53 protein-coding genes (2 of these 53 only partly in view) are annotated in these 56,879 nt (G+C 67.9%); 17 read left to right on the plus strand and 36 right to left on the minus strand.

Translation table 11 applies throughout. The features are described 5' to 3' along the window. Positions 1-447 carry the 5' portion of a hypothetical protein gene (locus OH802_RS02515; RefSeq protein WP_406024800.1) on the minus strand. 303 nt of this gene lie to the left of the window's left edge, so the window shows 447 of its 750 coding nt (coding positions 1-447); it begins with the start codon at positions 445-447; its stop codon lies beyond the left edge, outside the window. Positions 448-450: 3 nt separating this feature from the next. Then, on the minus strand, positions 451-948 hold the full coding sequence (locus OH802_RS02520; RefSeq protein ID WP_406024802.1) for a VOC family protein: 498 nt from the start codon (positions 946-948) through the stop codon (positions 451-453). 58 nt (positions 949-1,006) lie between these two features. Between OH802_RS02520 and OH802_RS02525 the strand changes: the two genes are divergently transcribed. Then, positions 1,007-1,645 carry a helix-turn-helix domain-containing protein gene (locus tag OH802_RS02525; RefSeq protein WP_406024804.1) on the plus strand — a complete coding sequence of 213 codons (639 nt, stop codon included), beginning with the start codon at positions 1,007-1,009 and terminating at the stop codon, positions 1,643-1,645. 6 nt (positions 1,646-1,651) lie between these two features. Here the strand turns inward: OH802_RS02525 and OH802_RS02530 are convergent, their stop codons facing one another. Beyond that, complete coding sequence (locus tag OH802_RS02530; RefSeq protein ID WP_406024806.1) at positions 1,652-2,062, minus strand: RidA family protein; 411 nt, start codon at positions 2,060-2,062, stop codon at positions 1,652-1,654. 77 nt (positions 2,063-2,139) lie between these two features. Here OH802_RS02530 and OH802_RS02535 point away from each other — a divergent pair, with 77 nt between their 5' ends. Next, positions 2,140-2,505: a winged helix-turn-helix transcriptional regulator gene (locus OH802_RS02535; protein ID WP_406024808.1), complete on the plus strand. Its 366-nt coding sequence runs from the start codon at positions 2,140-2,142 to the stop codon at positions 2,503-2,505. Positions 2,506-2,509: 4 nt separating this feature from the next. On the opposite strand, the gene OH802_RS02540 is transcribed toward OH802_RS02535, so the two are convergent. The 6 genes from OH802_RS02540 to OH802_RS02565 all read right to left on the minus strand — a co-directional run bounded on the left by OH802_RS02540 (position 2,510) and on the right by OH802_RS02565 (position 8,792). Then, a complete protein-coding gene (locus OH802_RS02540) occupies positions 2,510-3,655 on the minus strand; it encodes a S8/S53 family peptidase (RefSeq protein ID WP_406024810.1) in 1,146 nt (381 codons plus the stop codon). Then, positions 3,637-5,040: a type VII secretion protein EccB gene (locus OH802_RS02545; protein WP_406024812.1), complete on the minus strand. Its 1,404-nt coding sequence runs from the start codon at positions 5,038-5,040 to the stop codon at positions 3,637-3,639. Before OH802_RS02545 ends, OH802_RS02540 begins: the two co-directional genes overlap by 19 nt. After that, positions 5,040-6,404 (minus strand): type VII secretion integral membrane protein EccD, encoded by a 1,365-nt coding sequence (gene eccD / locus OH802_RS02550; protein WP_406024814.1) that lies wholly within the window; start codon positions 6,402-6,404, stop codon positions 5,040-5,042. The genes OH802_RS02545 and eccD overlap by 1 nt, the downstream gene beginning before the upstream one ends. A 183-nt stretch (positions 6,405-6,587) precedes the next feature. Next, positions 6,588-6,881 carry a WXG100 family type VII secretion target gene (locus OH802_RS02555; protein ID WP_406024816.1) on the minus strand — a complete coding sequence of 98 codons (294 nt, stop codon included), beginning with the start codon at positions 6,879-6,881 and terminating at the stop codon, positions 6,588-6,590. Positions 6,882-6,928: 47 nt separating this feature from the next. Next, positions 6,929-7,264 carry a WXG100 family type VII secretion target gene (locus OH802_RS02560; RefSeq protein WP_091043262.1) on the minus strand — a complete coding sequence of 112 codons (336 nt, stop codon included), beginning with the start codon at positions 7,262-7,264 and terminating at the stop codon, positions 6,929-6,931. A 154-nt stretch (positions 7,265-7,418) separates the two neighbouring features. Beyond that, positions 7,419-8,792: a hypothetical protein gene (locus tag OH802_RS02565; protein ID WP_406024819.1), complete on the minus strand. Its 1,374-nt coding sequence runs from the start codon at positions 8,790-8,792 to the stop codon at positions 7,419-7,421. A gap of 174 nt (positions 8,793-8,966) precedes the next feature. Between OH802_RS02565 and eccCa the strand changes: the two genes are divergently transcribed. Further along, positions 8,967-12,998 (plus strand): type VII secretion protein EccCa, encoded by a 4,032-nt coding sequence (gene eccCa / locus OH802_RS02570; RefSeq protein ID WP_406024821.1) that lies wholly within the window; start codon positions 8,967-8,969, stop codon positions 12,996-12,998. 73 nt (positions 12,999-13,071) lie between these two features. On the opposite strand, the gene OH802_RS02575 is transcribed toward eccCa, so the two are convergent. The 5 genes from OH802_RS02575 to OH802_RS02595 all read right to left on the minus strand — a co-directional run bounded on the left by OH802_RS02575 (position 13,072) and on the right by OH802_RS02595 (position 21,487). After that, positions 13,072-15,135, minus strand: coding sequence for a protein kinase domain-containing protein (locus tag OH802_RS02575; protein WP_406024823.1), 2,064 nt, complete (start codon positions 15,133-15,135; stop codon positions 13,072-13,074). Between the two features lie 269 nt (positions 15,136-15,404). After that, the gene (locus tag OH802_RS02580; RefSeq protein WP_406024825.1) at positions 15,405-17,615 is read right to left on the minus strand and encodes a protein kinase domain-containing protein; all 2,211 of its coding nucleotides are present in this window, start codon (positions 17,613-17,615) and stop codon (positions 15,405-15,407) included. A 57-nt stretch (positions 17,616-17,672) separates the two neighbouring features. Continuing rightward, on the minus strand, positions 17,673-19,397 hold the full coding sequence (locus tag OH802_RS02585) for a hypothetical protein (protein ID WP_406024827.1): 1,725 nt from the start codon (positions 19,395-19,397) through the stop codon (positions 17,673-17,675). Positions 19,398-19,495: 98 nt separating this feature from the next. After that, positions 19,496-20,131: a transcriptional regulator gene (locus tag OH802_RS02590; protein WP_406024829.1), complete on the minus strand. Its 636-nt coding sequence runs from the start codon at positions 20,129-20,131 to the stop codon at positions 19,496-19,498. Between the two features lie 135 nt (positions 20,132-20,266). Next, positions 20,267-21,487, minus strand: coding sequence for a hypothetical protein (locus OH802_RS02595; RefSeq protein ID WP_406024831.1), 1,221 nt, complete (start codon positions 21,485-21,487; stop codon positions 20,267-20,269). Between the two features lie 173 nt (positions 21,488-21,660). On the opposite strand from OH802_RS02595, the gene OH802_RS02600 reads away from it, so the two are divergent. Beyond that, positions 21,661-22,101, plus strand: coding sequence for a DUF3592 domain-containing protein (locus tag OH802_RS02600; protein WP_406024833.1), 441 nt, complete (start codon positions 21,661-21,663; stop codon positions 22,099-22,101). 16 nt (positions 22,102-22,117) lie between these two features. Then, on the plus strand, positions 22,118-22,567 hold the full coding sequence (locus tag OH802_RS02605) for a DUF3592 domain-containing protein (RefSeq protein WP_406024835.1): 450 nt from the start codon (positions 22,118-22,120) through the stop codon (positions 22,565-22,567). An 86-nt stretch (positions 22,568-22,653) separates the two neighbouring features. On the opposite strand, the gene OH802_RS02610 is transcribed toward OH802_RS02605, so the two are convergent. The 16 genes from OH802_RS02610 to OH802_RS02685 form a co-directional block, all read right to left on the minus strand. Then, positions 22,654-23,250 carry a protein TPRXL gene (locus OH802_RS02610; protein ID WP_406029221.1) on the minus strand — a complete coding sequence of 199 codons (597 nt, stop codon included), beginning with the start codon at positions 23,248-23,250 and terminating at the stop codon, positions 22,654-22,656. A gap of 34 nt (positions 23,251-23,284) precedes the next feature. Next, positions 23,285-24,010 (minus strand): hypothetical protein, encoded by a 726-nt coding sequence (locus OH802_RS02615; RefSeq protein ID WP_406024837.1) that lies wholly within the window; start codon positions 24,008-24,010, stop codon positions 23,285-23,287. Then, a complete protein-coding gene (locus tag OH802_RS02620) occupies positions 24,003-24,635 on the minus strand; it encodes a hypothetical protein (protein WP_406024839.1) in 633 nt (210 codons plus the stop codon). Before OH802_RS02620 ends, OH802_RS02615 begins: the two co-directional genes overlap by 8 nt. 63 nt (positions 24,636-24,698) lie before the next feature. Further along, positions 24,699-25,667 carry a hypothetical protein gene (locus OH802_RS02625; RefSeq protein ID WP_406024841.1) on the minus strand — a complete coding sequence of 323 codons (969 nt, stop codon included), beginning with the start codon at positions 25,665-25,667 and terminating at the stop codon, positions 24,699-24,701. A 206-nt stretch (positions 25,668-25,873) separates the two neighbouring features. Continuing rightward, a complete protein-coding gene (locus tag OH802_RS02630; protein ID WP_378818570.1) occupies positions 25,874-26,170 on the minus strand; it encodes a flagellar protein FlgN in 297 nt (98 codons plus the stop codon). A 105-nt stretch (positions 26,171-26,275) separates the two neighbouring features. Further along, positions 26,276-26,533 (minus strand): WXG100 family type VII secretion target, encoded by a 258-nt coding sequence (locus OH802_RS02635; protein WP_040754909.1) that lies wholly within the window; start codon positions 26,531-26,533, stop codon positions 26,276-26,278. A gap of 350 nt (positions 26,534-26,883) precedes the next feature. Further along, positions 26,884-27,309 (minus strand): hypothetical protein, encoded by a 426-nt coding sequence (locus tag OH802_RS02640; protein WP_406024844.1) that lies wholly within the window; start codon positions 27,307-27,309, stop codon positions 26,884-26,886. Positions 27,310-27,348: 39 nt separating this feature from the next. Beyond that, a complete protein-coding gene (locus OH802_RS02645) occupies positions 27,349-28,056 on the minus strand; it encodes a hypothetical protein (protein ID WP_406024846.1) in 708 nt (235 codons plus the stop codon). 39 nt (positions 28,057-28,095) lie between these two features. Beyond that, complete coding sequence (locus tag OH802_RS02650) at positions 28,096-28,683, minus strand: protein TPRXL (RefSeq protein WP_406024848.1); 588 nt, start codon at positions 28,681-28,683, stop codon at positions 28,096-28,098. Positions 28,684-28,703: 20 nt separating this feature from the next. Beyond that, complete coding sequence (locus OH802_RS02655; RefSeq protein ID WP_406024850.1) at positions 28,704-29,234, minus strand: hypothetical protein; 531 nt, start codon at positions 29,232-29,234, stop codon at positions 28,704-28,706. Between the two features lie 150 nt (positions 29,235-29,384). Further along, positions 29,385-30,617 (minus strand): hypothetical protein, encoded by a 1,233-nt coding sequence (locus OH802_RS02660; protein ID WP_355232702.1) that lies wholly within the window; start codon positions 30,615-30,617, stop codon positions 29,385-29,387. A gap of 58 nt (positions 30,618-30,675) precedes the next feature. Further along, positions 30,676-30,978, minus strand: coding sequence for a flagellar protein FlgN (locus OH802_RS02665; RefSeq protein WP_355232703.1), 303 nt, complete (start codon positions 30,976-30,978; stop codon positions 30,676-30,678). A gap of 127 nt (positions 30,979-31,105) precedes the next feature. Continuing rightward, positions 31,106-31,393, minus strand: coding sequence for a WXG100 family type VII secretion target (locus tag OH802_RS02670; protein ID WP_141791345.1), 288 nt, complete (start codon positions 31,391-31,393; stop codon positions 31,106-31,108). A 330-nt stretch (positions 31,394-31,723) separates the two neighbouring features. Next, positions 31,724-32,011 (minus strand): WXG100 family type VII secretion target, encoded by a 288-nt coding sequence (locus OH802_RS02675; RefSeq protein WP_008356184.1) that lies wholly within the window; start codon positions 32,009-32,011, stop codon positions 31,724-31,726. A gap of 123 nt (positions 32,012-32,134) precedes the next feature. Further along, positions 32,135-36,640 carry an FtsK/SpoIIIE domain-containing protein gene (locus OH802_RS02680; protein WP_406024853.1) on the minus strand — a complete coding sequence of 1,502 codons (4,506 nt, stop codon included), beginning with the start codon at positions 36,638-36,640 and terminating at the stop codon, positions 32,135-32,137. Between the two features lie 67 nt (positions 36,641-36,707). Continuing rightward, on the minus strand, positions 36,708-38,051 hold the full coding sequence (locus OH802_RS02685) for an RDD family protein (RefSeq protein ID WP_406024855.1): 1,344 nt from the start codon (positions 38,049-38,051) through the stop codon (positions 36,708-36,710). Positions 38,052-38,164: 113 nt separating this feature from the next. Between OH802_RS02685 and OH802_RS02690 the strand changes: the two genes are divergently transcribed. After that, positions 38,165-39,052: a spermidine synthase gene (locus tag OH802_RS02690; protein ID WP_406024857.1), complete on the plus strand. Its 888-nt coding sequence runs from the start codon at positions 38,165-38,167 to the stop codon at positions 39,050-39,052. A 193-nt stretch (positions 39,053-39,245) separates the two neighbouring features. Continuing rightward, positions 39,246-39,416 carry a hypothetical protein gene (locus OH802_RS02695; protein WP_168381080.1) on the plus strand — a complete coding sequence of 57 codons (171 nt, stop codon included), beginning with the start codon at positions 39,246-39,248 and terminating at the stop codon, positions 39,414-39,416. An 88-nt stretch (positions 39,417-39,504) separates the two neighbouring features. Here OH802_RS02695 and OH802_RS02700 read toward each other — a convergent pair whose 3' ends face one another. Then, complete coding sequence (locus OH802_RS02700; protein WP_406024859.1) at positions 39,505-40,998, minus strand: amidohydrolase; 1,494 nt, start codon at positions 40,996-40,998, stop codon at positions 39,505-39,507. A 54-nt stretch (positions 40,999-41,052) separates the two neighbouring features. Then, a complete protein-coding gene (locus OH802_RS02705; protein WP_406024861.1) occupies positions 41,053-42,603 on the minus strand; it encodes a helicase HerA-like domain-containing protein in 1,551 nt (516 codons plus the stop codon). Positions 42,604-42,653: 50 nt separating this feature from the next. Between OH802_RS02705 and OH802_RS02710 the strand changes: the two genes are divergently transcribed. Beyond that, a complete protein-coding gene (locus tag OH802_RS02710; RefSeq protein WP_045551249.1) occupies positions 42,654-42,947 on the plus strand; it encodes a type II toxin-antitoxin system VapB family antitoxin in 294 nt (97 codons plus the stop codon). Positions 42,948-42,975: 28 nt separating this feature from the next. Further along, positions 42,976-43,491: a LytR C-terminal domain-containing protein gene (locus tag OH802_RS02715; RefSeq protein ID WP_406024864.1), complete on the plus strand. Its 516-nt coding sequence runs from the start codon at positions 42,976-42,978 to the stop codon at positions 43,489-43,491. 62 nt (positions 43,492-43,553) lie between these two features. Here the strand turns inward: OH802_RS02715 and OH802_RS02720 are convergent, their stop codons facing one another. Next, positions 43,554-45,044 (minus strand): potassium/proton antiporter, encoded by a 1,491-nt coding sequence (locus OH802_RS02720; protein ID WP_406024866.1) that lies wholly within the window; start codon positions 45,042-45,044, stop codon positions 43,554-43,556. Between the two features lie 52 nt (positions 45,045-45,096). Between OH802_RS02720 and OH802_RS02725 the strand changes: the two genes are divergently transcribed. The 5 genes from OH802_RS02725 to OH802_RS02745 all read left to right on the plus strand — a co-directional run bounded on the left by OH802_RS02725 (position 45,097) and on the right by OH802_RS02745 (position 50,155). Next, positions 45,097-46,272 (plus strand): pyridoxal phosphate-dependent aminotransferase, encoded by a 1,176-nt coding sequence (locus tag OH802_RS02725; RefSeq protein ID WP_406024868.1) that lies wholly within the window; start codon positions 45,097-45,099, stop codon positions 46,270-46,272. Positions 46,273-46,367: 95 nt separating this feature from the next. Continuing rightward, on the plus strand, positions 46,368-46,730 hold the full coding sequence (locus OH802_RS02730; RefSeq protein WP_406024870.1) for a hypothetical protein: 363 nt from the start codon (positions 46,368-46,370) through the stop codon (positions 46,728-46,730). After that, complete coding sequence (locus OH802_RS02735; protein ID WP_355020575.1) at positions 46,727-47,608, plus strand: hypothetical protein; 882 nt, start codon at positions 46,727-46,729, stop codon at positions 47,606-47,608. Before OH802_RS02730 ends, OH802_RS02735 begins: the two co-directional genes overlap by 4 nt. Further along, positions 47,605-48,933 (plus strand): hypothetical protein, encoded by a 1,329-nt coding sequence (locus OH802_RS02740; protein ID WP_406024872.1) that lies wholly within the window; start codon positions 47,605-47,607, stop codon positions 48,931-48,933. The genes OH802_RS02735 and OH802_RS02740 overlap by 4 nt, the downstream gene beginning before the upstream one ends. Positions 48,934-49,066: 133 nt before the next feature. Continuing rightward, positions 49,067-50,155: a hypothetical protein gene (locus tag OH802_RS02745; RefSeq protein WP_406024874.1), complete on the plus strand. Its 1,089-nt coding sequence runs from the start codon at positions 49,067-49,069 to the stop codon at positions 50,153-50,155. 97 nt (positions 50,156-50,252) lie between these two features. On the opposite strand, the gene OH802_RS02750 is transcribed toward OH802_RS02745, so the two are convergent. Beyond that, a complete protein-coding gene (locus OH802_RS02750) occupies positions 50,253-51,248 on the minus strand; it encodes a MerR family transcriptional regulator (RefSeq protein WP_406024876.1) in 996 nt (331 codons plus the stop codon). Between the two features lie 91 nt (positions 51,249-51,339). Next, positions 51,340-51,828, minus strand: a complete 489-nt coding sequence (locus tag OH802_RS02755) for a MarR family winged helix-turn-helix transcriptional regulator (RefSeq protein WP_378817272.1) — start codon at positions 51,826-51,828, stop codon at positions 51,340-51,342. A 41-nt stretch (positions 51,829-51,869) separates the two neighbouring features. Between OH802_RS02755 and OH802_RS02760 the strand changes: the two genes are divergently transcribed. From OH802_RS02760 to OH802_RS02770, 3 genes are all read left to right on the plus strand, one after another. Beyond that, entirely contained in the window at positions 51,870-52,781 is a 912-nt protein-coding gene (locus OH802_RS02760) for a DMT family transporter (protein WP_406024879.1), read from the plus strand. A 9-nt stretch (positions 52,782-52,790) separates the two neighbouring features. Continuing rightward, positions 52,791-54,299, plus strand: coding sequence for a spermidine synthase (locus OH802_RS02765; protein ID WP_406024881.1), 1,509 nt, complete (start codon positions 52,791-52,793; stop codon positions 54,297-54,299). Positions 54,300-54,761: 462 nt separating this feature from the next. Then, positions 54,762-55,538 (plus strand): GntR family transcriptional regulator, encoded by a 777-nt coding sequence (locus tag OH802_RS02770; protein WP_406024883.1) that lies wholly within the window; start codon positions 54,762-54,764, stop codon positions 55,536-55,538. Between the two features lie 150 nt (positions 55,539-55,688). Here the strand turns inward: OH802_RS02770 and OH802_RS02775 are convergent, their stop codons facing one another. Continuing rightward, positions 55,689-56,879, minus strand: the 3' portion of a protein-coding gene (locus OH802_RS02775; protein WP_406024885.1) for a vWA domain-containing protein. It continues 171 nt past the right edge of the window; only the last 1,191 of its 1,362 coding nucleotides appear in the window; its start codon lies off the right edge, out of view; its stop codon occupies positions 55,689-55,691.

Below are 56,879 nucleotides of genomic sequence, written 5' to 3' on the forward strand. Positions count from 1 at the left end.
CGGCAGGTTCTCCGGGTCGGCGAAGAGGCCCAGCCCCAGAGCCACGTACGTCCACCACACGACCAGCGTGGCCAATGCCGACCACCACGCGAGCTGGGCGAGTCGTCCGGGCACCCCGGTGCGGATCTGGCGGGCAGCCAGTGCCAGGAGCACCGGGGACACGAAGAGGAGCAGCCCCGTGAGCAGTGCATAGACCGGATGGTCCTGGGTGATCTCGGCCTGCGTGGAGCTCGCCAGCGCATTGACGGCCACACCCTCACGTTCGGCTGCCGCCACGAGATCCCGCTCGAAGCCGGCTCCGATGGTGACGGCAACCACGACATACCCCGCCAGCACCGCGACCGCGCCGACGTACGCCCGGCCGGCCGATGCCGCCCACTGCGGCCTGGGCTCGTGGTCGACACGGCGTACGGGCTGGTCGCCACGGGCGATCTTCTTGACGTTCATCCCTCAGCCCACCGCGTGCTCGGCCCGGGCCACGGCGTTGCGTCGGGCCGCCTCGACCGGGTTGTCCACGACGAGGACGTGCTCCGGGTCCGGTTCGGTGTGGTGCTGCACGGTGTAGAACCGCACCTCGTGCCCGTCGGGATCATGCAGCAGCGGCAGGATCCAGCCGAGGGTCGCAGGCTGTACGCCGGCGTGCCGCTCGCCGAGCTCGGTCAACCTGTCCGCGAGCGCCCGGAGGGTGCTCTCGTCGCTCACTCCGATCGAGAAGTAGTCGAAACCGGCGGCGGCACGGGCGCGTTCGGGATCGAGCCGCAGGCCCAGGTTCGGGCCACCGTTGGGGTGCACCAGGCAGATGCCGTCGAGCTCGCCGTCCGTCTGAAACTCCACGACGAGCTTGTACCCGAGCCTTGATTCGTACCACCGCTGGGATCGCCGAAGGTCGGCGACCGGCAGCTTGAGGTGGTGGACGCCGGCGAGAGCCGGTGCTTCGTGGTCGCTCATGTCCACTCCTGACTTGCAGTGTGACTGCAATTTCCTAATTACAGTTAGACTGCAACTCGTGCCCTCAGAAGTCAATCCCCCCGCTAGGGGATCTCGTGCCGAGCGGACCGAGCAGGCGATCGTCGCCGCGGCCCACGAACTCTTCGCGCAGCGCGGCTATCGCGGCACCGCGCTGACAGACGTCGCCAAGGCCGCAGGAGTCTCCGACCGAACCATCTACGTCCGCTTCGCCACCAAGGCGCACCTGCTCAAGCGAGTGGTCGACGTGGCCCTCGTCGGTGACGCTCTGCCGATCGCCCTGGCCGATCGCGACTGGATCGACACGGTGATGAACGCCCCGACACTCGAGGAGCGACTGGCTGCGGACGCGGAAGGCACCGCGCTGATGATGGATCGCATCGCGCCCGTCCTCGCCGTAGCCATGCAGGCCGAGGCGGACGAGCCGTTGATCGCGGCGGCAGCCCAGGCGGCTCGCGAGTCGACGCTCGAGCAGGTGCGCGCCTTCTGGGAGAAGCTGCACCGCGACGGGCTGATGAGCCCCGATGCCGACCTCGAGTGGGTGATCGCCACCAGCGCACTGCTGGCCAATGCCGAGACGTACGTCCACATGACGCGCACGCTGCGCTGGGCGCCCGCCCAGTACCAGGCTTGGAGGCACCGCACCTGGCGCCACCTCGCCATGGCCCCGTCTACATGAGGCGCCTCAGTCCAGGACGGCGTACGCCTCGACCTCGACGAGCACGTCGGGCTCGAACAGGTAGTCCACGCCGATAGCGGACAACGGCGGCAGAGGCTGCGGGATGCCAAGCTCGTCGATGACGCTCTCGAGTCCGGCGACGAAGGCGTCGTACTTGTCCGGGGTCCAACCGGTGACGAAGAACCGAAGACGTACGACGTCGGCGAAGGTCGCGCCGGCACCGGCGAGGCCACGGGCGGTGTTGCGGAGGGCATGGGCGAGCTGGCCGGCGAGGTCACCCGGGGCAACGCCACGTCCGAGCTCGTCCCGGGCGATCTGTCCGGCGACATGGATGTGGCGGGTGCCGGTGGCTACGGAGACGTGGTGATACGGCACGGGCTGGAACATGCCTTCGGGGGTGAGTAGATCGACGGACACGATGAGATTCCTTTCGAGGGTTAAGGTTTCTCATGTGTACTTGGTATCCAGAGGACACTTCAACGAGACTAGGTGTCATGCCGGATACCAGCCCGGAGCCGCTGCGCCTGACCCAGGAGCATCGCGAGCTCCTCGACCAGCTCCTCGACAAGTGGTCGCTCCAGGTGCTCGACACGCTGTGCGAGCGGCCACGCCGCTTCAACGAGCTGCGTCAGGCGATCCCGGCGGTGACCCAGAAGTCACTCACCACCGCGCTCCGTCGCCTGGAGCGCAACGGCATGGTCGAGCGCGTGGTGCTGAGCACCCGTCCGGTCGCGGTGGAATACCGCATCACCGCGCTGGGCAGCACCCTGCAGGACCTCATCGACCGGCTCTACCACTGGACGACCACGACCCTTCCCGAGGTCGAAGCAGCACGCGAGGCCTTCGACCGCTCGGTCTGATCCGCTACATCGAGCTCTTGCGTCGTGAGAACAGCGGCCGCAGGACCAGCCCGAGGCCGAGCGCACCGCCGCCGGCGATCCCCCACCAGATCGCGTTCTCGCGAACGGCCGCGAGGGGATCGACCTTCTCACGGGCCATCGGGGCCTGCTCGGTCTCTGGCGGAGCGGCGGCCTCCTTGACGGCCGGGCGGGTGAGCGCGGCGTAGGCGTTCACCACACCGGCACCCCAGTAGCGGCCGCCCTGGCCCTCGCGGCCCGACGTGGTGCTGTAGAGGCGGTCGATGACCTGCTGAGCGCTCCAGCCGCTGTTGGTGGACCAGATTAGGGCGAGTACGCCCGCGACCTCTGCCGACGCGAAGGACGTCGTGATCGAGTCGACCCAGCACGGCTGACCGAAGAGCGTCGTCGAGGCGGCACCGTACGTCGGAGCGACGACGTCGGTGTTGGAGTTGGGCAGCACCGTGAAATCCGGGTCGGAGGCCCAGGTGCCGGAGGCGCTGACCGTCACGACCGGGTCGTCGGCGTTCGGGAAGACCTTGGGCGCGATGTCCAGGGGATCGGTGTCGGTGGTGACACCGGACCAGTCCGCGGCCATCACCACGATGGCGCCCTTCTTGGTGAGCGTGTCGACGGCCGCGTCGAGGCCGGGAGCAGCTTGCGTCGCGGGTAGACCGATGTCGACGATCAGCCCCTTCGCGTTGCCCTTGGCCAGCGAGTTGAGCTCGGCGGTCATCTGCTTGGCGTCGACCGTGGACTTCTCCTGGCCGACCTTGAGGACTGGGTGGTCGCTGAGCTTCGCCTTGGGCGCGATCTGGGAGATCAGGCCGGCTGCGACGGTGCCGTAGTAGGCCTTCGCGCTGCGGCTGTAACCGGAGTCGACCACCGCGACACGGATCCCCTGGCCCTGCTTGCTCACCTGCTGAGCCTCAGGGATCCGCATGATCGCGAACGGAGCGACACCGTCGGGAACCGGCGCCGTCTTGGTGTCCACCTTCTGCGGGGAACCGCCGGTGTTGGTCGCATAGGCCGAGCAGTCGGCCCTCTCCTCCGCTGCGTACGCAGGTCCCGGACTGCCCAGCAGCGACAACCCACCGACGACGGCAACGAGCGCGACGCCGCTACGCACCAGCATCACTCGGTCGCCACGCACTTGCTCTCCTGGACCTCGTCAGAGTTGGGCGGACACAGCGCCAGCTCGGTCGAGAGCGCAGCTCCGCCGGGGAGCAGCCGCAGCCAGGTGCCGGGCACGATCGGGCCCGAGTCGGTCTTCAGGCCGAGCCGCTCGACCGTGACCGGCCCGTCCAGCGTGTTGGCGGTGCCGCGGGCATCGATCAGATATGGCGTCGCGCTCTTCTTGTCGAGCTCCTCGCCGTTGGCGGCGTAGACGAAGGCTCCCTTGCCGGGATCGACCCGGGCCGAGGTGAAGTCGCCGGCGGCAGGAGGCTCCGAAGTCGGCCAGGCCGTCTCGCCCGGATCGATGCCGAGCCGCACGGTCGTCTCGTCCTCGGTCTCGAGCTCGGCACATACGCTGCCGGTGCCGGCCTCGAGGGACTCGTCGGGCCAGAAGGTCTCTAGACGCTCGCCGTTGATATTCGGCTGCGAGTCCAGCGACTGCTGGTTGGCCTTGCTGCCGAAGACGACGTCATAGACCTCGCTGGTGAATTCGTCCATCCGGATCCAGCCGGACTCCGTCATCAGGTAGTTGTTGGCCTGATAGTTGGCCTTGGTGCCGATCGGGTAGTCCTCACCCTCGACCGTGCCGCCGGCCTTGGTGAACGCGCCCCCGAAGGAATCACCCGACAGCGGCGCGCCGGCCGGGAAGAGGTTGACCCATGCCTGGGGCACTGTCGGCGTCGAGACAGGGTCGCTGAAGATACGGTCCGCATAGGTCTCCGCGTCACCCTCGACCTTGTAGCTGTAAGCCTGGGCGTACCCCTCGCTCTCGTGCTCGGCGATGAGGTAGGTGCCGTCCTCGGTCTGCACCATGAAACCGGTGTCCGTGGCCGGCTGCACGTCGGGTTTCGCAGAGATGTTCAGGTGCGTACCTGCACCGTTGGCGGTGCATGCCGTCCAGCCGGTGTTGATGAAGTCGGACTTCAGCGGCAGCTCCTCAGGGACGTCGGGTCCGCCGAGGCCGATCGTGCCCTTGGGGAACTCCTTGTCGATCTCCTCCTGGTCGATGACCTTGGACTTCTTCTCCAGGTCGAGCCCGAGGATGAGCTGGGCACTGGCCAGGTTGACGACCGGGTACAGCGCCCTGTCGTTCTCGGGGCCGGTGACGACGTAGCGCGCACCGCCCTTGGTGACGATCAGGCCGTCCTCGTCGGCCCAGCCGGTCGCGGCCTTGGGCGAGAGGAAGTGGGCGACGGCGCCGCCAGCGATGAGCAGCACCGCGAGTACGACGCCACCGAAGACCGAGCGGCCAGGTCGGGCCGGTTCCACCTCGCGCCCACCCGGGGCGCCGGAGAGGAACGCGGAGACGAGCCGGCGGCGGCTGAAGGCATGGGCCTCTACGAGGTCCTTCTTGCTGGCCATCAGAAACCAGCCACCGCGGCGCCGAAGAGGCCCGAGGCGAGCACCATCAGCGGCAGCATCGCGAGCAGGCAGGTGGTCTCGGCGACATCGGCCAGCCGACCACGACGGATCGAGCCGACATCGGGGACCAGCGTCAGGACCAGGAGTACGCCACCCGCAGCCGCCAGCACGACGGCGGTCGTCGGCCGCCACGACTCGTGGTAGACGAGCAGCGCGGCACCGATCGCGAGCAGGCCGGCGATCCCGGAGACCAGACCGACGAGCACCTCCGACCCCGTCCGGTACTGCCGGGTGCGCAGCATCAGTACGACACACGCGGCGAGAGCCAGCAGTGTGCCGAAGAGCCCGAGCCGCACCACGAACGGCGAGGTCAGCACGACCAGGACGCCGACGGAGAGGGAGATCGCGACCAGGATCTCGTGGGCGACCTTGGCGTCGACCTTGACCTGGTCGGCCCGGATCTCGTCCGGGTCGAGGTTGATGTCCTCGTCGGAGTAGAGCTGGGGGACGTCGGTCTTGGTCGTGCTCAGCGCGAGCCACGGGAAGAAGCTGCCGGCCAGCACCACGACGACCAGCACGATCCCGAGCACCACCCCGGCCTTCCAGCCGGTCGCGCTCAGCAGCATGCCGGCCACCAGGAAGACGCCACCGACGAGCGCACCGGGCATCGCCAGCATCCGGGCCTCGCCCAGACCGAGGAAGCCGATCGCGGCGGCGAGCATCGCGCCCGCGCCGGCGAAGGCCAGCGGCATCCCGACGCCACCATCGAGGGAGGCCGACCCGATCAGGAAGCCGGCGACCGCGCCGTAGACCTCACCGATCCACACCGCGGCGATCGCAGCGTCGTTCTCGGCCTCGAGCCGGGAGAGCACGATCGCACCTCCGGCGAGGACGATGCCGATCACCCCGGCAGCGACGCCGGCGAGCATCGACGGCGCCTGGGTCCACAGCGCACCGGCGCCGAGGAGCAGCAGCAGCGCGGCGGCCAGCAGTGACGTACGTCGTCCTGCTTCCGGCTTCCAGGGGGCCATCTCGCTCTCGACGACGTCGGTCATCGCCTCGACCACGTCGTCATAGACCCGCGGCGGCTTGTCGTCGATGCCGGCGCTGACCGTGAGCACGCCGCCGTCCTCGACGCCCTGCGGGATCAGACCGAGGTCACCGGCGAGCTTGCGGCCGTCGGCGAGCACGACGCGGTAGCCGGCGTACGCCGTCTGCGGGTCGAGCAACCCGACGCTTCGCGCAAGCTCCGGCACGAGCTCCGCCACCGGCACCGAGCCCGGCAGCACCAGATCCATCCGACGTGTGCCGGAGGCGACTGTGACCCGGACCAGCCCAGTGGGCGCCACCTGCGCCTGCGTCATTTCACGAACTCCTCGCGTCGTGCCTGTGCCCGAGACGAACCGACCGAATGTCCCGAGAGCTAGACCTACCTCGCGCCCGCTGAATCAGACAGCGGACATCAGCGCTGACTTTGCCATAAAACAAGCACCGAGGGGACCGGTGCCCCGCACCGATCCCCTCGTGTTGCCTGTGTGCTGAAGAACTCAGCCGCCGAAGCCGCCGGCACCGCGGCGGTCCGCGGCGTGCATGTCAGCGTTGGCCTCGTTGACGAACTTGCTGCCCCGGTCCAGAGCCATGCCGAGCTCGCGGATGCTCTGGTTCCACTTGGCCTGCGCCCGGTTGTAGGCGTCAGCCGCCTCACCGGTGAAGTTCTCCTGGAGGCCGAGGATGTGACGCTCGAGCTCGTCGAGCTCGCGGTCCATGTCCGCAACGCCCTTGAGCAGGACGTCGGTGATGGAGCCCATCTTCCCGTGGTTTACGACAATCTCTTCACCCATGTCAGTTCCTTCCAGTCCTGTGCTTGAAATGCGGCCTGACCGGGTGGTCAGCCACCCATCTTGTAGGAGATGCTGTCCATGCTGGAGGTGACGGAGCTGGACTGCCCGGCAACATCCTCGTCGGCCTGGCTACCGACCTTGCGGGCGTTCTCGAGACCCGCGGTGAGCTCGTCGAGCGCGTTGGTGATCTCGCGCGACTTCTCGTTGTAGGTGTTCATCAGCTGCTGGAACGAGGTGCCGCCGGCACCCTTCCAGCCCGATGCGCCCTCCGCCTGGGCCTCCGAGACGGTGCGGCTGTTGACGCTCTGCAGCTTGGCCTTGGTCTCGTTGATGAAGTTGACGGCGGTGTTGATCGCCTGGCCTTGCTTGATCTCACTGCTCATGGTGCTGTCCTTCCACCGGCGGAACCGGTTTTCCTAGGTTAGATACCTGTTGGAGCCCGGCTCCCGATGGGCTCCCCCGAGGTCCGGACAATGTGTTCTTACCCCGTCTCCGGAGTTCTAAACACAAATCTCTGAACTTTTTCAGCCCTGCTGTCTAGCCGTTGAAACCCGATTCCCACAGGTGTCGGAAGAACCCTGAGGAAACCACGAACGAAGCGATGACCGCGGCGCCGCACAGCGACTCCGCCCAGTCGGCCCGAGACGCCCATTTCGCCGAGCGCCAGCCCCGGCCGGTCGCGATCGCCGCGATGATGACGGCGAACCCGATCACCACGACTCCCAGACCGAACCAGGAGACCAGCTCCGGGTCGGCCCAGCCTACGAAGGCACGGACCCCGGCCGCCAGCGCAATAACCCCGGCAACCCGAAGTACGCCACGCGGCAGCCAATAGCGATAGCTGCGTGCCGAGAGCAGGATGACGAAGGCACCGGCCAGCAGAACCAGCCAGACACCGATCCGGTCCACGTCGTCCGTCGCGGTCGCGACGAGTGCCGGCCCGCTCACCGCGACCACGGCGAGAACCGCCCAGGAGGCCGCCGCCAGGGTGCGGGCGCCACGCCCTGCCACCTCGGTGACCTCATCGATCGGGACCGTCGCCTTGCCGGAGGTGGTCTTGGCCCGTGCCGACCAGGCGGTCACCGACAGCTTGGAGACATCGAGGAGATAGGAGTCAGGGACGTCGACGGCGTACGACGGGACGATCCGCGCCGCCAGCGCGGCAGCCGCGAACAGGATCGACCACGGCACCTGCGGCGAGGTGCCGAGCAGGGCGCACAGCGCGGTCACCACGAAGACGACGACGCCGGTCGTCGTCCAGATCTTCAGGGCCTCGTCGACGGTGTCGACGAGCGACCGCGAGATCGTCGCGACGACCGCGGCGCTCAACCCGGCCACGCCGACCGCCATCGGCAGCGTCTCGGGCGCCGGGTCGACGGTGATGACGAAGGCGGCGCCCGCAGCGAAGGCCGGGGCGGCGATCGCTCGGCGCGCTGCGTACGGCCCCGCGGGGATGATGCCGATCAAGGCGCCGAGCGCGAGCAGGCCGGCGATGGCCAGTCGCTGCCAACCGTCGGCCTGGGCGCCGAACCCGGCCGCGGCGACCGCCAGGAGGGTGGCCAGACCGACCCAGTAGAACGAGAAGCTGCCTGCTCGGACCGGGGCGGCCGTCTCGACGACCTCGCGCCGCGCGTAGGCCTGGGTGGGCGGCGAGTCGGCGGCGAGCAGGGCGCCCGAGGTGATGCCGCGTGAGGCGAGCGACGCGTCCGGCTGGATCACCTCGCCACGGCGGTCGCGCAGCACCGGAGCCGCGGGCAGCCCGACGGCCGTGGCGTACTCCCGCGCCAGGTCCGAGGCGTGCGCATCGGACGGAACGACGATGTCGACCACTCCGGCGGTGCCGTGGACCGTGACCGCCAGGCCGCCTGCTGCGAGCGCCGGCTCAACGGCATCGGCCGTCTGAGTGGGCATGACACCTCCCGGATGCGTGATGACCCTGTGACAGAGTTCCACATCGGAAGCTCCACCGCCCGTTTTACCCGACCGGCACGGTTAAGGGTAGTAGCCGGGTAGCGGGCACTCTAAGATCCTGACCACCTGCGGCATCCGGGCCCGCGGGGCACTGAACCAGTCTCAGGGGGACACGTGACCATCGCTGCGACAGCCGGCGGTACCCGCACCGAGGAGCCGGAGGTCCCCGAGGGGGAGCTGGCTCTGAATGCTCCGCCGGCTATCGAAGAGGGCGAGGGCGTCGGGGGCATCCTGATGAACGCCATCCCCATGCTCGGTGGCCTCGGGTCGATCGTGCTCATCGCGACCATGCAGTCGGGCGCGGGCGGCTCCCCGCCGATCCAGCGCTACATCGCCGCCGGTATGTTCCTCTTCGCGACGCTCGGCTTCATCTTCGTGCAGATCGACCGGCAGCGTAAGCAGAAGCAGAAGCAGGTCGGTGGGCAGCGCACCGACTACCTGCGCTATCTGGCCGGCATCCGGCAGTCGGCGCGCAGGGCCGGTGAGCAGCAGCGCAAGGCGCTGACCTGGCACTATCCGGCGCCGTCCTCGCTGCCCGCGATCGCCGAGGAACGCAGCCGGCTGTGGGAGCGCTCGAACACCCACAAGCGCTATCTCGACGTCCGCTACGGCGTCGCTCACCAGCCTTTGGCCCTGACCCTGGTGCCGCCTCAGCAGACCCCGATCGACCAGGTCGACCCGGCCTCGGCGAGCGCGCTGCACCGGCTGCTGACCGTCCACCGGGTCCAGCCCGACCTGCCGGCGGCGACCAACCTGCGCGGTTTCGACAAGATGGAGATCTGCGGCAACGAGGACCAGGCCCGTGCGCTCGCCCGCGCGCTGATCTGCGGGATGACCGCCTTCCACTCGCCGGAGCAGCTGATCGTCGCCGTGCTCACCTCCGAGCGCAACCTGGCCGAGTGGGACTGGGTCAAGTGGCTCCCGCACGCGCAGAGCGGCCGCGAGGTCGACGCGGTCGGGCCGCGTCGCATGGTGGTCACCAACATCAACGACCTCGGCGCCCTTCTCCCGACCGAGGTCGGCGAGCGTGCCCGCTGGGGCACCGACGACCGGATCCCCTCGCCGCAGGTCGTGGTCATCGTCGACGGCGGCTCAGTCCCGCCGGGCAACCACGTGCTCCCCGACGACGGCATCCAGGGCGTCACGGTCATCGACCTGCCGACCCACTGGGACGAGCTGTTCGACTCCAGCCGAGTGCGGTTCCTCATCGACGACGAGGAGCCCGACGAGAACAACACGGTCTCCGGCTACCAGGTGCGCGTACGCATGGACCCGGTCCGTCTGCGCGTGGACCAGATGAGCATGGCCGACGCCGAGGCCTACGCCCGCCGCCTCACTGCGCTCTACACGGTGGCCCCGGAGGGTTCCGACGCGGCCGCCGAGACGCCTCAGGACACCGAGATCGCGGCCCCGAAGGACTACATGGCGCTGCTCGGTCTGGGCGACGTACGCTCCTTCGACCCGGACGTCGCCTGGCGTCCTCGCGCCAACCGAGACCGGCTGCGCGTGCCGGTCGGCGTCGGTGAGGCCGGCCAGCAGATCTACATGGACATCAAGGAGTCGGCCCAGCAGGGTATGGGGCCGCACGGCCTCGTCATCGGCGCGACCGGTTCCGGTAAGTCGGAGTTCCTCCGCACCCTCGTCCTCGGTCTGGTGCTCACCCACCCGCCGGAGGTCCTCAACCTGGTGCTGGTCGACTTCAAGGGTGGTGCGACCTTCGCCGGGATGGCGGGCATGCCGCACGTCTCCGCGGTGATCACCAACCTCGAGGGCGAGCTCACCCTGGTCGACCGTATGCAGGACGCGCTCTCCGGTGAGATGACCCGCCGCCAGGAGCTTCTGCGCGAAGCCGGCAACTTCTCCTCTCTGAAGGACTACGAGAAGGCGCGTACGCAGGACCCCTCGATGGATCCGCTGCCGTCGCTCTTCATCGTGGTCGACGAGTTCTCCGAGATGCTCTCGGCCAAGCCCGAGTTCATCGACCTGTTCGTCGCGATCGGTCGTCTGGGCCGATCCCTCGGCATCCACCTGCTGCTCGCCTCGCAGCGCCTCGAGGAGGGCCGTCTGCGCGGGCTCGACTCGCACCTCTCCTACCGCGTCGGCCTGCGCACGTTCTCCGCGCAGGAGTCGCGGACCGTGCTCGGTGTGCCGGACGCCTACGAGCTCCCGGCGATCCCCGGCCTCGGTTACCTCAAGCCCGACCCGACCAACATGCAACGGTTCCGGGCTGCGTACGTCTCCGGGCCGCCGGCCGCGGGGTCACGGGTCCGCCGCGACGAGGGCGGCAAGCTGCAGGGCATCTACCCGTTCTCGATCGCCGAGGTGAAGCAGCTGGCGATGCCGGTCGAGGAGGAAGAGCGTCCGGCCACCCCGGTGGTAGGCGCGGACGGCGTCGAGAAGTCGATGCTCGACATCGCCGTCGACCGGATGACCGGCCACGGCGCGCCGGCCCACCAGGTCTGGCTGCCGCCGCTCGACATCCCCGACACGCTCGACACGCTGATGCCCGATCTGACCACCTCGCCCGAGCTCGGCCTGCACTCGCCGGCCTGGAAGCGGCTCGGTGGGCTGGTGGTGCCGCTCGGCATCGTCGACAAGCCGCGTGAGCAGCTTCGCGACACGCTCACGGTCGACCTGCGCGGGGCCGCCGGTCACGTCGCGGTCATCGGTGCGCCCCGCACCGGCAAGTCGACCACGCTCCGCACCATCGTCACGTCCATGTCGCTGACCATGACGCCGCAGGAGGTGCAGTTCTTCGTCCTCGACTTCGGTGGCGGCACGTTCGCGCCGCTGGCCAAGCTCCCGCACGTCTCCGGTGTCGGCACCCGTTCCGAGCCCGACGTCGTACGCCGCGTCCTGGCCGAGATCTCCGGCATCATCGACCGCCGCGAGGCCTACTTCCGGGCGCAGGGCATCGACTCGATCGAGACCTACCGCACCCGCCGCGCTCGCGGACAGGCCGACGACGGCTGGGGCGACGTCTTCCTCGTCATCGACGGGTGGGGCACGCTGCGCGCCGACTTCGACGACCTCGAGTACGCCATCCAGGAGATCGCTCCGCGCGGCCTGACCTTCGGCGTCCACATCGTTGCCGCAGCCGGTCGTTGGGCCGAGTTCCGCTCCTCGATGCGCGACGTCTTCGGCACCAAGCTCGAGCTCCGTCTGGGCGACCCGATGGACTCCGAGCTCGACCGCAAGCTCGCCGCCCTGGTCCCGACCGGGCGCCCGGGTCGAGGCATCGTGAAGGAGAAGCTCCACTTCCTCAGCGCCCTGCCCCGCATGGACGGCGACGGCTCGGCGGCGACGTTGGGCGACGGCGTCGACGACCTGATCTCCCGGGTCTCCGCGGCCTGGCAGGGTCCCGCCGGACCGAAGCTGCGGCTGCTGCCGGAGCGGATCACGATCGAGCGGATCCGCGAGCAGGCCGGGGTCACCGCGGAGAAGCCCGGCAAGCGACTGCTTCTGGGCATCAACGAGAAGGAGCTGGCCCCGGTCGGCCTCAACCCCGACACCGAGCCTCACCTGCTCGTCTTCGGCGACGGCCAGTCCGGCAAGTCCTCGATGCTGCGCAGCATCGCCCGCGAGATCATGCGAACGCACACGCCCAAGGAGGCGCAGATCGCGGTGGTCGACTACCGGCGGTCGCTGCTCGGCGAGATCCCCGAGGACTACCTGGTCGGCTACCTCACCTCGGCGACGCAGGCCAACCCGACGCTGAACGACCTGGCGGCGTACCTGACCAAGCGGATCCCGGGCCCCGACGTCACGCCCGAGGAGCTTCGCAGCCGGTCCTGGTGGTCCGGCGCGGAGCTGTTCGTGCTCGTCGACGACTACGACCTCGTCTCGACGCAGCAGGGCTCGCCCCTGGCTCCGTTGCAGCCGCTGATGGCTCAGGCCGGCGACGTCGGTCTGCACGTCATCCTCGCCCGCCGCTCGGGTGGTGCCTCGCGTTCCCTCTACGAGTCGGTCATCCAGTCGATGCGCGACCTGGCGATGCCGGGCCTGCTGCTCTCCGGCAACCCGGACGAGGGCCCGCTCATCGGCAACCTGAAGCCGGTCCCGACCCTGCCGGGTCGTGGGCGCCTCGTCACCCGCGACCGCGGCATCGAGGTCATCCAGCTGGCCTGGAGCGAGTCGACGGTGTAGTCCTCGAGCTCTCGAATGACGAACGGCCCGCGACCTGATCCAGGTCGCGGGCCGTTTCGTCATTCGTCTGCGGTCAGAGCGTCCCGGTGCCGTTGTTGTTGGACGCCTTGCGCAACGGTGGGTGGGTCTCGTACTCGTCGGCGGCAGGCATCTCCCACGTCTCGGCAGTGAACCCGTCCTTGCCGGAGATCAGGACCGACGCCTTGTTGAGGTACTCGTAGTCCCCGTCGCCGGCGCGCAACGGGTTGACCAGGTCGTCCCTACCGTCACCGTTGACGTCGGCGACCGCGGGGATCTGAGACCCACTGACGGCGTCGTCGTTCTTGACCGGGTCGTCGATGTCCCACGACGGCTCGGCGACGAACTTCTTGCCCTCGGGGTCGTAGGAGTAGACGCGGATGGCCCACTTCTGGTCCACGATCTCCTGGGTGATCAGCTCGTCCTTCCCGTCACCAGTGACGTCGGCGAAGTTGGACGACCCGGCGACCCGATCACCGTCGGGCCCGGGCACCTCGAGGTCGGTCTTGGTGAGCTTCGAGCCCTGGCTCATCAGCAGGACCACCGCGGCCGGTGAGGCCTCCCTGGCACCCATGATGACGTCGGCTCGCTTGTCGCCGTCGAAGTCACCGACGTCGAAGTTGACGTCGAAGGTGGCGCCCTGCCAGGGACCGGTGTACCAGTCGGTGCTCTTGCCCCAGGTGTTGTCGGCCTTGCTCGGCATGACCGTCACCTGGAACTCGAGGTCCTTGAGCTTCGCCAGGTCGGCGTCCTCCTCGGGCAGCTTGGTCCCGTTGCCGACCGAGATCATGCCGATGTCGTCGCGCCCGTCGCCGTTGAAGTCGGCGCAGAACATGGCCAGGCGCTTGCCCGATGCTGGCACCTGGATGGCACCGTCGGGTTGGTTCTTGGCGTTGGAGTCGACGTTGAACGAGGATCCGATGCCGGAGACCTGCACCACGTCGACCCGCCCGTCGGCGTCCAGGTCCCCGAGCAGGTTGCCGAACTTGAGGCCCTTGGTGGTGCCGGCCTCGAACCCCTTGCCGGTGGATGCGAAGAGGGTCGCGGCGTTGCCGTCCCAGTTGTAGTTGACGTCACCGAACGGCGCACCGAGCACCAGATCGCCCAGCCGGTCCCCGTCGATGTCTCCGCTCACGGCCGGTTTGGGCTTCGCGGGAGTGTTCTCCGTGGTCGCGAGGGTGACTCCAACCGCGGTGCCGCCCGCGACGACGACCGCCAGCGCCGCCGCACCGGCGATCCACCATTTGGCCTTGGCACGTTTGAGCGTGACGGTGGCTCCGGACGCGAAGCCCATCTGTCGCCCGGCCATCGCGGCGAAGCGGTCCCGAACCCGGACCGCCTCGTTCGTACGCTGGGCCGGATCCTTGGTGAGCAGACCACGTTCACCGGAGAGCAGGTCATTGGCCTGCAGGGTGAAGTCATCGCGGCCCGGCAACGTCGGGATCGGCTGTGATCCGTGGGCCATCGCGGTCTCGACGTCGTTCGCCCCGGTGAAGGGAACGGTCCCGGTGACGAGCTCGTAGAACAGGCATCCCAGCGAGTAGAGGTCGCTCGCCGGAGTGGCCGGCGCGCCCATCGCGCGCTCGGGCGCCAGATAGTTCCAGGCACCGGAATGGATCCCGGGCCTGGCGGTCGCGGAGTCATCAGCACGAGCCGCCGCGAAGTCGGCAAGGTAGGCGTACGGCGGGGTGTTGCCGTCGCGCAGCAGGATGTTCGACGGCTTCACGTCGCCGTGCACGACGCCGACCTCGGGCGAGTGGATCGCTGCCAGACCATCGGCGATCTGGGCACAGATGTCGGCGGCCAGCGGGCCGGGTAGACGGCCGCGGGCTTTCAGCAGTGAGCCGAGGTCGCCGCCGTCGGCGAACTGGGAGACCAGGTAGGGGGCGCCGTCGTTGGTCCGGCCGTTGGTGTAGACGCCCATGATGTGGGGCGAGTCCAGCTTGGCCATCAGCGTGGCCTGCTTGTCGAACCGAGACACGAACTCGGGGTCCCGGGCACTGCGCCCGAGGAGCACCTTGATGGCGACCGCTCGGTTGAGGCGGGTGTCGGTGGCCCGGTAGACGACCGCCATCTCGTTGGACGCCACCTGCTGCTCGAGCCGGTAGGGCCCGATCATGCCGGGCGCATCCGCTCCTAACACGGTCGCCGGCAAAGGTGCCTGCACAGGGGGAGGTGGGGGCGGCGGGGCCTGGGTCGGCGGCAGGGTCGTAGGAGGCGGTGGTGGTGCCGGAGCAGGAGGCGGCGGTGGCTGCGGCGTACCGGAAGGTCCGCTGGGCCGAGCGACCCGTGGCCTGATCGTGGTCTTGTCGGGGTCGTCGACCGGAGGACGCTCGAACGACGGCTGCGGCCCGCGAGGGGTGTTGTCAGGGGTTCCGGTGGAATCGCTCATCCGAGGGTTCCTCCCATCAGGTTGTAGCGGCGTACATCGTCGGGCGACTTCTTCCACGTCGCCATCATGTGACCGGGGAACGTGCCGGTCTTCGAGGCCAGCGCCACGTAGAAGGCATAGGGGCTTTCGCTGGTGTCCTGCGTAGCCGCGACGATGTCGGTCCGTCCATCGCCGTTGACGTCGGCAACGGTCACGGGATACCTGCTGGTGGTCTTGAGGGTGTTGCGGGGCTTGGGAAGCTTCCCGCGGTTGGCGATCGAGAACTGGGTCAGGTCCTCGCTGAACGTGCCGACGGTGATCGACTGGCCCTCACCACGACCGGATTCCGCGGCGACGATCTCATCGCGACCGTCGCCGTTGACGTCACCGGCGACGAACGAGCTGATCGATTGATGCTTGAACGAGAACGGCTTCGCAGCAGCGACAGACATCCCCTCTCCCTGGTAGAGGTCCAGGTCCGACGTGCCAGACGTGAGGGTCATGTCCTCCGGACTGCCTTCGACCCGATTCAGGACCACCAGATCGGCCTTCTCGTCGCCGGTGAACTCGCCCACCGCGACCTGCTCCACGGGCACGGCCGGATAGGACGCGAAGAGTGTCGGTTCCTCGAACCCTGACCCCGTGCCTCGGTAGACCCAGATCGTGCCGTCCCCGGCCCTTCTCCCCTGCGTGTCGAGATCGGGGTTCGGGTTGCCGAAGTGCGCGCTCATGAACAGGTCGGCGACACCGTCACCGTCGAAGTCGTCGGTGCCGAGGTCGTAGTAGAAGTTCGACCCCGTCATCTTCTTGCCCTGCTCGACGACCCCCGCGGGAGCTTTGATGGATCCCTCCAGATCACCGTGGAACTCGAAGCCCTTCTCGCTTCGCACGAAGGTGACGAGCGTGTTCTTCCCGTCGCCCGTGAAGTCGCCGCAGAGCGGAAACACCTCGCCCCCGTCGTTGTCGGCCGGAAGCGCAGGGTCGTCGTACGTGACGGGCTTCGACGGGGTCAACGTGCGGCCGTCCGACTTCCAGGTGACGACATCCACCCCCTCGCCATCGGGGTTCTGGACGTTGGTGATCACGTCGCCGAACTTGTCGCCGTTCACATCCGCGTACGCAGCGCCCTTGACGGTCGGCACGATGGGCTCGGGCCCGTGCTCGACCCAGGGCTGCGTGATCGCCAAGGCCCCACCGACCCCGAGGGCGGCGACACCGACCATCGCGGCACCGACCCGGAGCGGAGTGATCTTGGACGGCCGCTGCGCCTCCTCGATCAGGATGGCTTCGCTCTCGGAGGGTGCCCGGACGGCCGCGACCAAGATGGGTGCCGGGTTGGGGTCGGTCATCGACGGCGCGGGCACGAGCTGAGCGGGCGCGGTGATCTCGCGCAGCTTCAGCAGGTCGTCCTTGAAGACTGCCGCGCTCTGGTAACGGCTCCGGCGGTCCTTCGCCATCGAGAGCTGCAGGATCCGGTTGGCCGCCTTGGTCCAGTCGTCGGAGCCGACGAACTGCGGGATCGGCGCACTCTGGTGGGCCATCGCCACCTGCACGGCCGCACCCGAGTAGGGGATCTTGCCGGTCAGCGTGAACCACAGCATGCAGCCGGCCGCGTAGATGTCTCGTGACGGCTCCGGCGAGATCGGGCGGCCCTGCGCGTCACGCTCGTCGCGGATGTATTCGGGCGCCAGGTAGTTCCAGGTGCCGGTGATCCCGCCGGCAGGCGAGTCAGTGGACGAGGTCGCGATCCCGAAGTCGCACAGGTACGCGAACGGGTCGAGGGGGCTCGCCGGGTTGCGTACGAGCACGTTCGACGGCTTGACGTCCTGGTGGATGATCCCCGCCTGGTGGGCGTCGTGAAGCGCCCCCGCCACCTGGGCGTTCACCAGGCAGGCCAGGTGCGGCGCCAACGGTCCGTTGCTACGTACGAGTCCGGTCACATCACCGCCCTTGATGAACTGGGTGACGATGAACGGGCTGCCCTGCTGCTCACCGATGTCGTAGATAGCGATGATGTGGGGCGACCTGATCTGCGCCAGGGTCTGCCCCTCGCGGATGAACATGTCGATGAACTGTCGGTCGGCGAGGTGGGCATGCACCATTTTCAGGGCGACCTGCCGTTCGAGCTTGGTGTCGAAGGCGTCATAGACCACGCCCATTCCACCCTCACCAAGAATGCGATCCAGGCGGTAGTGGCCGAACACTGCCCCGGGATGAAGCGTCGTCATGCCCGCACCCTATTCAAGGGGCATGGAACCCAACCACTCCAATGCGCTAAAAGTCGCCTACTTCTTGGTCGGCGACCACTCGACGATGGTCGAGACGAGCGGCGCGACCTGTCCGGAGCGGGGACGTACGCTGTCGACCTTCTTGTCGATCACCGTCACCGTCGGGTTCATCACGATCGGCATGACGATCGAATCCCGGACCAGCGTCTTCTCGATCTGGACGCGTACGTCGCGAGCCTCGTAGGGATCGGCGGTGCGGGCCAGCTCGCTGATGAGGCGGTCGCGCTCACGGTCGCCGCCGCCGGTCGCGTTCTGGCTGCCCTTGCTACCCCACTGCGCCGAGATCTCCTCCGGCGTCTGCGGGACCGGGATCCGGACGAGCGCGGCGTCCCACTTGTTGCCGGAGAACACCTTGTCGGCCGAGGACACACCACAGTCGGTGGTGCCCCAGCCCTCGTCGTCCACGACGTTCGAGATGGTGTCGTAGGCGCCTGCGGCGAAGGCGCTCGACTTGTCGTAGGAGATGCACACCTTGGCGGCGCGCGGGGCCGTCGCGTCCTCCGAGGCCTTGAACTTCGTGGAGAACCCGGAGTCCTCGGTCGCGATCTGGTAGCCCTCGCCACCCGGCGGGAAGAGCACGACATCGGTGGCTTCGTACGCCTCCGCCCACTCGCCGGCGCCGCCCTCGGCCATGTCGCCTCGGGGTACGGCCCGCAGATAGGACGTACGGGTGTCCTTGCGCTTGAACAGGCCACGGTCGGAGCGGAGGATCAGCGCCCACATGGTGCCGTCGTTGGCGTTCGCGACGCCGTAGTCGCGGCGCTCGAGGTCACGCACCTGCTTCCGGTTGGCCTTGGTCGGGGTGACCTGGACGACGTCGACCTTCTCCCCCAGGCTGTCCAGGGCGTCGGAGCCGGCCGGGGTGAGGCGTACCTGCTCGTAGGTCGGCTTGGCCTCGCCCGCGTATTCCGGGTTGGCCTCCAGATCGACCTCCTGGCCGCCCTCGCCGGCCGAGATCTTCGAGATCCGGTAGGGGCCGCTGGAGAGCAGCGCCTCCTCGGACGCCTTGCCGTTCTCGGCGACCGCGAAGGACGAGGTCCACGCCTCCGCGATCTTGGTGAGCTTCGCGGTGTCGGACTCCTCGATCGCGGTCTCGACGACCTCCTTGGCCTCGATCGGGTCCTCGATCTTCAGGGCCTTCTGCCCGACGACGTGCGCCGGGACGGCGACGTCCAGGGCCGTACGCCAGTCGACCACCGGCACCACGAGCGGCACCTCGATGGCGCGGGCGCCCTCGTCGACCTCGGGGATGTAGGCGCTCTTGGTCAGACCTGTCGGCACCCCACCGAAGTCGACCTTGCCATCGCTGCCTTCCTTGGAGCTCGCGAAGTAGCCCGAGGTCGCCGCCCAGGCGAGCATGAGGTCGGCGGTGTCGATCGGCACCCCGTCGGACCACGTCGGCTCGGCCAGGTCGTAGCGCACCCGGGCCTGCTTGTCGCCCTCCATGGTGACCTTGCCGAAGGTCTCGTCCATCTCGACCGTGTCGTTGACCAGGGTGCCGAAGGCTCCGCGGGTCAGCGAGGCGATGTCGAGGTTCCCGTCGGTCACGCTCGCCGCGCTCGCCGGGTTGGTGCTCGTCAAGGACTCCGCCCACGCGACGGCGACCTCAGAACCCTCCTCGACCGAGGCCGGAAGATCACCCGAGCAGGCGGTGGCGACCAGCGCCAGACTGGCAACGGAAACGAGTCCCGCGCGACGACGTGCCCCAGGATGCACCTTCAAGTCCCCTCTCCGAGACAACGGACGCCCAGATCCTAACGAGCCTCGGCGGAGACCGGCCACCGACGTAGCCGGTCTCCGTCGACCAGGTTGTCGAGACCTCAGCCGGCGGGGATCTCCACCTGCTCCTTGAACTCGGCGATCGTCTTGTCCGAGCCGATCACCTTCGCGCCGTCGCGGACGTACTCGACGAGGTACGTGTCAGCCTTCTCGTCCACCTCGAAGGCGATCCAACCGGTGTGCTCACCGCCATCGCGCCGCGACACGTCCTCGAACGGCGTACGCTTCGCGGCGGTCAGCTCCGTGGCCACCTCGTCGGTGTCGGGCGACCAGAAGTCCGCCCCGTTGTCCCAGGAGATCTCGAAGTTCCCGTCCTGGATGAGGCCGCCGTACTCCTTGCCGGGCTTGACCTTGATCTGGAGCAGCACGATCTCGCCGCCTTCGGCGATGAGCTCGGCCTCCTCCGTCGACTGGAAGTCGCGGACCGCGGAGATGACCTCGATCGTGTCACCCATGTCGGGGTCCTTGAGCGTCTTCCCGATCTTCACCTCGGCCTCGGCGCCGGCAGGAGCCGCGGACGCGGACTCGGAGGCCGGCGCACTGGACTCGACCTCGACCGCAGCGTCTGCGTCCGAGTCGGTCGCCTCGGAGCCGCACCCGGTCAACGCGAGCGCGAGGCCAACGCTGAGGCCGGCGGCGGCCAGTCGACAGGTCCGAACGGTGGTGCGAGTGCGCATGACGAAGTGCCTTTCAACAATGAATGTTCCCGAGATCGAGAGGTACGGCGTCACCCTGGCAACCCGAGCCCTTGGTGGTCGCTCTTTACTTCGGCGTGTCGCGCGGTGATCTGCGCGACATCGCCTGGCATTCGCCTATTCGCTGTTCTCGGCCAGCCACTCCGGGTTGATCGCCAGCGCCGTGACCCTGGTGTCCTTGGTCGGGAAGTCGACGTCTTCGACGTCGACTTCGAGAGCCAGCGACGCCTTCCCCGTGGCCAGGTCGGTGCGCACCAGGCTCAGCTCGGTGAGCTCGGTCCACACTCGATCGCTCCGGCGCCTGGTGAAGCGCTTGTGCAGGTCACTCTCGTTGGTGACCGTGTAGGCGGCATTCGACGCGTACGTCAGCACCTCGGCGTCTAGCCCGACAGAACCCGGCAGGTAGACGACCTCGCGAGCGCGAATCGGCGCGGCCTCGGTGGTCGGCACCGGCGCGCTCCACATCGTGTTGTCGACGACCCAGAAGAGCTGTCCGTCCGAGACCGTCACCCGATCCGGTCCCCCGATGAGCGATGAGTGGTCCTCCGGATAGACGATCTCGTGGTCGACGGCGACCTGCGCCGCGTGCATTCCCTTGGTGGTGTTCCAGACCCGCACGAAGTGCTGTTCGGCGTCGTTCTCCCACCCTTCGTAGACGATGCCGTCGACGCATGGCGAGGTGGTGCCCGGGAAGGCCGAGGGCTCCAAGGTGCTCAGGATGTCCGTGCCGTCGTGTGGATAGGCCGACGTCAACGCGGCGCGGTTCAGCTGGTTCTCCGGGATGGACGCGCTGTCGTCCTCGAAGGCCTTGGTGTCGGTGCCCCTTCCAGATGCGAACACGCGCTCACCACACACTGCCGCGGTCGATGTCTGGCCGTACGGAGACACCCGCGTCGTCGCCTTGCCGCTCTCCCCGTCGATGTAGGTCACGAACGGTTCCTTGGACCCGTCCTCAGGGCTGAACCCGACCAAGGTCCCCGCCCCGACCGGCACTCGATACCACTCATGTTGCGTCTCGATCTCGCCCCCGCCGCTCGTACGCTCGTTCGCGGTCAGTCCGTTCTCATCGATCACGTAGTCATGGCTCCGGTCGGACGTGGTGATCCCATCCTCCGTCCATGAGATCGCGGCGCCCTCGACCCGGCCGAGCTCGATCGCACGCGTCTCCCCCTTCGCGGAGACCAGCACGAGGTAGCTGGAGTCCTCGCCGCCCTCATGGACCCGCATCGCCAGAACCGCGTCCTCGGTCGCGAAGTCCTTCGGAGGCGGACCGACCTGGCCACACCCGGAGAGCAGAGCCGCCGAAGCGACCGCCATCGCCGCCACGCGTCGAGTCAACGCACACATCCCGTCGTCAGTAGAAGAGTCGGGAGGCGCAACAGCGGAAGCCCCCGAGGTTCCGAGCGGAGATACCGTACGCGCACAGCCCCCGCGGCACCCCACCGCCCCGGCTCGGACTCCCAGCCGTCGCGGTTAGGGTGAGGGCGTTCAATCTCGGGAATGGAGTGATCATGAGCCTTGGTGCCGTCGCCGCTCTTCTCATCGGCATCGCGATGCTGATCCTCCCGGCATGGCTGACGATTCATCTGGTACGCCGCCAGCGACGCCTGGCCACCTGGACCCGCACGGCGGCGACGATCCGCCACGTCTGGAAGAAGAAGCATCAGTCCTCCGCGACCGGGACGTCCTCGACGGAGACGTCGATCAATGCGCGCTACGAGTACCGCGACTCCGCCGGGATCCAGCACATCGGCGAGGTGGAACACCTGGCGCGCCCGAAGGTCGGCGACGTCATCGAGATCATGTACGACCCCAACGATCCAAAGACCAACGAGACTGTCTCTGGCGGCTCGGTCGTCGGCCGCGTCGTCAACTACAGTGTCGCCTTTGTCGTCTTCGGCGGCATCGGGATCTTCCTGATCCTCGCGTCGCTCGACCTGATCTCGGCGTAGCAATCAGGAACGGGCCATGAAGGATCTCCTCGGAGCACTCGCCGTCGCACTGATCGGCGCCCTGATCTGTGCCTCGGGCTATCTGAACTTCCGGGGCGCCAAGAAGCGAGCACGAGGCAGTCGCCGCTGGTCTCGAACCAACGCCCACGTCACCAAGGCGTGGAAGCAGGATGTCAGCGGAGCGGCCGGCGACATGATGTACCACGTCAATTACACCTTCACCGCGCCCGAGACGGGCGGCAGCTACTACGGCCACAGCGAACACGGCTCCCAAGGTGTCGAGACGGGTGACACCGTCGAGGTGATGTACGACCCCAAGGCCCCCTACGACAACGACTTACCCGCGGCCCGCTTCGCGCTGGCATTCTTCCCGATCGCCTACGGCACTCTCACCATCTTCGGCGCAGGCATGGCCCTCGCAGCTCTGGTCGGCGCAGCAATGATCAGCGCCGCCCTGATCCGCTAATACACCTGCTTGTCGTTCGCGCCGACGTCAACGGCACTCCCGGGCGCAGCCACCCAAGCTCCCCAAGAGTCATCAACGCTTCTTGGCTAGGCCGCCGGCGGCGCCCAGCGAAGCGTCGAGACACATACGTCGAACGCCGTCTTCCAGCCGACGAACACCGGGTCGGTCGCCGACATGTCCACGGGCCGCGCGACCGAAGCCGTCAACTGCAGGCCACGGCGGTGATTCGACCCAGGGATCGGGGTCACGTACACGATCGAGGTCATGACGATGGAGCCGCCTTGGAGCTCCTTCGTCGACTCCCGTTCGAACCGGATGAAGCGCTTGTCGCCGAAGAGCGGCTTGGCGTCGTACGTCTGGATCGCATGCGTCACATAACCATCGAGGCTCTCGCCGTTCGGCGCGCGACGGATGGTGGCGAACATGGAGCCCGGAATGTAGACGTCGCCGGTCGGCTGCCCGGTGGCCGCGAAATAGGCGATCACGTTCTGCTGCTTCATCAGCGAGAACGCCTGATCCATCTGCATCCGAAGATGCGCGTGCAGATCGGGCCGGTTGGCAGCCATGCAACGCTGCTTCATCTCGGCGTCGATCGCATCCCGGTCGGAAGCGTCCGGAACGTGGCGCTCCCATCCATCGAGGAGCTTCAGGTGGAAATCCGGGTCCTTGGTTGCACCCAGCATCTCCCTCAACGAGCTTGCGCCGTTTCCAGACACCTCAAGCCTTTCCGTCGGCACTTGCAGTCAGAGGACTACGGTCCAGTGCATCAAATTCTTCGTAAGACACGATTGAACGCGAGCGGAGCGTGGTCAGCGCTTGACGCCTCGAGGCGAGGAGCACGTCCATTTCGTCCGAGGTCAACGCGTTGACGTCGACCGCCGGCGGCTTCTCGCGAGAGTAGAGCCGAAACTCCGCGACGATCACCGCAACCCCGAACACCAGCAGCAACAGCGGTGCCATCACGAGGGGAACCCGCGGATATGCAGCTGGGTCGCTCATGAGGATCAGGACCAGAAGCAGGACGGTCGAGACCGACACGAAGACCGAGAACCCGAACAGGGATCGGTCCCACTGTCGATGAGTCGAGCGAACCCACGGCACGAAGTGATAGAGCAAGGCAAGGAATCCGAGCGCGCATCCGATGTAGACGCACGGAACCTCGAAACCCGGCGAGAAGTCTTCGGAGAGCTTCCTCGCGCCTCCGCCACTGGCAAAGATCGCCACGGAGAACAGCGGTCCGGCCAGACCGATGAGCGCGACCCAGTACATCAACTTGGCAGCGAGATTCGCCGCACCTGAGCGGCGACGCTTCTTCTCAGCTGATTCAAGTTCGATCTGCGCGTAATCCAGAACGACTCGATTCAGCTCGTCGATGTCGAAGCGATCGAAGTTGCTGTGCACCGTTGCCCAGTTGCCCGGATCAATCGCTGCCGCCTTAGGCATTGGAAACCTGCTCCCATTCGTCAACTTGGTTTCGTGTGAGGCCCGGAACCGGGCGAGCTTTGAAGGGACGCCCATCCGGGTCGAGAAGTGACAGGCTCGACAGGATGATCGGCATCTGCGCGATCGTGAGCTGGAACGCCAAGGGGACGCCTGATTCCACGATCAACCCCACGCCACCGGATTCGCCGCTGAAGGCGTAGACCGCGGTGGACAGATGAAGATCATGTCCGTCGACGCTCTCCTCCCGCGATGCGATGCACTTGATACCGGGGCCGACCGCCGCGCCGATGCACTCGTCGACGTCGAAACCAGACTTCTCCCAAGCCTTCACGTCGAGGTCGCCGGCCTCGGCGAGAACGAGTCTGACTCGGCTGGGAATCGGGACCGTCAGCGGCCAGTGGAGCATCGTGACCAGCCTGCCCGGCTCGCCGACGGTAGCGAGGGAATCGGTCAGTATGCGGCGAACGTCCTCGTCAGACCGCTGGCTCGCGTCCTCGCCGAACCACTCTCGGACTCGGGCACACTCGCTCGACACCCACGCGTCGGCGTCCTGCCCCAGGTCACTGGGGATCAGCGTCCATTCGCGTTGCGGGTAGATTCCTTCAGCCCGCCAAGTTCCGACCACGGTCGTCCTCCGTTTTGATTACAAGCTCCGAGCAGCACACATCATGCATGGAAGGTCGGCCGATCAGGCGAAGATGTCGACAGCCGAGTCGGGCAAGCCCTGGATCGTGTTCACCGTGCTGTAGAAGGAGTTGGCCTGCTTCGCCAGTGCGCCCTGAATGTCGCCGGCGGCGCCCCAGATCTTGCCGTACTCGCTGATCCGCGTGAAGTCACCGACGTCAAGGCCGGCGTGCAGGCTGGTCATGATGTCCGGGAAGGCCTTGAGCTTGACGGCGTCACCAACGCCGCCCGCGGCCTTGTACGCAGCCGAGAACTTGGCGAACTTGCCAGCGTCTGTCAGGGCACCGACCGCATCGGCCATCTTTCCGAACTTGCCGAACGGTATGACATCGAGAACCGCTAGCCCAAGGTCGACGATCGAACACTTTCCGGCGCAGAACTGGATGGTCCTCGCAAGAAGAACAAGCGCCGATACCGCCATCGCGATGGCCGCAAGGGGACCGGCAATGAACAGGGCCGCCACGAAGAGCACCATCGCAACGATCTCGAGGACAGCGATGATGTCGTCGAGGACCTCCCAGAAGCCATCCTCGATCTTGCCGGACATCTCGTTACCGATGCCGCTGACAGCAGCGTCGTACGCATCCTCCCAGGAGTCGTAATAGCCGTCCCAGGTCTCGGCGGCGTTCTCCCAGTCCTTGCGGGCCTGGTCCTTCGCCTCCTCGGCGTCTTCCTCCTGCTGCGCCTCCGGGCTGCCTTCCTTCGGACCGGCGCCTGGAAGGTGAGTCGGCGCACCTTCCATGCTGTCGAACTTGGCCCACAGGTCCTCGCAGGTGTCGACCTGCGACCTGATCAGCGGCTGCCACTGCTGAAGCTCTTCGCCGTACTTCGCAATGATCGGGCCTACCGGCGTATAGAGCGCGCTGGCCTCTTCGAGCGTCTTGTAGGAGTCGCCGATCTTGTCCTGAAGCTTCTCGACGGCCTTGCCGTCCATCTCGCCGTTGGCGAGATCGTGCTCGGAGATCTTCTTCAACTCTTCGTAACAGGACTTCATCATCTCACCCAGACGCTCGATGGCGTCGCCGCGCTCGATGATGCCCGAGGGGTTGCCCTCGACAGTCTTGATCTCTCTGCCCTTAGGGGATGAATCCATGGCTCATGTGCTCCTTCGTCGAGCCCGTCAGGTGTCCTGCATCGTCAGTCGCACACGGTCACCGCGTTCGCGGCCCGGTGGACCTCCTACTTGGTCTGGAACTGAAGGGCAGTCTCGCTGTCCCAGTTCTCGAAACCGTCGACTACGCCTTTGACGTGCTCCTGGAGCTCTTTCAGGCTCTCCTTGAGATCGTCGCGCTTGTCATCCCAGCGCTCCTCGAAGTCCTGTGCCTTGTCACGAAGGTCGCCGCGGCCGTACGGGTTGCCGATGTCCGCCTCCAACGCCTCGGACTGGCTGGTCGCATTCTCGAACTCGTTGACGATCGAGTCGAGCTGCGTCGCGATCCTCGAAAGAGTCTCGACCTTGATCTTGACGTCCGCCATCGCCCGCTTCCCTTCGATCTTCCGCCAATTGCCCGGTCAAAGTGCCGAAATGCTGCTGCGGGCGGGGCGACCGTTGATGTGTCGCCCCGCCCAGCACGCAATTGATCAGCCGCCGGCGAGCTGGCTGTCCAGGTCCTGGATCGCCGTGGCCATGTCACGCAGAGCCTGAGCCATGTCCTCGACACCAGCAATGGCGTCCTTCAGACCCGTGGTCATCTCCGTGTAGCCGTCCTGGAACTTGCCCGACGCCTTCTCCGTCTTGAACCCGTCCTGAACGAGCTCATCAACGTAACCCTGGCACTCGTCCAGCGCGGACTCGATCGTGTCCTTGCCCTGGTCGAGCTTGTCGGCGGTGCCGGTCATCTCGTCGTATGTTGCCCCGAAGTCACTCATCGATCATTGCCTTTCCCGCGATTTCATTACACGGTGCCCCGCTGGGCAGCCGCTGGTCACCGTAGGCCACGCTTCACAAACTTGTGAAGCGCAATAACGGATTCGTTGTCACATTCATGCACAGTTCTCGTTACCGCCCGCCAGCGGCATCCACCGGGTCACCGATGAGACCGTCGCGACCCGACCGAGATATCCCGTAAGGCACACAAGAACACGGGATAAGGGCGACCAGAACCAGCCGCTCACCTTACCTACGCGACCGCACATCGATCGCGCGACAGGCCAATGTGCCGCGTCCCGAGTCAGGGAGTTGAGTGCCCTCAGAACTCGGGGAGTTCGTCCGGGTCATCCCACGGGAGCTCGGAGCCGTCGTCACGAACGTAGTGGGAGGTCACCGCGGTCGCCGGAGCGGTGACGGTTCCGTCCAACGTGCCCTGAATGCCGCTGAGGTACTTCTCGGCGATCTTTCCGTTGAAGACACCGTCGAGCAGGGCAGTCGGTCCGCCCGGGATGTTCTGGACCAGGACGTTGACCGAAGACCCCGACCCGTTCTGGTGGACTCGAAGCATGATGACCTTCGGCCACGACAGGGCCTTGGTCTTCTGCCTGATGATCAGGGCCTGGCCCTCATTGTGCACCGCCCGGATCTCGTACTTCTTTTCGTGCTGCGCAACCCCGAGCGCAGCCTGGAAGGCCGCCTCTGGGGTGACGTCGAGGTCAGCACTTCTCGCTCGTTCCGATCCCACGTGAACCCTTTGCTACCTAGATGGATGAAAGCCGTGAAGTTAGACGCGACCCTGAGCATCGAACTTGTGCCACGTTCCGACGCGCATTCGCTGCATCCGGTGACGCTGGTCCGCGGTCAGTTCGACGATCCCGCGCTCGCTGAGCACGTCGAGAACTTCCTCGCGCGCGGCGCTGTAGCGCCGCTGCCCACGATCGCTCTTCGGCACTCCTGCACGATGCTCCGACTTCGACACGATCTGGAGGATCGTCAGGGCGAGACCGAGTACGCCGGCGACCAACGCCGACCACTCGAGCCAGTCGCCGGGAAGATCGCCGTCGTAGGACTTCCCGACGACGAAGGTGACCACGACCGACACCGTCGCCACAAGACCGGAAACGATCGCGATCATCGACCGGGAACGCGTCTGCCACCACATGCTGAGCCAAGTCGCCGAGACGACGATCGAGATGATGAACAGGAAGGTCGCGATCAGCGTCAGATCATCTTGGGTGGAAGCGTCCTCCGTCGTGGTTGCCCAGGCGACCAGACCGGCCGCGAGCGCCGGCGCCAGTAGGAACGCACCGAGCGCCATCATCATCGCAACCATGAGTACGCCGAGGGTCCAGTTCGGCCCACCGTCGTCTCCGCTCGGGGTGAGCCGCTCCGAGATGATCTGCTTCTCTAGGTCACCCCATTTGATCGGGGTGGCGACGTTGGCCGACCGTGCCCACTCACGTGCCGACGGGCCCTTGTCAAAGGACAGCAAGTTCAGGCCTTCCACAATCGATAGGAGTCAGTCCCCGGGTCACGCGGTACCGCGGTTCCACCGAAGCGTAGCGACGCATGCGTCAAGGACCGCGCGGGTCGCCATCAGCGCGGGTGCGTCGGGTCCTACATCCGGCGTACGTGCGAAGGCTGCCACCAGCTGCAGCGCCCTACGCCGTTGGGTGCCGGGGATCGGCGTGAAGTAGATCAGGGAGTGGTTGATGATCGGCTCGCCATCGAGGTCGATCGTCCGCTCCCGCTCGAACCGCAACGTGCGCGGGTCGCCGAACAACGGCTTCGCGCCGTACTTCTGGATGGCGTTGTGGGCCATCTTGTCCAATGACTGACCGGGCTCACCCGTGCGGATCGAGGCGTTGATCGAGGCCGGCAGGACGACGACGTCGTCCGGCTGCTCGCCTGCCGGCGCGAAGAAGGCGAAGACGTCGTTCTTCCGCATCCCGTCGAATGCCTTGTCGAACATGGCCTTCGCCTCGACGAACAGATCGGGGCGGTGAGCCTCCATGAACCGCTTCTTCATCCCATTGAGGAGCTCATCGTGGCCACCATCGATGTCGAAACGAGCCCACCCCCGCGGAAGGTCGATCTCGAAGTCCACGGTCTTACGCACGCCAAGTTGCTCACGTAGGTTCACAGCGTCGCCCCATCCGTCGCGATCGGCCAAGACTCGTCCACCGGCACTCCGGGCAGAGGAACCGACTGGAACACCTTCCCGTCCTCACGGACCATCCGAAGTATGTCCTTGAGCGCCACCAGTCCGCGAACGACCGAGGTCGTCAGCTGCGGAATGCACTCGTCCACGCCGAGCAGCAGGAGAGCCTCACCATCGCTGAACGCGAAGTTCACCGACTCGATGATGACCGACCCACCCTCGAAGTTCAGCTCCTTGCGCGAAGACAGCTGAGCGCCAGGTCCGATGTGATCGGCCTCGGCCGCGTGCACGACGCCGTCCCATTGAGACATGTCCGGGACCGACTCGCTCTCCACCACGTGCAGGTGGCACATGACCGCAGCCGCCGACATGACCGGCCACACCTGGAACAGGGCGTACGCCTCAGAGGTCTCACGCTCGTCGAGGGCCATCTGCAGCAGCCCGCGGATGTCTTCGATCGTCGTCGCCTCACCATCCCAACGCGGCGTACCGACCAGCTCATCGAGCATGCTCGAGGTCTCGTCGACCCACCGTTCACACTCAGCGGGCGTCAACCCTTCAGGAACAGGAAGCCACCCCGGAACATCCAGGTCGTCAACCAGCTCTACTGCCCACTTCGCCACTCTGCACCTCAGACGTTTGTTGCGCTTGAACCGAACCTAGAAACCAAGCCAGGCAGGCATGCCCGGGACCTTGATCTCAGGGATGTCGATCGGGATGGGGTCGAAGTGATCCGTCCCCTGCGTGAGCTTTCCGGCATTGCCGAGAGTGCCGAGCGTCGCGCCGAAGCGGGCAACCCCGAACTCGATCTTCGTCATGCCCCGGAACGCTCCCAGGCCACCCTTGAGGGCGTCGAGGTTGCCCATGTACATCTTCAGGTTGTCGGTCCGGAAGGCCTTGAAGGGCTTACCGATCAAGCCCTCGAGAACCTCGGCGCCGCTCTTCACCTTGAAGGCGTCCTTGAGTCGAGCTGCCTTGGTCAGGTCACCGATCGGACCCTTGCTCATGGCCTTCCAGGTCCTGGACAGAGCGGTCAGCTTGCTGCCCTTCGCCATGTTGGCCAGATGGCCGAGCTTGGAAAGGTTCGACAGCTTCCCGATCGGAATGATGGCCAAGGCATCAAGGGCCAACTGCCCCAGACTCTGCTGCCCGCAGGCGAACTTGATAGCGGAAACCGCAAAGGCAGCGAGCGCGAGGATGGCGGCCAGCGCACCGAAACCAGTGCAGAAGATCGCGACCACAGCGATGATCAGAGCGGCCCAGGTCAGGACCTCGTAGACCGCGTCGATGAAGTCTCCGTAGTTGTCCCAGAAGCCGTCCTCGATGGATCCGGAAAGGCCGTCGGAGATCCCGCTGACGGCTGCGTCGAAGCCGTCCTCCCATACGTCGTACCAGGTGTCGAAGACTTCGGCTTCGGTCTCCCAGTTCTCGTAGGCTTCCTTCTTGGCCTTGTTGTCGGCGGCCTCTTCCTTGTCGGTGTCGCCGATGCCGAGGAAGCCGCCGTCGTCCTCGGTCGTGCTGTCGTCCTTGTCGCCGGGTAGGGCGTTGTAGATGTCCCAGAGGTCACTGCACGAGTTCGCGGTGCGGTCGATCAGCGGTTTGTAGGTCTCCAGCATCTCACCGTAGGTGACGAGCACCGGACCAACAGGCTTGTAGAGGTCGGCCGCTTCCTCGAGGACCTTGTAGGAGTCACCGATGGTCTCCTGAAGCTTCTCGATGGCCTTACCCTGCTGCTCGCCACCAGCGAAGGTGTTCTCCTTGATGTCGCGCAGCGTGTCAGCGGAGGCATCCATCATCTTGCCGAGCCGCTCGATAGCGGACCCTCGCGCGATGATCCCCGAGGGCGAACCCTCGACCGACTTGATCTCGCGCCCCTTCGGGGAATCCTGCATGCCACCGAACATGGGGGTTGTCCTTTCCGTCAGGAGCGATTAAAGACTGTGGGTTCTACTACTTCTTCTTGGGCTCGAACTGGAGGGCGGTCTCGCTGTCCCACTCCTCGATCCCGTCGATAACGCCCTTGATGTGCTCACTGACCTTCTTCAGGCTGTCTTTGAGATCGTTGCGCTTGTCGTCCCAGCGCTCCTCGAAGTCACAGGCCTTGTCGCGCAGATCGCTCATGTCGAACGGGTCGCCGATGTCAGCCTCGAGATCCTCAGAGCTGTCAGTGGCGTTCTCGAACTCGTCGACGATCGAGTCCAATGACGTCTTGACCTTCTCGAGCTCAGAGATCTTGATCAAGATATCCGCCATGACTGTGCACCTTTCACGTAGTTACTGAGCACGCCGTCGAGTGTGGTCATCGCAGCGCGTGATCGAGAGAAAATGGAGAGATGGTGGGCCAGCAGACGCCAGCCCACCATCTGGCAAGCGTTGTTGCTCAGCCGCCGGCGAGCTGCGAGTCCAGGTCCTGGATCGCCGTGGCCATGTCACGCAGAGCCTGAGCCATGTCCTCGACACCAGCAATGGCGTCCTTCAGACCCGTGGTCATCTCCGAGTAGCCGTCCTGGAACTTGCCCGACGCCTTCTCCGTCTTGAACCCGTCCTGAACCAGCTCGTCCACGTAGCCCTGGCACTCGTCCAGCGCCGACTCGATCGTGTCCTTGCCCTGGTCGAGCTTGTCGGCAGTGCCGGTCATCTCGTCGTAGGTTGCCCCGAAGTCACTCATCGATCATTGCCTTTCCGCAATTTTCATTACACGACACCGCGTTGCGGCGCCGTTCGTCACCATCACTCACGCATCACATGGTCGAGAAGCGTGAACCCGACGAGCCGACACCGTCATCCTGAACGTGGTCCGAGATCCGGGCAATCAACTTCGTCGCGGTAGTCCTACCCGCTACGACGAGTTCTAAACATCTCCGAAAGTAAAGTTTCTGCTAGACCTGGTTAGAAGGTCGCAGCAGCGCACCGGCGGGAGTCGACACCGCAGCACCTGACCGAGACGGGTGATGGTGGGCCCATAGATGTCGGCCCACCATCTGACAAACGCGGCGGCTCAGCCGCCGGCGAGCTGCGAGTCCAGGTCCTGGATCGCGGTGGCCATGTCACGCAGAGCCTGAGCCATGTCCTCGACGCCGGCGATGGCGTCCTTGAGTCCGGTGGTCATCTCGGTGTAGCCGTCCTGGAACTTGCCGGACGCCTTCTCCGTCTTGAACCCGTCCTGAACCAGCTCGTCCACGTAGCCCTGGCACTCGTCCAGCGCCGACTCGATCGTGTCCTTGCCCTGGTCGAGCTTGTCGGCAGTGCCGGTCATCTCGTCGTAGGTTGCCCCGAAATCAGTCATCGATCCTAGCCCTCTCCCGCGATTTCATTACATGGCGTACGTAAACGCCGCTGGCCACCGTAGGCCACCCTTCACAAGGTTGTGAAGGGTAAAAACAGATTCGTTGTCAGATTCATGCAGAGGTCATGCAGAGGTCTCGGAGTCGCTCGCCAGGGGCATCTGCATGGTCACCGTGCGCCCGGCCTGGACGAAGATTCCGCGGCCCACGGGGAAGTCGGTGCGCTTCAGCTTGCCGAACGGAACCTTGAACAGCGTGTCGCCGTCGTAGGTGTCCGGCTTGAGCACGATGCCCTGCCGGGCCGCCTTCCACTCACCCATGACGCCCGAGCCGCCGCCGGCTCGAGTGACGTCGGCGTCGCCGACGAAGAGGTGGTCGGAGTTGTTGACCGCCTGCAGCAGGGCGCGCATCGGGCGGTCGGCGGGACCGTCGGCCAAGTGGGTCATGTCCTCGGCGACGATCATGATGCGGCCGGGGAAGGACTCGTCGGCGACGATCTCGGCGAGCTCGGTGACGAGCGTCTTCTCGTCGTCGGGGCGGGTGGCGCTGCGTACCCACGGCCGGAAGTCGCCCAGCATGGCGCGACGGCTGCCGAGGTGGAACAGCTTCACCTCGGGGTCGAAGCGTTCGACGGACTCGACGAGCGCCTTGAGGGCGTTCGTCTTACCGGACTGCGGCGGGCCGGTGATGATGAACGAGCCGATCGGGTCGAAGCCACGCGCGGACAGGGTGTCGTCGGCGATACCGAAGACGGGCTGCCCGTTGGCCTGCGCCGGCATGGCCCTGCTGGAGATCTTGGTCGGCAGGGCGCCGATCTCGCCGACCTCGGGAACACCCAGGGCACGCAGCTGCGAGACCAGCTCGTCGAGGGCCTTGGTCTGCTCGGCCACGTTGGTCGTGCCGCCCAGAACGGCCAGCTGCACCTCGGCCTTGTCGACGACGGCGCGGCCGGGCACCGACTGCTCGTTGAGTACGTCCTTGGGTGCTCCGACCAGGACGTACTGGCTCGGGTCGGAGAGCCGCATGACGACACGGCGCGGGATGTTCGCAAAGACGGCCGTCGGGACGGACCCAGACCGGTCGGCGGTGATCACCGCGTGGATGCCGAGCGGGCGGCCCTCGCCGAGGACCCGCATGAAGGACTGGTAGAACGGCGCGCGACCGGCGGCGATCTCCCACTCCTTCTTGAACTCGGGGTAGTTGTCGATGAGGAGCAGGATGCGCGGCATCGACTGGTCGGCGATCTCACGGTATTCGGTGAGGTTCGCGGCCGCGGCCTTGGAGAACAGCTCGGAGCGGCGGTCCATCTCCCGCTCGAGCGTGCGCATCAGCCGCTGCAGACGCTCGGCGTCGTCGCCGTCGATGATCGAGCCGACGTGCGGGAGACGCTCGATCGCACCCAGCGCGCCGGAGGCGAAGTCGAGGCCGTAGACCTGGACCCGGCCGAGCTCCGGCCGCGCACCGGCAGCGGTCGCGATCGTCTTCAACATGGTCGACTTGCCGGAACCGGAGGACCCGAAGATGAGCAGGGAGCCGTCGCGGTCGGGAGCGAAGTAGATCGCGTTCTGCTGCTGACGCTCCGGGATGTCGGCAAGACCCAGCAGGATCTGGCCGTCGCCCTCCAGCGGCAGGTCGCGCATGTCGACCACGGACGCCAGGTCATCGAGCCACGGTCGCCGCGGGGTCATCAGACCAGCGGTGGCGGAGGCCTTGATCAGGTTGGACACGATCCGCTTCTGGTCGTTGGGGCCGAGGTCCTCGTCGTGCGAGTCGCTCTCCGGCGGACGCTCCGGCTCCCACTCCGTGATCGAACCGAACTTGAGCTCGGCCACCTTCACGTCAGCGGTGACGACCTCGTCGTCGCGCGTCCAGCCACCGGCGTACGCGGACTGGAACGGGGTCAGGCGACCGGGTCCGGTCTTCGCGATGCCGCGGCCCGGCAGGGACGGCGGGAAGGTCCCGGCGATCGGGTCGTCGACGACGTCCTTGGAGTCGGTCTCGTCGGCCATACGCAGCGCGACGCGGAGGTTGGTGTTGGCCCGCAGGTTGTCCTTGATGACACCGGCCGGGCGCTGGGTCGCCATGATCAGGTGGATGCCGAGCGAACGACCTCGCTGGGCGATGTCGACGACGCCGTCGACGAACTCCGGCACCTCACCGGCGAGTGCGGCGAACTCGTCGATGACGAGCACCAGCGCGGGCGGGCACTCCGGGTCCTGCCGCTTCTCCAGCTCGAGGAGGTCCTTGGCCTTCTTCCGGTTGAACAGGTGCTCGCGGTAGTGCAGCTCGGCCTTGAGGCTGGTCAGCGCACGGCGTACGAGGTGCGGGCTCAGGTCGGTCACCAGACCGACACAGTGCGGCAGCTCGATGCAGTCGGCGAAGGCCGAGCCGCCCTTGTAGTCGACGAAGAGGAACGTCACCCGGTCGGGCGAGTGGGCCGAGGCGATGCCGAGCACCCACGCCTGCAGGAACTCGGACTTACCGGCACCGGTGGTGCCGCCGACGAGGGCGTGCGGGCCCTGCGTACGCAGGTCCAGCGTCATCGCGTCCGAGGCTCCCTGGCCGATGATGGCGCGCAGGTTGCCCGCCTTCTTCAGTCGCGGCCGCGGCCGGTCGGAGCGGTCGATGATCGAGTTGTTCTGACGCCAGCGCTCCACCACGGAGTGCGGGTCCTCGGCCACCTCGTTGCCGACCAGCGACAGGAAGCCGACGGAGTTGGGGAGGTCGGAGGAGTCGTGGACGACGGTGCTGGCGTCCACCACCGGCGCGAGCCGCTTGGCGAACATGTCCATGTAGGCGTTGGAGACGCCCTCGACAATGACACCCTCGTAGAGGTCGCCGTTGCGGACGAGCCCGACGGTGGCACGCTCCAGGCCGTCGCTCACGTCCAGGAAGCTGCGGCACACTGCCGGCAACGCCTCGACGGTGGAGGACATGAAGACCGCGTGTACGCCGACATCGGCGCCACGCTCGAGCACCTGGACCAGCCGGGCCCGGTCGACCGGAGCATCGTTGGTGACGAAGACGACGATCGAGACCTGCACCCGGGCGTTGGTCTCCTCCCCGGCCCGGGCGACGTCGGTGCCGTACTGCATGGGGTTCCACTTCTCGGCGAACGGGCCGCGGTGCTCCGCGGTCCGGCCGGCGCGCATGATGTATTCCTCCAGCGCGCTGAGCAGGGCATTGGCCGTCGGTGCGGAGTCGGCCAGCGGCATGTCCTTGAACCGGTTGGTCTCCGAGGTGGTGTGCGGCAGCCACTTGAGCCACTCGAACTCCTCGACCCAGTCCGGGTCGGCGAAGGCGACGGTGACGACCTCGTTGGGCGCGTGCAGACCGAAGAGCTGCACCGCGAGCCCACGCATCGCGTCGGCGGCCGGGCCGGCCGGGCCGGCGACACCCACGGAACCCACCGCGGGGAGCGACTCCAGCAGGGGTACGTCGTCGACGTACTTGTAGCGCTCCTTCAGGCGGTCGATCCGCTCGATGAAGTCGGGCAGACCGTTCTGGGTGTCGCGCTCCGCGATCGAGTTGCGCGACAGCGCGCGGGTGGTGCCGAGACGTACGGCCAGGAAGTTCCAGTGCTCGGGACGCCGGGTCCACAGCCGCGGGCCGAGCTGCATCGCCTGCTCGAAGACCTCCGCGACCGCCGGGACCTCCTCGTTGCGCGCCAGCTCCTCCTCGGGCTTGCTGCGGTAGAAGACCTCTTCCAGCTTCTCGAACTGCCGCTCGAAGAGCTCGATCTCGTGGTCCTGCTTCGCGCCGGCCTGGCGGTGCTGGTTGATGTAGTTGCCGACCGCCATCATCGGGGTCATCACGACCAGCAGCAGCGCGCGGGCGCGGCCGGTCATCGCGTAGATCGAGAGCGCCATGATGATCGGCGCGATCAGCACGAACCACGGGAACAGCTTCTTCTGCATCTCCGTCGGCATCCACGGCGGCGGGTGCTCGGTGCCGGGGTAGCGCACGTCGACCCGCGGGCTTCGGTTGAAGAGCAGGCCGCCACCGCGCTCGAGCACCGGGTCCTCGACGGCGGAGAGGAAGTCGGCCGAGAGCTGCATGACCAGGGTGGTGCTGCCGATGACGACCGGTGTGTCCGGCGCCAGACGTACGCGGGAGACCTGGGTGCCGTCGACAACGACGCCGTTGGCCGAGTTGAGGTCGACCAGCTCGACCGAGCGGTCCACCTCGATGCGGGCGTGACGCTTGGAGACCATCGGGTCGGCGAGCACGATCTCGTTCTCGGGACCGCGGCCGATCGAGGCGTGGCCGGTGGTCAGCGGGAACGCCTGTCCTCGCACCGGACCGTCGATCGCCCGCAGCACACCGACGCTCTTGCGCCGCGAGCCGGTCGTCTCGTTGTCCGGGCCCATGTTGACGACCGCTGCCGCGAACCCGGACCCGATCGGCGCGTCACCGATGGGTACGTCGGGTTCGAGCGGCTCCATCCGGTCGGCCGTTGGCGGGGCGACGGCCAGGGTCAAGATGTCGTGCTCATTCGCGATCACGGAGCGCGCCGGGTCGGCGTCGGCGATGTGCCGAGCGACGTCACCCGCCGTTGCCGTGGAGTCAGCCGTGACGATCACATCCGCCGGCGCGACACCGGGCCGGTGCAGTGTGAGCTTGACCTTCATCCTTCGTTCCCCTCGTCAACGTGCCAAAAGTCGATGCAGCGAGATCGTGCGGCGGTCGGCGCGGCGGTCACCCGCGACGCACCAGGGCCGAGCGGTCGCCGAAGCGGATCATCGCGCCGACCGGTGCCAGCACCGGCTCCCACGCGTTGAGCCGGCGGGTGGCACCCTCGTGGATCACCACGGTGCCGTTGGTCGAGCCGCGGTCGGTGACCTCGACACCGTCGCCGCTGGGGCGCAGCGAGAGGTGGGTCTTCGAGACCGACACGTCGATGATCGAGACCGTACGCGCGCCCAGCGTGTTCTCCGTCAGGGCGGGGTCGCGGCCGACCAGCACCAGGCCGGTCACCGGGATCCGCTCGCCGGAGTCGACCTTGAGCATGATGCCCCGCTCGCGCGGCTGCGCCGGAGGCTGCTGGCCGCCGGACGTGGGCAGCGGCGTGGGAGCGGGCGTGGGAGCAGGCGTCGGCGTGGGGGCCGGGTGTGGGGTCGGTGTCGGGTAAGGCGTGGGCGTCGGGGTCGGAGGCGGCGGGGGAACCGTCTGGCCCTGGTTGGGCGTCACCGCGCGCGAGGGCGGAATCGCCGGGGCCACCGGCTTCGGGGCCACCGGTCCCGACGGCGGGGTCGCGAGCGAGCCACCAGGAGAGGCGCCCGGCTCGTCGTGCCTCGCCTTCGGACGGGAGACACCGAGCACGCCGGCGCTGACCCGCCCCGAGGGCCGGTAGCTGCCGGCGTCGTGATCGTTGGGGGTGGTGAGCGAGGGCAGCGACTTCCGCTGCGCGACGGGCGCGGCCGCGACCGTCTTCCGGGCGATGCGCATCCGCTTCTCGTCGTAGGGGTCGAGGCCCTCGCGGACGTCGACCATCCACATCTCGGCCACCTTGTCCTGCCAGCCGCGGTTCCGCTTCTCCTTGTCGAACAGCGGCGAGGCGAGGAAGACGACCGGCGCGATCGGGATGATCCCGGAGCCCCAGAGCACCAGCGCACGGAGGAAGGCGCGGCCGGCGCCCGGTCGCTCGAGCGTCTTGACGTTGATCGAGCGGACTCCGGCGACGGACTTGCCCAGCGTGACCCCGCGGCGACCGTGGAAGACGATCTGGACGATGACGTAGATCAGGCTCAGCAGCACGGTGGCGCCGCCCGCGATCGCCGCCAGCATGAAGTCGGGGTGGCTCAGGAACCGGGCGAAGCCGAACTTGCCCTGGGCGAGCTTCAGCAGCAGCGGGAGCGTGAAGACCAGGTAGGGGACCTGCAGGAGCAGGTAGCAGACGATGTCGACGGCGGCCGCGACCGCACGACGGCCCAGCGGCGCGTCCTTCAGACCGAGCGAGGCGGCGTAGGCCGGGTCCGGCTTTCCGTCGGCGGTGAGACCCTCGATCCGGTCGTCATTTTCGGCGACCTCCCATATCTCCACCGCAAGAACTCCCTCACGCCCGATGTCCGAGTATTTTCGGCGCTGACCAACAACGCCAGAAGGCTACCGGAATGTCCCGGCTCGGGCGCGATGGTGTCTGGCAGGATCGACGTATGTCAACACCCTCCGGGCCATCAGCGAGCCTCGAGCGCATCGTCTTCTCGGACGGCAGCACCGCCGATCTCGTACGCAAGGAGGACGGCTGGGCGATCCAGATCGACGGCGTCGCTCAGTCCCACCTCGGGGAGGACCCGTCGCAGCCGCCGAAGCTCGCCTCGATCCGGTGGATGCTGGCGGCGCTCGGGGACCAGGCACCCCGCAGCGCGGCCCACCTGGGCGGGGCGCTGCTCGCCCTCCCCCGTGCGGTCGCCCACCGGTGGCCCGCGACCACGCAGACGGTCGTGGAGATCGAGCCCGCGTTGGTCGAGCTGACCAGGTCACGGTTCCCGCTTCCTCCGGGGATCACCATGGAGACCGCCGAGGCACGCTCGTGGCTCGAGGCGCACCCAGGTTCGGAGCACGACGCCATCGTCATCGACATCTTCGTCGGCAACCGGATCCCGCCGGCGTTCACCTCGCTGGAGTGCATGACCGCGGCACGCAGCGCGCTGCGCGAGGAGGGTCGGCTCGTGCTGAACTCCGTCGCCGGCCCCGAACTGCTCTTCACCCGTCGCGAGCTCGCCACGTTGCGTACGGTCTTCGGGCATGTCGCGATGATCGTGCAGGGGTCCGCGCTCGCGGGAGCGAGGTTCGGCAACGCCACCCTGATCGCCTCGGCGTCCCCGATCGACGGCGACGTGATCCGCTCGTCGCTCGCCGGCGACCCGTCGAAGGGCGCGCTGGTGACCGACCTCGACCCGATCATCGACGGCGCCGATCCGATCAGCGATGCCGACCAGCTCTGGTCCCCGGAGCCGAACCTTCCCGACGCGAGCGCCGCGCTGCGGCTCCTCGAGCAGGCCCGCCAGGCCGTCGACACGCTCAGATCCGCCGCGGACTGAGGCTCCATCGCCTTTGTCTAGCGAGATTCGGCCCTATCGCTCGGCAGATACCGCGACAGGCATCGACAGCCATTTCTTTTACCGAAACCGGCTTGTAACGTTCAAACAACCTGCTCGCGACTTGCGGGCGGGATGCTTGATGCGCAGGACAAACCACGATGCACACCATCTATCCGTTGTAGGGGGGACCTCGATGGAAACACTCACCGCCACCCAGCCTGAGGCCAACAGTGCCGCGAAGCAGCACAGCCTCAAGTTCCGTCACGCCAGTGCCCTGACGAAGCTCATGGACGAGCGCCAGGACCTGCGCGGTGTTCACGTGTTCGCCGACTTCGTCGACGACTCGGTGCGCTGGTCCGCGTGACCAGCAGCTAAATGGGGGGATCCAAGATCCCGTTGCGCAAGGCCCGGCCGACGACGGCCGGGCCTTCGCTCATTTTCCGGACCCGCGGCTAGGAGCTGCGGTGGACGATCCGGCCGCCGACCGTGGTCAGGACGACCCCGCCATGAGCGATCGCGGCGAGATCACCGACCGAGGCCCGGAGCGGGTCGATGTCGAGCACGGCCAGGTCGCCGCGTGATCCTGGAGCGACCGTGGGCTGACCGTCGACCGACGCCGCCAACGCCTCCTGGGCGGTGAGTGCCTGCTCCGGGTGCCACGGCTCCTTGCCGTCCCGCGAGCGACCGACGGCGGCCGCGATGGCCAGCCACGGGTCGAGCGGCGCGACCGGAGCATCCGACCCGAGCGCGATCCGCACACCCTCGTCGAGCATCCAGCGGGTCGCGAAGCAGCGGTCCTCCCGTCCCGGCCAGACGTCCTCGGTCATCTCGCGGTCGTCGAGGATGTGCGCCGGCTGCACGGATGCGGTGATCCCGAGTCGAGCCATCAGCGGCAGATCCTCGCGACGTACGAGCTGGGCGTGCTCGATGCTGCCGCGCGCCCCCGTCATCGCGTACGCCGCCAGTGCCTCCGACACCGCCCGGTCGCCGATCGCGTGCGTGGCCACCTGGAGGCCGGCCGCGTGCGCCTTCCCCAGGAGCCCGTGCAGCTCGTCCGGTGACTGGTTCGGCGCGCCGCAGCTGTCCGGGTCGTCGGCGTACGGGTCGCAGCACCACGCCGTCCGCGTGCCCAGCGAGCCGTCGCTGATGATCTTGAGCGGCCCCATCGTCAGCCGGTCCTCGCCCGGTATCAGCTGGTCCCCCGTACGCCGCCCCTCGGCGATCGCCTCGTCGAGCTGATCGGCGTATGTCGCGACCCGGATGCGGAGCAGATCGCAGTCGTACGCCCACCGCCACCGCCAGTCGTCGAGCCGGACGCCGACCTCGAAGTCGGTCATCCCGACCACCCCGAGCGCGGCGGTCCGCGTCAGCATCCGGCGGTAGGCCGCCGGTGTGTTCCCGCTGGCCTCGAAGAGCTCCGCGACCGTTGGATAGGCCTGGTACCACTCGGTCTCCTGCACCATGTCCTCACGTCGCGGCAGCCCCACCGCGTCGAGCGCGGCGGTGTTCAGCCAGGCGTGGTGGAAGTCGTGGTTGACCAGGATCGCGGGGGTGCCGCCGGTGACCGAGTCGAGCTCGGAGACGGTGCCCCAGCGGTCCCAGGTGCCGGCCGAGTGGCCCGTTCCGACGATCGCCTCACCAGGCTCGACCTCGCGCGCGGCCGCGGCGACCCGCGCCAGCGCCTCGGCGGGCGAACGGGTGCCCTGAAGATCCAGCCTGCTGGCTCGCAGCGTCCACTGACCGAGGTGGGTGTGGGCGTCCCACAGACCCGGCACGAGCCAGCGGCCACCTGCGTCGTACGCCTCGACTCCCGCCGGTCGGGACAGGTCTTCTCCGACCGCCGTCACGACACCGTCGGCGACGAGAACGTCAACCACCCCGGCAGGCGCGTTCGCCTGAGGTGAGAGCGGAACGATGCGTACGTTCCTGAGGAGAAGGTCGGGCATGAGCAGACGATAAGGAGTCTGCCCATGCTCGAGCCAATCAGATACCGAGGAGCCTCAGCGGCGCTTGAAGATTCCCCTGACGAGTTCCCTCGCAGCGGTGCGCGCGGCCTGCTTGAAGGCAGTCGACTTCACCACCGTCTCGATCATCGAGTCGTCGTCGTCACGCGACCGGGATCGCGACCCGGAGGACTTCTTCGGGGCGGTCTTCTTGGCGGCCTTCTCCTCCGCCTCGGCCGTGCGCGCGGCCTCCGCGGCGTCCGTCCTCGCCTTGAGCTGGTCGACGGCTGACTCGACCTCGACGGACGCGGTGTACTTCGCCGCCAGCGGCGACGCCGCCACGGCGGCTTCCATCGCGGCGGCGTCCGCAGGACCCATCAGCGACTCGGGGGCGCGCAGTCGCGTCCAGGCGACCGGCGTCGGCGCGCCGCGCTCGTTCATCACGGTCACGATCGCCTCGCCGATCCCGAGCGTCTGGATGACCGCGCCGAGGTCGTCGTAGGAGGAGGTCGGGTAGGTGTTGACGCTGGCCTTGAGGGCCTTGGCGTCGTTGGGCGTGGCGACCCGCAGCTGGTGCTGGATGCGCGAGCCGAGCTGGCCGAGCACGTCGTCGGGGACGTCGGTCGGCTTCTGGGTGACGAAGAAGACGCCGACACCCTTGGAGCGGATCAGCCGGACCGTGTTGGTGATCTGGTCGAGGAACGCGTCGGAGGCGTCGTTGAAGAGCAGGTGCGCCTCGTCGAAGAAGAAGACCAGCTTGGGCTTGTCGACGTCACCGACCTCGGGCAGCGCCCGGAAGAGCTCGGCGAGCAGCCACATCAGGAAGGTCGAGAAGATCGCCGGCCGGTCCTGCAGGTTGGGAAGCTCGAGCAGCGAGATGATCCCGGCTTCCCCGTCGTTGCGTACGAAATCAGTGACGGCGAAGGCCGGCTCACCGAAGAACTCGTCCGCGCCCTGGTCGGCGAAGGCGATGAGCGTACGCAGGATCACCCCTGTCGTCGCGGACGAGAGACCGCCCAGGCCCTTGAGATCGGCCTTGCCCTCGTCGGAGACCAGCCACTGCAGCACCGCCCGCAGGTCGTCGAGGCCGACCAGCTTCAGGCCGGCCTTCTCGGCGTAGTGGAAGACGAGACCGAGCGAGGACTCCTGGGTCTCGTTGAGATCCAGGACCTTGGAGAGGAGCGTCGGCCCGAAGGCGTCGACCGTGACCCGGACCGGGATGCCGGTGCCCTCGCCACCGAGCGCGAAGAACTCGACCGGGAACCCGCGCGCCTGCCAGGCCTGTCCGACGGAGGCCGCCCGTGCGGTCAGCTTCTCGCTGGACTCGCCCGGCGCCGACAGACCGGAGAGGTCGCCCTTGATGTCGGCTGCGAACACCGGGACCCCGGCTGCGGAGAGCTGCTCGGCGAGCAGCTGCAGGGTCTTCGTCTTTCCCGTGCCGGTCGCGCCGGCGACCAGCCCATGCCGGTTCAACATCCCCAAGGGAATGCGAATCGGCGTCTCCAACAACGTCTCAGCGTCCGCCATCAGGCCCCCGAGCTCGAGGGCGGAACCCTCGAATTGGTAGCCGGGCCCGACCGCTTCTGAGAGAGCAGCAGCATCCGTCATGACCAGGACTCTATGTTGGGATTTGGTCGGGGGGCGATACAGTCACGAGGGTGATCTTCAAGCGTGTCGGCGATTCTCGCCCCTACCCTGACCATGGTCTGACGACCAAGGGGTGGGCCGCGCTGCCTCCTCGGACGGTCCGCCTCGACGAGCTGGTGACCACGAAGGACACCCTCCAGCTGGTGGCTCTGCTCAACGAGGACTCGACGTTCTTCGGCGACCTCTTCGCCCATGTCGTGGAGTGGAACGGTGAGCTCTATCTCGAGGACGGGCTCCACCGGGCGCTCCGCGCGGCGCTCCAGCAGCGCAACGTGCTGCACGCCCGCGTGCACAGCCTCGGTTAGGGCGTACCGAGCGGTTAGGCTCGGCGTCATGCTCGATTCGGCCCTCACGGGACTTCGTACGTTCATCCTCCTCGCCGTCCTCGCGGCCGCGGTCGCTCTGGCCGGGGCCTGGGGATGGAAGGAGATGACCGCACCGTTCCCGCAGAAGGTCGACGTCGGGCCGTGCGTGGACACCCCGGTCAAGAAGGGCTCCGAGGTCTACCCGTCGCAGGTGGTCGTGACCGTGCTCAACGCGAGCACGCGCGCCGGGCTCGCCACCCGGGCGATGACGGACCTCGTCGACGCGGGCTTCGTCAAGGGGTCCACCGGCAACGCGCCCAGCGGCACCAAGCTGAAGACCGTCGAGGTGTGGACGCCCGACAAGAACGCTCCCTCAGCCGCGCTCGTCGCGAGCTGGCTCGGTGACGCGAAGATCGTTGAGACCAAGTCCGACATCCCGGGCATCGTGGTCGTCACCGGCGAGAACTTCCCCGAGGTCACCGGGGGCGACAAGACCGTCACCGCCAAGGCGGACGCCACGGTCTGCAGCCCTCCGGTCGAGTAGGCGCGCCCGCACGGATCTGCGAGGTAGGAATACCCGGTTAACCGGGTATTCCAACACACCCCTCAGCGCAGCCAACCGGCCAGGCGTCCCTTCCGGCTGACCATCTCGAGGCGCCGTTCCGCGAGCTCACGCTGGTGACGGGGTACGACGACCAGGACGACGTCACGGGCGCGGAGGACCGTGGTGTCCTCCGGAACCATGGTCCGTCCGTCGCGGATCAGCAGCGACACCGACGACCCCATGGGCAGCCGGAGCTCGCTGACCTCGACGCCGTGCAGGCGTGACTCGCGCGGGATCCGGAGCTGGATCAGATCGGCCGCGATCTGCTCAAGCGGCGCGACGTCGAGGTCGAGCGAGCGTGGGTCGTCGGGGCGGGCCACCTCGAGCACCCGGGCGACCCACGGCAGGGTCGGGCCGGTCAGCAGCGTGTAGACGACGACCATCACGAAGACCAGGTCGAAGAGGTCCTCGGCCCCGTCGACGCCCTCGGCCAGCGGGATGGTGGTGAGCACGACCGGCACCGCGCCACGCAACCCTGCCCAGGAGACGAACGCGGTCTCGCGCCACGTCATCCGGGAGACCACCGTGCTGACCAGCACGGATGTGGGCCGGGCGATGAAGGTCAGGATCAGGCCGGCGGCGAGCGCGAGGCCGATCGTCTGGAGGTCGATACGTCCCGGGGACAACAGCAGCCCGAGCATCACGAAGAGCCCGATCTGGGCCAGCCAGGCGACGCCCTCGGCGAAGGACCTGGTGGCACCGCGGTGGGGCAGCTCGGAGTTGCCGAGCACGAGGGCGGCCACGTAGATCGCCGCGAACCCGGACCCGTGCAGCCATGCCGCGCCGCCGTAGGCCAGGAAGGCCAGCGTCATCACCGCCAGCGGATAGAGGCCGGCGGAAGGCAGCGCGGCCCTCCGCATCAGCCACGCCCCACCGAACCCGACGAGCAGGCCGACCACGATGCCCAACAGCAGCTCGCCGACCACGATCCCGGCCACGACGACCGGATGGTGCTCAGCGATCGCCCCACTGGCGATCAGCGTCACGATCACCACGGTCGGAGCGTCGTTGAGCCCCGACTCCGCCTCGAGGACACCGGTCAGCTTCTTGGGCAATGGCACCACCCGCAGCACCGAGAACACCGCCGCCGCGTCGGTCGGCGAGGTCACCGCCCCCAGCAGGAACGCCAGCTGCCAGGAGAGCCCGAGCAGGTAGTGAGCACCCACCGCGACGATCCCGATCGAGATCACCACCCCGACCGTGGCCAGCATCAGCCCGAGACCGAAGGCCGGACGTACGTCCTTCCACGACGTCGTCAGACCACCTTCGGCCAGGATCAGCGCCAGCGCCCCGAAGCCGACCGCATGCGCGAGCGCGGCGTCGTCGAACCGGATCCCGAGCACCGACTCACCGAGCAGGACGCCCATCAGCAGGTAGATCAGCAGCGACGGGAGCCCGGCCTTCGTCGACATCCGCACCGCGAGGATCGCCAGGAGCGTGACCAGGGAGCCGATCAGCACGAACAGGTCGAACTGATGGACGTCGAAGCTCATGTTCGCCGGGCCCCCCTCCGACCTATGGATCTGCATCCTAATGTTTGCTCCCATGGACCGTCTGACTGTCGCCCAACGCGCGAACGTGCCTCCTTTTCACGTGATGGACATGCTCGAGCGGGCGGCGCAGCGGCAGCGGACGTACGCCGATCTCATCTCGCTCACCTCGGGGCAGCCGTCCACGGGGGCGCCGCAGGCGGTCAGCGCCGAGGCGGTGCGGCTGCTGCAGAGCGGTGATCCGCTGGGCTATACGCCGGCGACCGGGATCCTGGAGCTGCGCCAGGCGATCGCAGGGCACCATCGGGCGTGGCACGGGATCGACGTCTCCCCCGAGGACGTCGTCGTGACCACCGGCGCGAGCGGCGGCTTCCTGGCGACGTTCCTGGCTGCCTTCGACACCGGCGACCGGGTGGCGATGGCCCGGCCGTCCTATCCCTGCTACCGCAACGTGCTCGCAGCCCTGGGGTGCGAGGTCGTGGAGATCCCGACCGGTGCTGCCGAGCGCTTCCAGCCGACCGTGGAGCAGGTGCGGGAGCTGCACGAGCGCGTCGGCTTGAAGGGGCTCGTGGTGGCCAGTCCGGCCAACCCGACCGGCACGATGCTGCTGCCCGAGGAGCTGGCCGCGCTGGCTCGCTACTGCGAGGAGGCCGGGATCCAGCTGATCTCGGACGAGATCTACCACGGGCTGACCTACGGCGGGGACGGCAGCCGTGGCCGCAGCGCCTGGGAGACCTCACGCGACGCCGTCGTGTTCGGCTCGTTCTCGAAGTACTTCTCGATGACCGGCTGGCGCATCGGCTGGCTGCTCGCGCCCGCCCACCTGCGACGCGCGATCGACGTCCTGGTCGGAAACTTCACCATCTGCCCGCCGACCCTCGCCCAGCATGCCGCGGTGGCGGCGTTCACCCCGGATGCGTACGCCGAGCTCGACGGTCACGTCACCCGCTACGCGACCAACCGCGGGGTGCTCCTCGACGGCCTCCGCTCGCTCGGGGTGACCGAGATGGCCCCGGCCGACGGCGCCTTCTACGTCTATGCCGACGTCAGCCGCTGGACCGACGACACCATGGCCTGGTGCCACCAGATCCTCGACCGTACCGGCGTCGCGATGGCTCCCGGGATCGACTTCGACCCGGTCGACGGACACCGCTTCGTACGTCTCTCCTTCGCCGGCTCCGCCGCCGAGATCGAGCAGGGCCTCGACCGCCTCTCCACCGTCCTGCGATAGGGCGTCGCGAGCGAATCTGAGAAAGTTCACGATTTTACGTTTAGAAACCGTTCCTGCGGGGTAGGACCATCACAGAGACCTGTCCGAGGAGGGATATGTACGGCGACAGCGACGTGATCCGTCGTCGGGTGAGCCGTCTGCGAGAGCAGGCGGGCGACATCCGCGCGAGTGCCGACAAGCTGGTGGTGCAGGCCGAGGCCGTGCCATGGCACGGTCGGGCTGCCGAGTCCCTCCGTGGGCGGATGAAGGAGCGTGCCACCGCGCTGCGGAGCTCGGCCGAGAAGCATGACCGGGCGGCCGACGCCCTGGCCAAGCACCTCAATCAGGTCGATCTGTTCAAGGAGCAGATCGCCGAGGCCGAGGCACGCGCCGAGGCGCTGGTCGCCGAGGACAAGCTCGACGGATTCGAGGCCCCTGAGCCGGGCCACAAGGACTGGCTGGAGGTCACCTTCCGATGACCACGATCGACCTGGGCCCCGCTCCGGCGGCGCCGACAGAGCCGTGGGCGGGTGTGCCCCGCCGCGTCGGCCTGACCCTGCCCGAGCTGACCCATGCCTGCGAGACCATCGGGGCGCCGCTCCCGTTCGAGGTCGCGACGCATCGTGATGACGGGCTCGACGCCCGCTTGGGGCAGACCCGCTCGGCAGCCGAGGCCGAGGCCCTGGCCCGCGCCGTCGCCGGCTTCGGCGAGGGCAGCACCTCGCTGCAGCGCCGCGACCTCCTCGACGCCGACGGGACCCTCGACGCCGGGATCGCCGGCGCGCTGGGGCTGCTGGCGACCCCGGAGGTGGTCATCGACCTCGATGTCGTCGTCGACGGCCTCCGTGGCCGCGCCTGGCACCGGCAGAAGGGGGAGGCGGCCGCCTCACTGGCCACCGTGGACGGGCTCGTCTTCGAGCTCTCCTGGTATCCCTCGGCGGCCTGGTCGACCGAGCTCGGTCGAACCGCGACGCTGCCGGGTGACACCGCCCGGCTGGCCTCGGCGGTGCCCGAGCAGCTGGAGGTCCCGTTCGCGACCGCTGACGCCGTCTTCGAGGCGCTGCGCACCGGGCGCGGGGACCTGGTGCCGGTGCTGACCGAGGGCGACGTGGTCGTCTCGAGGGCCCTCGAGGCGCTGTCCACCGAGGCCCATGGCCGGCTGCGTGCCATCGTCGCGACCACCGCCGATCCGGAGAACCCGCTGATCGGCACGGTCTCCTGGACGCTGGTCAATGACGGCTGGCGTTCGATGCGTACGGTGTCGCTCGATGGAGAGCTGACACTGCTGATCACCAGTGTGGAGCCGTCCGAGCTCGCCGCAGACCTTGCCCCTGTTCTCGCGGAGGTGGCTCGATGAGCTCTTCGTCCAACGATCCGATCAACCGCCTGGGACCGCTCCCGGGTGGCGCCCCCGACTCGGTGCCGCCGCCCGCGGGCCCGGAGGACAAGTACGAGCAGATCCTCGGCCTGGCCGGCTCCATCGGCGATGCCGGTGCGCAACTGCGCGAGTGGGCCGAGCTCGGGCCTGCGATCCTGGCTGACGACGACGTCACCTCCTCCGCCGAGCTCTCCGCGAAGACCTGGGAGCCGGCCGAGGAGGAGATCCGGGCCGCGACCTCCGAGAAGAGTGGCGTCCTCGGTCTCGGCCAGGCGCTCGAGGCCGACGCGCTCTCGGTGCGGGCGACCGTGCAGACCTACCGCTGGATCGACGAGCTCCAGGCCACTGCTCGCAGCACGCTGGGCGCCATCGCGGCCAACGCGCTCGACTACCTCGCCCCCGAGGTCGAGCTCGGCGGGTCGCTGCTGTCCGCCGGCCTGATCGAGACCGACGCGCTCGACCGTGAGGGCGTCACCGCCTATCTCGGCGAGCTCGCCCAGGGTCATCCCGAGCTGATGGACCACATCGCCACCGGCGGCGGGCTGCTCGAGTCGCTCGAGCTGCGCTCGCTGCTCACCGCCGGCTTCCCGCGTGGGGACGACGCCGGTGCAGCGACCGCGGGCGCGCTGCGCGCCGCCGGGATCGACGCGTTCGCGACCGACGCCGGGCACGCGCTGCGCGACATCGGCGGGGCTTTGGCTTCCACCGAGGAGGACACCGAGGCCGGCGACGTCACCGCCGCCACCCCGGCCACCATCGAGGAGCTGATCCGCACCCTCGAGGCCACCGAGACCGGTATCGCGGTCCAGAAGACGGCGCCCGGCCGCTACATCGCCTATCTGCCGGGTCCGTACGCCGGCAGCCGGCGTCTGCGGCTCGTCTCGGGTGACCTCTCCGACTACATCGCCACCGCGTCGAGGACCATCGAGGAGGCGGTCGAGGCCGGCTCCCACGTGATGCTCGTCGGCGCCGCGGCCGGAGGCACCGCGGCGGCCGCGATCGCGGCGGCAGCCGGGGGTGCGTACGTCGTGGACCAGGTGGTCACCGTGGGTGCTCCTGGCGCGGCAGCGCCGCGGGTTCCGGAGACCACCCGGGTGCTGTCGCTGGAGGACCGCTCCGACCCGGTGGCGCTTCTCGGCGGGCTCATCAACGCGGGTGTCGGACACCGGTTCACGGTCGTCTACGACGGCACCACGGCGCAGGAGAGCCACTACGTCGCCGGCGGGCGGGCTGCGGACAACGCCGCCCACGACGAGCTCCGTGACGAGATCGGGCGGATCCGCAGTCTGGGATACCTCGGCTGAGTTGCGGGCTTGCCTCGATGACGTGAGTCGATACGGTGTAGGTCGCCCTCGGCACCATCCCCGACCTCACCTGTGCTCGGACACCGGCCAGTCGATCGCGGAGGGCACTCTGACGCCTACCTGATCGGTCCTTGTGAAGTCCATCGTCGTCCATGCCGGCCTCCCCAAGACGGGCACCTCCGCGGTCCAGGCGTTCTTCCATGCCAACACGGAGAAGCTCGCCAAGGCCGGCATCTTCTACCCTCAGCACACCGTCGACAAGAACGGCATCAGCGCCGGCAACGCCGGCTCGCTCATGGAGCGCTCGGGCCACCTCTTCGTGGCCTCGCCCCACGAGGTCGCCAGGACGCTCGAGGAGTTCGAGGCGAGCGGATGCCACACGCTGCTGCTCTCCTCCGAGGCGTTCCTCCCCGAGTTGCCCGAGATCGCCGAGCTGCTGCCACCGCAGACCCGGTTCGTCCTGTACGTCCGCGATCCCCTCGCCTTCCTGGAGTCCGACTACAACCAGCGGGTCAAGCGGCTCGGGCATGTCGAGCCGTTCGTGGCGTCGCCTGATGCGTACGGCGGTTGGCTGGGTCACCAGCACCTCTACAACGCGCTCGACTCCGAGGCGGTGCGCTCCCGGCTGGTCCTCCGGCCCTACCTCCCCGAGCTCTTCGTCGGAGGCAGCCTGCTCACCGACCTGCTCGACACCGCCGCCATCGACACCGCCGAGCTCGGCGACCTGTCCTTGAGGCAGGTCAACCTCTCCTACTCGCTGCACGCGCTCGAGATCAAGCGCGCGCTCAACGTCCTCCCGCTCGGGCCACAGTTGCAGGAGCGCCTCGACGTCCATCTGCAGTCCTGCCCTCTCGGGCCGACGACCTACACCTTGATGCCTCCCGCCGACCACGAGCGGCTCCGGAAGATCGCCGATGACGAGCTGCACGCGCTGGCGCTGAGGTACGACATCGACTCCCTCGAGCCCATGCGGGAACTGCTGCGGGAGAAGCCGCAGAAGCCCTTCCACCCGCAACACCTCACCGACGACGAGGTCGACGCCGTCGTACGCCACATCGCCACCGTCGGCAAGCGACTCACCCGCCGCATCGCCCAGACACTCGTCGAGCACCCCGAGATCGAGCTCGTCTACCCCTCCCTGCGCGACTCGTTCGCCGCCGCTGCCGCCGAGCTTGACGAGGCACCAGCAGCGCGGCAGCGCTGGTGGTCCCGCTGGTTCTGAGCGGGCGGGCGCGGGGGTCGGGATACCCGGTTAACCGGGTATCCCTGCACTTCTCAGGCGTTGCATTGCCAGAGAAGTGCAGGAAAACCCTGAGAAGTCAGGCCAGGTCGGCAACGACGATGGTGTGGTTGTCCGGTTCTCCGGCGGCGACGACAGCGGCGGCCACCGCGTCGGCGACCGCCTGCGGGCCGGCCTCGGCGGTGATCAGCGGAGTCAGGTCGTCCACGTAGGAGTGGACGCCGTCGGTGGTCAGCACCAGCCGGTCACCGGGCAGCAGCTCGAGCGACATCTCGTCGGCGACCACCCCGGGAACCAGGGCGCGGTTGAGCAGCGCCCGGTGCTCGTGGGAGCGAGCCTCGTCGGCGGTCAGCTGGCCAGCCTCGACCATGGCGGCGACGACCGTGTGGTCGTGGGTGACCTGGCGTACGTCTCCGTCCCGCACCAGGAAGACCCTGGCATCGCCGATGTGGGTGATCCGCGCGGTCGAGCCGTGCAGATCGACGGCGGTCAGGGTGGTGCCCGACTTCGGCACCTCCGCGAACACCTCCTGGATGGCCGACCGCAGCCCGCCGCCGGCGTACGCCGTCAGGGCCGCCCCGGCAACATCGTCGCGCTCACCGAATCCGTCGGCGACGGCGATCAGCTCCGGGGTGACCAGGACGGCGTCCTGCTGGCTGGATCGGCCACCTGTCTCGTGGCTGAAACCGAACTCGACGTTCAGGGTCTCGGTTGAAGTAGTCATCTGACGTGCCTCGCTCCTCAATCGGTGGACGAGGACGGAGACCATTCTGCGACGCGTGGACGTGTCGGCCTCGACCTGGCGCCAGTAGGTCTCGACCTCGACCGCCGCGAGCGCGGCCGGCATGTCGACGACCTCCCGGATCCGGGCCAGCGGCATCCCGACCAGGCGCAGTGCGGCCACAAGGCGTGCGCGTTCCACCTGGTCAGGCCCATAGCGGCGATAGCCGGAGACCGCGTCCACCTCGGCAGGAAGCAGCAGACCGAGGTCGTCGTACAACCTCAGCGCCTTCGGCGTCAGCCCGGTCGCCCGGGCGAAGTCGCCGATGTTCACAAGCCCCTCCAGGCCGCTCATGCGATCGCTCGCTGACGCTCGCTCATGGTCACCATCCTCCCCGGTGAAGGTCACCGGTGGAAGCAGATTGGTGCTTCCCCTTGGGGCAAGCTCAAGCCCCGGTCTGCTCGGCCCACTTCTCGAGCAGCCGGGCGAGCGACCGCCGCTCGGCCGCGGTGAAGACGGCGAGCAGGCGGTGCTCGTTGGCGATGTGGTCGGTGAATGCCGCGTCGATCAGCTCGCGCCCACGCTCAGTCAGCGCGACCCGGCGCCCGCGACCGTCCTCGTCCCGGCGGTCCCGGCTGACCCAGCCCTGGGCCAGGCAGCGGTCGACCCGCTTGGTGACCGCCCCTGAGGAGACCATCGTCTGCTCGCCGAGCTCCTTCGGAGTCAGGGCGTACGGAGCGCCTTGCCGTCGCAGCGTCGCCAGCACGTCGAACTCGCCCTCGCCCAGTCCGTGCTCGGCATAGACGCTGACGAGCTCGTCGGTGAGACGCAGCGCGAGGCGGTGCAGCCGGGCGATGACGGCCTGCGGGGTGATGTCGAGGTCGGGGCGCTCCCGCTCCCACTGCGCCATCACGGTCGAGACGTGGTCTGCCATGACAATGGAATATATCTTACGCAGAAGCTATTATAGCTTCCATGGAAAGTAGATTCGTGACCCTCGCGCTGACCGCGATCGCCCCGGTGGCATGGGGGTCGGGCTACTTCGTGACAGCGACGTTCCTGCCGCCGGACCGGCCGCTGTTCGGCGCCGTGGTCCGGGCGCTACCCTTCGGCCTGCTGCTCCTGGCGCTCCGGCCAGGTCTGCTCCACGGCTCCTGGTGGTGGCGCACGGCAGCGCTCGGACTGCTCAACTTCGGGGCGTTCTTCGCCCTCGTCTTCGTCGCCGCCTACCGGCTCCCCGGCGGCCTCGCCGCCACCCTGACCGCGGTCTCTCCGATCGTGGTGATGCTGCTGGCGTGGGCCTTCGCCGGCGAGAGGCCACGGGCCGGATCGCTCGCGGCCGGCGTCGTCGGCGCCATCGGCGTCGGCCTGCTGGTGCTCCGTGGCGGTGCGAGCCTCGACCTGATCGGCGTCCTGGCCGCGTTCGCCTCGGTCGCCGTCTTTTCCACCGGATTCATCCTCGTCAAGGTCTGGCAGCCGCCGGTCGGGCTGCTCACCTTCACCGCCTGGCAGCTCGTCCTGGGTGGCCTCGCCCTCGCCCCGGTGGCCCTCCTCGTCGAAGGCCCACCGCCCACGCTCGACCTGCCCGCGATCGGGGGCTACGCCTATATCGGCATCGCCGGCACGGTCGTCGCCTACGCGGTCTGGTTCCGTGGCGCCCGGCGCCTTCCCGCCGCCGCGGTGTCGCTGGTCGGCCTGCTCAACCCGGTCGCCGGGATCCTCATCGGCCTCGCCTTCGCGGGCGAACATCTCACCCCGACCAGCGGGCTCGGGATGGCGTTGGTGCTCGGTGGCGTACTCCTCGGACAGCCCGCCGTGCTCGACCGGATCAGGGCCAGGCGTCGGCCGGAAACGGCCGCGTGTGCCGACGTTGGAGCAGCCGGATAGGTTCACCCCATGAAACTGCGTGCGCGTGCGCTTGAGCTTCTCGTCTTCACCGTCGGTGCCGGCACCTTGGGCTCAGAGATGGCCGCGGCTCGGCTGCTCGCTCCGTGGTTCGGCGACTCGACCATCGTGTGGGCCAACACGATCGCCACGGTGCTGGTGGCGCTCGCGATCGGCTACGCCGTCGGCGGCAGGATCGCCGACCGGAACCCCCACCCCTCCGGCCTGGCCAAGATCGTGCTCGCCGCCGCCGCCCTCCTGGCCGCGGTGCCGTTCATCGCCGACCCGTTCCTCCCGCTCGCGGTCAGGGCGGTCGACCAGCTCAGCATCGCGACCTTCGCCGGCTCGCTGGTCGGGGTCGGCGTGCTGCTCGCGATCCCGCTGTTCCTGCTCGGCATCGTCAGCCCGTACGCCGTCCGGCTGACCGTTGAAGCCGTCGAGGACGCCGGCCACGCGGCCGGGCGCCTCTACGCGATCTCGACGGTCGGCTCCCTGGTCGGCACCTTCGCCGCCTCGCTGTTCCTCATCCCGGTCGTCGGGACGCGGCGTACGTTCCTGATCTTCGCTCTCCTCATGGCGATCTGCGCGATCCCGCACCTGGTCAAGCGCCGGCTGCCGGCCGCGGTCGTGCCGGCGGTGATCCTCGCTCTGATCGCGCTGCCGACCGGGTCGATCAAGACGCTGACCAGCAACGGCGGCGAGGTGATCTGGGAGAAGGAGACGGAATACCAGTACGCCCGCGTGGTCGAGTACGACGACGGCAGCCGCTATCTCGAGCTCAACGAGGGCCACGCCGTGCATTCGGTCTACAACGAGGGCGAGTGGCTCACCGGCGCCTACTGGGACGAGATGCTCTCGCTGTCGTACGCCGGCGCGGAGGCCCCGAAGTCGGTGGCGATCCTGGGCTCGGCCGCCGGGACTACCGCGCGCCAGTTCGGCCACTTCACCCCTGAGACCCGGGTGGACGCCGTCGAGATCGACGAGGACGTCACCGAGGTCGGCCAGAAGCTCTTCGACCTCAAGGACCAGCCGAACCTCCACCTCCACACCGCCGACGCCCGCCCGTGGTTGCAGAAGCAGACCCGGAAGTACGACGCGATCATGGTCGACGCCTACCACCAGCCCTACATCCCGTTCTACCTGACCACGAAGGAGTTCTTCGCGCTGGCGAAGTCCCACCTGAACCCGGGCGGGGTGCTCGTCGTGAACTCAGCCCACCCGGAGGGCTCGACAGCGCTGGAGAAGGTCCTCACCGCAACGCTGCGGACCTCGTTCGGCGAGGCCGTGTGGCGGTCGGACTCCGGCCCGACCAACACCCACCTGATCGCGACCGTCGACCCGGATGCGGATCCGGCCGCCAGCCTCGTCGCCACCGCGCAGTCGCAGCCCGCCGACCTCGCCGGCACCCTCACCGACTCCGCCGCCCGGCTCGAGCCGGGCATCCGGGGCGGGACGGTCTACACCGATGACGTCGCGCCGGTCGAGTGGCTCACCGACCTCAGCCTTCTCGAGGTCGCCTGACCCGCTCGGGCGCTTCACCTCACCGATCGGCGTCTTGCGCAGGCACCCGACGCAGACCTGGTTGGGCGCGACCTTGCTGAGCCTGCGTGGCGGCAGCACGTGCCACGTCCCCAGCCGCCGGCCACACACGGTCATGACGTACCCGTTGCTCCTCTTGCCTGAGCGAAGGTGCCAGAAGCTCCCTCGGTCGGTGCGGTAGACCAGCGGGTCTTTGGCCAGGACCGGCGGCCTCTCGCTGGACCCCATGCTGAGTCTGTCGTCTACGAACACGAATTCCCCCCAAGGAATGTCGATGGCTCTCGTCGTTGAGTGCCTCGAGACGCCGGTGTCACAGCTGGGCCATGCCGCCCAACGCCCCGAGACACGTTCGACCATAAGTCCACTCATTGCAACGGGTCAAGGCGGAAAGGGTGGGGCTATGCGGCTATTCGGGATCTGTACGCCTCAGTAACGTGTTCTCCCATGAGTAACCCCCGTCCGCGCGGCCTGCCGAAATACCTCCACGTGGCCGACTATCTGCGGGCCCGGATCGACGACGGCACCTACCAGCCCGGCGAGCGTCTACCGACCGAGCCCGAGCTGATGGACACCTTCCCCTACGACCGCGCCACGATCCGGCGGGGTCTGGCGGTGCTGCGCAACGAAGGCCTGATCACCAGCGAGCAGGGCCGTGGTGTCTTCGTACGTGACGCCACCAAGACCCGCTACGACCTGATGAGCATGCTGATCACCGACCCGAGCCACCCGGCGAAGCCGGACGCGGCCTACCACCAGCCGCCGCGCGGCCCCGACGACGGCATCTCGGTCGAGCACTCCTACGAGGTCATCGCGGCCGGCGAGAAGCTCGGCGAGGCCTTCGACCTCGACCCGCGCAGCGAGCTGCTCAGCACCACCTTCACGTTCTTCATCAGCGGCGACACGGCCGAATACCGCACCACGGCCTACATCCCCTATCCCCTGGTCATCGACACCCCGCTGGCCACCCCGTCCGACGAATGGCCGCAGCCGCCGATCAAGGACCTGCTGGCCACGGTCGGAGTGAAGGTCACCACGGTCGCGATGGACATCGAGTCGCGGATGCCGACGCCGCAGGAGACGTTCGACCTGCAGATCCCCGACGGCACCCCGGTCCTGTCCGACCGGCGCCGGTTCCTCGCCGACGACCGGGTCGTGTGCGTCACCGACTCCGTCGGGGTCGCCGACCGGATCGTCTACGGGTTGGACCTGAAGCTGCAGTAAGCCTGGCTGATCACCCGGTGGTCGAGCCGCCGGAGCCGCTAGGCGGAGGCGTGTCGAGACCAACACAGTCCCCTGTCGCGCTCGATGGGACTGTGTTGGTCTCGACACGCTCGGCCGCAGGCGGCCTCGCGGCTCGACCAGCGGGGGCGGTCAGGCCAGGTCGTGGACGAACTCGGAGAGCTGGGTGAGGTTGCGGCACTCCCGCATCTCGATGATCGAGCCGTAGCGCGTCGCCTCGGAGTCGCCGGTGTCCCACTGCGTACGGACCTCGGGGTTGAGCCAGTGGGCGTGCCTGCTCGCCTCGGCCATCGCCCGCAGGGAGTCGACGGCGAGGTCGGAGTAGTTGGACCGGGCGTCGCCGAGGATCAGCAGCGACGACTTGGGACCGAGGGCGTCGGCGTGCCGCTCCTGGAAGAGGGAGAAGGCCCGGCCGTAGTTGGTGCGCCCCATCCGAGCCGCGTGCTCGGTCGCCTTCGTCAGCTCGGTCATCGTGTCGACCAGGTCGGCGCCGGGCTTGAAGTAGGACGTGACCTCGTGGATCTCGTCGACGAAGGTGAACGCGCGCACCTTGCCGAACTGCTCGCGCAGCGCGAAGACGAGCATCAGCGTGAAGGTCGCGAAGTTGGACACCGAGCCCGACACGTCGCACAGGATCACCAGCTCGGTGCGGTGCGGCCGCTTCGGCCTGAAGCGCAGGTCGACGGGGACGCCGCCGGTGGACATCGACGACCGGAGCGTACGCCGCAGATCCACCGCTCCTCGCCGGCGAGCGTGATGCTCCTGGGTGAGCCGCGTAGCCAGCCGGCGCGCCAACGGGTAGATCTCGCGCCGCAACGCCTCCAGGTCGGCCCGCCGCGCGTGCAGGAAGTCGAGCTTCTCGATGGTGGGGCGTACGGCGATCTTGGCGATCTGCTCGGGACCCTTCTCCTCCGCGATCCGGCGGCGGGCGTCGGCCTCCACCAGGCCCGCGAAACGGTCCACCCGCCGGGTGCCGACCCGGGCGGCCTCCTCGTCGGTCCAGCCGCCCTGCTGGAGCCCCTCGATGAGCCGCGAGGTGAGCTCGTCGGTGGAGAGCCGGCGTAGCGCGGTGTAGGAGGACCACGAGCTCAGCCCGGGGCCACGGCCGGGCATCGCGCCGAAGCGCGCCACCGCCTCGGCGGCAAGCTGACGGAGCATCTCGACGTCGTCGGCCTCCAGCGCCTCGCTCAGTCGGGAGGTGAACTCGGAGAGCGCCTCGGGCCCGTCCTTCGCCACCCCGGCGGCCTCGGCATCAGCGTCCATCCCCGAGCCGACCATCCGCGGGAAGTAGAGCTCGAAGAGCCCGTCGAAGGTGGCTCGCTG

Source organism: Nocardioides sp. NBC_00850 (assembly GCF_045207335.1).
In the GTDB taxonomy this organism is placed as follows: Bacteria; Actinomycetota; Actinomycetes; order Propionibacteriales; family Nocardioidaceae; genus Nocardioides.

Bases quoted from the DNA above. Each gene is read 5' to 3' on its own strand.
- OH802_RS02690 (WP_406024857.1), top strand. From the start codon at position 38,165: ATGTCAACACCCTCCGGGCCATCAGCGAGCCTCGAGCGCATCGTCTTC.
- OH802_RS02630 (WP_378818570.1), bottom strand. From the start codon at position 26,170: ATGGCGGACGTCAAGATCAAGGTCGAGACTCTTTCGAGGATCGCGACG.
- OH802_RS02615 (WP_406024837.1), bottom strand. From the start codon at position 24,010: ATGCCTAAGGCGGCAGCGATTGATCCGGGCAACTGGGCAACGGTGCAC.
- OH802_RS02675 (WP_008356184.1), bottom strand. From the start codon at position 32,011: ATGACTGATTTCGGGGCAACCTACGACGAGATGACCGGCACTGCCGAC.
- OH802_RS02750 (WP_406024876.1), bottom strand. From the start codon at position 51,248: ATGAGCGGCCTGGAGGGGCTTGTGAACATCGGCGACTTCGCCCGGGCG.
- OH802_RS02545 (WP_406024812.1), bottom strand. From the start codon at position 5,040: ATGGCCAGCAAGAAGGACCTCGTAGAGGCCCATGCCTTCAGCCGCCGC.
- eccD (WP_406024814.1), bottom strand. From the start codon at position 6,404: ATGACGCAGGCGCAGGTGGCGCCCACTGGGCTGGTCCGGGTCACAGTC.
- OH802_RS02660 (WP_355232702.1), bottom strand. From the start codon at position 30,617: ATGCAGGATTCCCCGAAGGGGCGCGAGATCAAGTCGGTCGAGGGTTCG.
- OH802_RS02560 (WP_091043262.1), bottom strand. From the start codon at position 7,264: ATGAGCAGTGAGATCAAGCAAGGCCAGGCGATCAACACCGCCGTCAAC.
- OH802_RS02735 (WP_355020575.1), top strand. From the start codon at position 46,727: ATGACCACGATCGACCTGGGCCCCGCTCCGGCGGCGCCGACAGAGCCG.
- OH802_RS02670 (WP_141791345.1), bottom strand. From the start codon at position 31,393: ATGAGTGACTTCGGGGCAACCTACGACGAGATGACCGGCACTGCCGAC.
- OH802_RS02770 (WP_406024883.1), top strand. From the start codon at position 54,762: ATGAGTAACCCCCGTCCGCGCGGCCTGCCGAAATACCTCCACGTGGCC.
- OH802_RS02700 (WP_406024859.1), bottom strand. From the start codon at position 40,998: ATGCCCGACCTTCTCCTCAGGAACGTACGCATCGTTCCGCTCTCACCT.
- OH802_RS02715 (WP_406024864.1), top strand. From the start codon at position 42,976: ATGCTCGATTCGGCCCTCACGGGACTTCGTACGTTCATCCTCCTCGCC.
- OH802_RS02760 (WP_406024879.1), top strand. From the start codon at position 51,870: ATGGAAAGTAGATTCGTGACCCTCGCGCTGACCGCGATCGCCCCGGTG.
- OH802_RS02520 (WP_406024802.1), bottom strand. From the start codon at position 948: ATGAGCGACCACGAAGCACCGGCTCTCGCCGGCGTCCACCACCTCAAG.
- OH802_RS02580 (WP_406024825.1), bottom strand. From the start codon at position 17,615: ATGACGACGCTTCATCCCGGGGCAGTGTTCGGCCACTACCGCCTGGAT.
- OH802_RS02705 (WP_406024861.1), bottom strand. From the start codon at position 42,603: ATGACGGATGCTGCTGCTCTCTCAGAAGCGGTCGGGCCCGGCTACCAA.
- OH802_RS02665 (WP_355232703.1), bottom strand. From the start codon at position 30,978: ATGGCGGATATCTTGATCAAGATCTCTGAGCTCGAGAAGGTCAAGACG.
- OH802_RS02600 (WP_406024833.1), top strand. From the start codon at position 21,661: ATGAGCCTTGGTGCCGTCGCCGCTCTTCTCATCGGCATCGCGATGCTG.
- OH802_RS02740 (WP_406024872.1), top strand. From the start codon at position 47,605: ATGAGCTCTTCGTCCAACGATCCGATCAACCGCCTGGGACCGCTCCCG.
- OH802_RS02575 (WP_406024823.1), bottom strand. From the start codon at position 15,135: ATGATCGGGCCCTACCGGCTCGAGCAGCAGGTGGCGTCCAACGAGATG.
- OH802_RS02635 (WP_040754909.1), bottom strand. From the start codon at position 26,533: ATGACCGGCACCGCCGACAAGCTCGACCAGGGCAAGGACACGATCGAG.
- OH802_RS02730 (WP_406024870.1), top strand. From the start codon at position 46,368: ATGTACGGCGACAGCGACGTGATCCGTCGTCGGGTGAGCCGTCTGCGA.
- OH802_RS02590 (WP_406024829.1), bottom strand. From the start codon at position 20,131: ATGCGCACTCGCACCACCGTTCGGACCTGTCGACTGGCCGCCGCCGGC.
- OH802_RS02535 (WP_406024808.1), top strand. From the start codon at position 2,140: ATGCCGGATACCAGCCCGGAGCCGCTGCGCCTGACCCAGGAGCATCGC.
- OH802_RS02695 (WP_168381080.1), top strand. From the start codon at position 39,246: ATGGAAACACTCACCGCCACCCAGCCTGAGGCCAACAGTGCCGCGAAG.
- OH802_RS02555 (WP_406024816.1), bottom strand. From the start codon at position 6,881: ATGGGTGAAGAGATTGTCGTAAACCACGGGAAGATGGGCTCCATCACC.
- OH802_RS02610 (WP_406029221.1), bottom strand. From the start codon at position 23,250: ATGCTGGGTGCAACCAAGGACCCGGATTTCCACCTGAAGCTCCTCGAT.
- OH802_RS02720 (WP_406024866.1), bottom strand. From the start codon at position 45,044: ATGAGCTTCGACGTCCATCAGTTCGACCTGTTCGTGCTGATCGGCTCC.
- OH802_RS02565 (WP_406024819.1), bottom strand. From the start codon at position 8,792: ATGCCCACTCAGACGGCCGATGCCGTTGAGCCGGCGCTCGCAGCAGGC.
- OH802_RS02755 (WP_378817272.1), bottom strand. From the start codon at position 51,828: ATGGCAGACCACGTCTCGACCGTGATGGCGCAGTGGGAGCGGGAGCGC.
- OH802_RS02680 (WP_406024853.1), bottom strand. From the start codon at position 36,640: ATGAAGGTCAAGCTCACACTGCACCGGCCCGGTGTCGCGCCGGCGGAT.
- OH802_RS02655 (WP_406024850.1), bottom strand. From the start codon at position 29,234: ATGCTCGATGAGCTGGTCGGTACGCCGCGTTGGGATGGTGAGGCGACG.
- OH802_RS02725 (WP_406024868.1), top strand. From the start codon at position 45,097: ATGGACCGTCTGACTGTCGCCCAACGCGCGAACGTGCCTCCTTTTCAC.
- OH802_RS02605 (WP_406024835.1), top strand. From the start codon at position 22,118: ATGAAGGATCTCCTCGGAGCACTCGCCGTCGCACTGATCGGCGCCCTG.
- OH802_RS02765 (WP_406024881.1), top strand. From the start codon at position 52,791: ATGAAACTGCGTGCGCGTGCGCTTGAGCTTCTCGTCTTCACCGTCGGT.